The organism is Enterobacter sp. A103 (genome assembly GCF_034427535.1).
GTDB lineage: Bacteria > Pseudomonadota > Gammaproteobacteria > Enterobacterales > Enterobacteriaceae > Enterobacter > Enterobacter asburiae_B.
Genome location: NZ_JAXQPQ010000006.1, coordinates 56,891 through 113,583, shown reverse-complemented (window position 1 = coordinate 113,583; position 56,693 = coordinate 56,891). Strand labels below are relative to the sequence as shown.

At 58.3% G+C, this 56,693-nt stretch carries 53 protein-coding genes (1 of these 53 cut by a window edge); 23 read left to right on the top strand and 30 right to left on the bottom strand.

The features are described from left to right. The first annotated feature begins 43 nt into the window (after nt 1-43). The 8 genes from SPH27_RS17020 to arnF all read left to right on the top strand — a co-directional run bounded on the left by SPH27_RS17020 (nt 44) and on the right by arnF (nt 8,249). Nucleotides 44-547 (top strand): phenolic acid decarboxylase, encoded by a 504-nt coding sequence (locus SPH27_RS17020; RefSeq protein WP_008503103.1) that lies wholly within the window; start codon nt 44-46, stop codon nt 545-547. Between the two features lie 326 nt (nt 548-873). Continuing rightward, entirely contained in the window at nt 874-2,013 is a 1,140-nt protein-coding gene (gene arnB, locus SPH27_RS17015; RefSeq protein ID WP_023309541.1) for a UDP-4-amino-4-deoxy-L-arabinose aminotransferase, read from the top strand. A 1-nt stretch (nt 2,014) separates the two neighbouring features. Beyond that, nucleotides 2,015-2,998, top strand: coding sequence for an undecaprenyl-phosphate 4-deoxy-4-formamido-L-arabinose transferase (gene arnC / locus SPH27_RS17010; RefSeq protein ID WP_182071619.1), 984 nt, complete (start codon nt 2,015-2,017; stop codon nt 2,996-2,998). After that, nucleotides 2,995-4,977, top strand: a complete 1,983-nt coding sequence (arnA, locus tag SPH27_RS17005) for a bifunctional UDP-4-amino-4-deoxy-L-arabinose formyltransferase/UDP-glucuronic acid oxidase ArnA (protein WP_182071613.1) — start codon at nt 2,995-2,997, stop codon at nt 4,975-4,977. The genes arnC and arnA overlap by 4 nt, the downstream gene beginning before the upstream one ends. Beyond that, a complete protein-coding gene (gene arnD / locus SPH27_RS17000) occupies nt 4,974-5,876 on the top strand; it encodes a 4-deoxy-4-formamido-L-arabinose-phosphoundecaprenol deformylase (RefSeq protein WP_058842007.1) in 903 nt (300 codons plus the stop codon). Before arnA ends, arnD begins: the two co-directional genes overlap by 4 nt. Next, nucleotides 5,873-7,528 carry a lipid IV(A) 4-amino-4-deoxy-L-arabinosyltransferase gene (gene arnT / locus SPH27_RS16995; RefSeq protein WP_182071612.1) on the top strand — a complete coding sequence of 552 codons (1,656 nt, stop codon included), beginning with the start codon at nt 5,873-5,875 and terminating at the stop codon, nt 7,526-7,528. Before arnD ends, arnT begins: the two co-directional genes overlap by 4 nt. Further along, complete coding sequence (gene arnE / locus SPH27_RS16990) at nt 7,528-7,863, top strand: 4-amino-4-deoxy-L-arabinose-phosphoundecaprenol flippase subunit ArnE (protein ID WP_029740670.1); 336 nt, start codon at nt 7,528-7,530, stop codon at nt 7,861-7,863. Before arnT ends, arnE begins: the two co-directional genes overlap by 1 nt. Next, a complete protein-coding gene (gene arnF / locus SPH27_RS16985; protein WP_047646803.1) occupies nt 7,860-8,249 on the top strand; it encodes a 4-amino-4-deoxy-L-arabinose-phosphoundecaprenol flippase subunit ArnF in 390 nt (129 codons plus the stop codon). The genes arnE and arnF overlap by 4 nt, the downstream gene beginning before the upstream one ends. Here arnF and acpT read toward each other — a convergent pair. From acpT to SPH27_RS16885, 20 genes are all read right to left on the bottom strand, one after another. Then, nucleotides 8,197-8,814, bottom strand: coding sequence for a 4'-phosphopantetheinyl transferase AcpT (gene acpT / locus SPH27_RS16980; protein ID WP_047059880.1), 618 nt, complete (start codon nt 8,812-8,814; stop codon nt 8,197-8,199). The genes arnF and acpT overlap by 53 nt on opposite strands. Nucleotides 8,815-8,816: 2 nt before the next feature. Then, nucleotides 8,817-10,046, bottom strand: coding sequence for a beta-ketoacyl-ACP synthase (locus SPH27_RS16975; protein WP_182071610.1), 1,230 nt, complete (start codon nt 10,044-10,046; stop codon nt 8,817-8,819). Further along, complete coding sequence (locus tag SPH27_RS16970) at nt 10,043-10,774, bottom strand: 3-ketoacyl-ACP reductase FabG2 (RefSeq protein WP_032662188.1); 732 nt, start codon at nt 10,772-10,774, stop codon at nt 10,043-10,045. Before SPH27_RS16970 ends, SPH27_RS16975 begins: the two co-directional genes overlap by 4 nt. Further along, nucleotides 10,771-11,244: a 3-hydroxy-fatty acyl-ACP dehydratase gene (locus SPH27_RS16965; protein WP_182071609.1), complete on the bottom strand. Its 474-nt coding sequence runs from the start codon at nt 11,242-11,244 to the stop codon at nt 10,771-10,773. Before SPH27_RS16965 ends, SPH27_RS16970 begins: the two co-directional genes overlap by 4 nt. Next, nucleotides 11,241-12,410, bottom strand: coding sequence for a beta-ketoacyl-[acyl-carrier-protein] synthase family protein (locus SPH27_RS16960; protein ID WP_182071608.1), 1,170 nt, complete (start codon nt 12,408-12,410; stop codon nt 11,241-11,243). Before SPH27_RS16960 ends, SPH27_RS16965 begins: the two co-directional genes overlap by 4 nt. A 1-nt stretch (nt 12,411) precedes the next feature. Beyond that, the gene (locus SPH27_RS16955; protein WP_182071607.1) at nt 12,412-12,990 is read right to left on the bottom strand and encodes a DUF3261 domain-containing protein; all 579 of its coding nucleotides are present in this window, start codon (nt 12,988-12,990) and stop codon (nt 12,412-12,414) included. Further along, complete coding sequence (locus tag SPH27_RS16950; protein ID WP_182071606.1) at nt 12,987-15,311, bottom strand: MMPL family transporter; 2,325 nt, start codon at nt 15,309-15,311, stop codon at nt 12,987-12,989. Before SPH27_RS16950 ends, SPH27_RS16955 begins: the two co-directional genes overlap by 4 nt. Next, nucleotides 15,280-15,885, bottom strand: a complete 606-nt coding sequence (locus SPH27_RS16945) for an outer membrane lipoprotein carrier protein LolA (RefSeq protein WP_033146843.1) — start codon at nt 15,883-15,885, stop codon at nt 15,280-15,282. The genes SPH27_RS16950 and SPH27_RS16945 overlap by 32 nt, the downstream gene beginning before the upstream one ends. After that, nucleotides 15,882-16,304, bottom strand: a complete 423-nt coding sequence (locus SPH27_RS16940) for an acyl-CoA thioesterase (RefSeq protein ID WP_023309526.1) — start codon at nt 16,302-16,304, stop codon at nt 15,882-15,884. The genes SPH27_RS16945 and SPH27_RS16940 overlap by 4 nt, the downstream gene beginning before the upstream one ends. A gap of 3 nt (nt 16,305-16,307) precedes the next feature. Further along, on the bottom strand, nt 16,308-17,999 hold the full coding sequence (locus SPH27_RS16935; protein WP_182071605.1) for a glycosyltransferase family 2 protein: 1,692 nt from the start codon (nt 17,997-17,999) through the stop codon (nt 16,308-16,310). Then, complete coding sequence (locus SPH27_RS16930) at nt 17,990-18,343, bottom strand: hydroxymyristoyl-ACP dehydratase (RefSeq protein WP_039263058.1); 354 nt, start codon at nt 18,341-18,343, stop codon at nt 17,990-17,992. Before SPH27_RS16930 ends, SPH27_RS16935 begins: the two co-directional genes overlap by 10 nt. Beyond that, complete coding sequence (locus tag SPH27_RS16925) at nt 18,330-19,691, bottom strand: acyl-CoA synthetase (protein WP_096150758.1); 1,362 nt, start codon at nt 19,689-19,691, stop codon at nt 18,330-18,332. Before SPH27_RS16925 ends, SPH27_RS16930 begins: the two co-directional genes overlap by 14 nt. Beyond that, nucleotides 19,684-20,271 carry a hypothetical protein gene (locus tag SPH27_RS16920; RefSeq protein ID WP_029740658.1) on the bottom strand — a complete coding sequence of 196 codons (588 nt, stop codon included), beginning with the start codon at nt 20,269-20,271 and terminating at the stop codon, nt 19,684-19,686. The genes SPH27_RS16925 and SPH27_RS16920 overlap by 8 nt, the downstream gene beginning before the upstream one ends. A 6-nt stretch (nt 20,272-20,277) precedes the next feature. Next, a complete protein-coding gene (locus SPH27_RS16915; protein ID WP_024908875.1) occupies nt 20,278-20,529 on the bottom strand; it encodes an acyl carrier protein in 252 nt (83 codons plus the stop codon). Nucleotides 20,530-20,539: 10 nt separating this feature from the next. After that, nucleotides 20,540-20,797 carry a phosphopantetheine-binding protein gene (locus SPH27_RS16910; RefSeq protein ID WP_008503081.1) on the bottom strand — a complete coding sequence of 86 codons (258 nt, stop codon included), beginning with the start codon at nt 20,795-20,797 and terminating at the stop codon, nt 20,540-20,542. After that, a complete protein-coding gene (locus SPH27_RS16905; protein WP_182071604.1) occupies nt 20,778-21,593 on the bottom strand; it encodes a lysophospholipid acyltransferase family protein in 816 nt (271 codons plus the stop codon). Before SPH27_RS16905 ends, SPH27_RS16910 begins: the two co-directional genes overlap by 20 nt. Continuing rightward, on the bottom strand, nt 21,590-22,312 hold the full coding sequence (locus SPH27_RS16900; protein WP_039263062.1) for a beta-ketoacyl synthase chain length factor: 723 nt from the start codon (nt 22,310-22,312) through the stop codon (nt 21,590-21,592). Before SPH27_RS16900 ends, SPH27_RS16905 begins: the two co-directional genes overlap by 4 nt. Before the next feature lie 66 nt (nt 22,313-22,378). Further along, the gene (locus SPH27_RS16895; RefSeq protein ID WP_143347659.1) at nt 22,379-23,443 is read right to left on the bottom strand and encodes a methyltransferase; all 1,065 of its coding nucleotides are present in this window, start codon (nt 23,441-23,443) and stop codon (nt 22,379-22,381) included. 69 nt (nt 23,444-23,512) lie between these two features. Then, nucleotides 23,513-23,902 (bottom strand): hypothetical protein, encoded by a 390-nt coding sequence (locus SPH27_RS16890; RefSeq protein WP_023309518.1) that lies wholly within the window; start codon nt 23,900-23,902, stop codon nt 23,513-23,515. Between the two features lie 337 nt (nt 23,903-24,239). Then, entirely contained in the window at nt 24,240-25,289 is a 1,050-nt protein-coding gene (locus SPH27_RS16885) for an AI-2E family transporter (protein WP_032662225.1), read from the bottom strand. 145 nt (nt 25,290-25,434) lie between these two features. Between SPH27_RS16885 and SPH27_RS16880 the strand changes: the two genes are divergently transcribed. Further along, on the top strand, nt 25,435-26,652 hold the full coding sequence (locus SPH27_RS16880; protein ID WP_182071603.1) for an MFS transporter: 1,218 nt from the start codon (nt 25,435-25,437) through the stop codon (nt 26,650-26,652). Between the two features lie 4 nt (nt 26,653-26,656). Here SPH27_RS16880 and SPH27_RS16875 read toward each other — a convergent pair whose 3' ends face one another. Beyond that, the gene (locus SPH27_RS16875) at nt 26,657-27,214 is read right to left on the bottom strand and encodes a DcrB family lipoprotein (protein ID WP_023309515.1); all 558 of its coding nucleotides are present in this window, start codon (nt 27,212-27,214) and stop codon (nt 26,657-26,659) included. A 72-nt stretch (nt 27,215-27,286) separates the two neighbouring features. Continuing rightward, nucleotides 27,287-27,952 carry a 7-cyano-7-deazaguanine/7-aminomethyl-7-deazaguanine transporter gene (locus SPH27_RS16870; protein WP_023309514.1) on the bottom strand — a complete coding sequence of 222 codons (666 nt, stop codon included), beginning with the start codon at nt 27,950-27,952 and terminating at the stop codon, nt 27,287-27,289. A gap of 167 nt (nt 27,953-28,119) precedes the next feature. Here SPH27_RS16870 and tusA point away from each other — a divergent pair, with 167 nt between their 5' ends. Then, nucleotides 28,120-28,362, top strand: coding sequence for a sulfurtransferase TusA (gene tusA / locus SPH27_RS16865; RefSeq protein ID WP_008503071.1), 243 nt, complete (start codon nt 28,120-28,122; stop codon nt 28,360-28,362). Between the two features lie 64 nt (nt 28,363-28,426). Here tusA and yhgN read toward each other — a convergent pair whose 3' ends face one another. Then, entirely contained in the window at nt 28,427-29,020 is a 594-nt protein-coding gene (gene yhgN / locus SPH27_RS16860) for an NAAT family transporter YhgN (protein ID WP_003861574.1), read from the bottom strand. 179 nt (nt 29,021-29,199) lie between these two features. Here yhgN and asd point away from each other — a divergent pair, with 179 nt between their 5' ends. From asd to glgP, 6 genes are all read left to right on the top strand, one after another. Continuing rightward, entirely contained in the window at nt 29,200-30,303 is a 1,104-nt protein-coding gene (gene asd, locus SPH27_RS16855) for an aspartate-semialdehyde dehydrogenase (protein ID WP_033146834.1), read from the top strand. Between the two features lie 249 nt (nt 30,304-30,552). Next, nucleotides 30,553-32,739: a 1,4-alpha-glucan branching enzyme gene (gene glgB / locus SPH27_RS16850; protein WP_045403403.1), complete on the top strand. Its 2,187-nt coding sequence runs from the start codon at nt 30,553-30,555 to the stop codon at nt 32,737-32,739. Then, a complete protein-coding gene (gene glgX, locus SPH27_RS16845; RefSeq protein WP_322435725.1) occupies nt 32,736-34,709 on the top strand; it encodes a glycogen debranching protein GlgX in 1,974 nt (657 codons plus the stop codon). Before glgB ends, glgX begins: the two co-directional genes overlap by 4 nt. Before the next feature lie 17 nt (nt 34,710-34,726). Then, complete coding sequence (gene glgC / locus SPH27_RS16840; RefSeq protein ID WP_023333724.1) at nt 34,727-36,022, top strand: glucose-1-phosphate adenylyltransferase; 1,296 nt, start codon at nt 34,727-34,729, stop codon at nt 36,020-36,022. Beyond that, nucleotides 36,022-37,455 (top strand): glycogen synthase GlgA, encoded by a 1,434-nt coding sequence (glgA, locus tag SPH27_RS16835; protein ID WP_023309509.1) that lies wholly within the window; start codon nt 36,022-36,024, stop codon nt 37,453-37,455. Before glgC ends, glgA begins: the two co-directional genes overlap by 1 nt. 18 nt (nt 37,456-37,473) lie before the next feature. Further along, a complete protein-coding gene (gene glgP, locus SPH27_RS16830; protein ID WP_182071601.1) occupies nt 37,474-39,921 on the top strand; it encodes a glycogen phosphorylase in 2,448 nt (815 codons plus the stop codon). Between the two features lie 95 nt (nt 39,922-40,016). Here glgP and glpD read toward each other — a convergent pair whose 3' ends face one another. Further along, nucleotides 40,017-41,525 carry a glycerol-3-phosphate dehydrogenase gene (glpD, locus tag SPH27_RS16825; protein ID WP_182071600.1) on the bottom strand — a complete coding sequence of 503 codons (1,509 nt, stop codon included), beginning with the start codon at nt 41,523-41,525 and terminating at the stop codon, nt 40,017-40,019. A gap of 250 nt (nt 41,526-41,775) precedes the next feature. Here glpD and glpE point away from each other — a divergent pair, with 250 nt between their 5' ends. Genes glpE through SPH27_RS16810 form a run of 3 tightly spaced genes read left to right on the top strand, consistent with a single transcriptional unit; the run spans nt 41,776 to nt 43,761 of the window. Next, entirely contained in the window at nt 41,776-42,108 is a 333-nt protein-coding gene (gene glpE, locus SPH27_RS16820) for a thiosulfate sulfurtransferase GlpE (protein ID WP_006177908.1), read from the top strand. Nucleotides 42,109-42,155: 47 nt separating this feature from the next. After that, nucleotides 42,156-42,986, top strand: coding sequence for a rhomboid family intramembrane serine protease GlpG (gene glpG / locus SPH27_RS16815; protein ID WP_045888427.1), 831 nt, complete (start codon nt 42,156-42,158; stop codon nt 42,984-42,986). A 16-nt stretch (nt 42,987-43,002) separates the two neighbouring features. Then, entirely contained in the window at nt 43,003-43,761 is a 759-nt protein-coding gene (locus tag SPH27_RS16810) for a DeoR/GlpR family transcriptional regulator (RefSeq protein WP_008503060.1), read from the top strand. 62 nt (nt 43,762-43,823) lie between these two features. Here the strand turns inward: SPH27_RS16810 and malT are convergent, their stop codons facing one another. After that, on the bottom strand, nt 43,824-46,529 hold the full coding sequence (malT, locus tag SPH27_RS16805; RefSeq protein WP_029742188.1) for an HTH-type transcriptional regulator MalT: 2,706 nt from the start codon (nt 46,527-46,529) through the stop codon (nt 43,824-43,826). A 586-nt stretch (nt 46,530-47,115) separates the two neighbouring features. Between malT and malP the strand changes: the two genes are divergently transcribed. Then, the gene (malP, locus tag SPH27_RS16800; protein ID WP_033146829.1) at nt 47,116-49,509 is read left to right on the top strand and encodes a maltodextrin phosphorylase; all 2,394 of its coding nucleotides are present in this window, start codon (nt 47,116-47,118) and stop codon (nt 49,507-49,509) included. A gap of 9 nt (nt 49,510-49,518) precedes the next feature. Continuing rightward, complete coding sequence (gene malQ, locus SPH27_RS16795; RefSeq protein ID WP_182071599.1) at nt 49,519-51,600, top strand: 4-alpha-glucanotransferase; 2,082 nt, start codon at nt 49,519-49,521, stop codon at nt 51,598-51,600. A gap of 80 nt (nt 51,601-51,680) precedes the next feature. Here the strand turns inward: malQ and gntT are convergent, their stop codons facing one another. The 3 genes from gntT to gntX form a co-directional block, all read right to left on the bottom strand. Further along, nucleotides 51,681-52,997: a gluconate transporter gene (gene gntT, locus SPH27_RS16790; RefSeq protein ID WP_039263070.1), complete on the bottom strand. Its 1,317-nt coding sequence runs from the start codon at nt 52,995-52,997 to the stop codon at nt 51,681-51,683. A 389-nt stretch (nt 52,998-53,386) separates the two neighbouring features. Then, nucleotides 53,387-53,962, bottom strand: a complete 576-nt coding sequence (nfuA, locus tag SPH27_RS16785; protein WP_008503055.1) for a Fe-S biogenesis protein NfuA — start codon at nt 53,960-53,962, stop codon at nt 53,387-53,389. Between the two features lie 61 nt (nt 53,963-54,023). Next, the gene (gntX, locus tag SPH27_RS16780) at nt 54,024-54,707 is read right to left on the bottom strand and encodes a DNA utilization protein GntX (protein WP_182071598.1); all 684 of its coding nucleotides are present in this window, start codon (nt 54,705-54,707) and stop codon (nt 54,024-54,026) included. Between the two features lie 36 nt (nt 54,708-54,743). On the opposite strand from gntX, the gene bioH reads away from it, so the two are divergent. After that, complete coding sequence (gene bioH, locus SPH27_RS16775; protein WP_045888430.1) at nt 54,744-55,517, top strand: pimeloyl-ACP methyl ester esterase BioH; 774 nt, start codon at nt 54,744-54,746, stop codon at nt 55,515-55,517. Between the two features lie 111 nt (nt 55,518-55,628). Then, on the top strand, nt 55,629-55,898 hold the full coding sequence (locus SPH27_RS16770; RefSeq protein WP_048976276.1) for a YdgH/BhsA/McbA-like domain containing protein: 270 nt from the start codon (nt 55,629-55,631) through the stop codon (nt 55,896-55,898). 33 nt (nt 55,899-55,931) lie between these two features. On the opposite strand, the gene feoC is transcribed toward SPH27_RS16770, so the two are convergent. Further along, complete coding sequence (gene feoC, locus SPH27_RS16765) at nt 55,932-56,168, bottom strand: [Fe-S]-dependent transcriptional repressor FeoC (RefSeq protein ID WP_048976275.1); 237 nt, start codon at nt 56,166-56,168, stop codon at nt 55,932-55,934. Nucleotides 56,169-56,178: 10 nt separating this feature from the next. Continuing rightward, nucleotides 56,179-56,693 carry the 3' end of a Fe(2+) transporter permease subunit FeoB gene (feoB, locus tag SPH27_RS16760; RefSeq protein ID WP_182071596.1) on the bottom strand. Its footprint extends 1,804 nt past the window's final position, so only the last 515 of its 2,319 coding nucleotides appear in the window; its start codon lies beyond the right edge, outside the window — the gene reads right to left on this strand; the stop codon is at nt 56,179-56,181.

Genomic DNA, 56,693 nt, shown 5'->3' with positions numbered 1-56,693 from the left:
TTGAAGGGGTACGATCGTCTCATCAAAACAAAGGAGACATCTTATGAACACCTTCGACAAACACGACTTAAGCGGCTTTGTTGGTAAACATCTTGTATATACCTACGATAACGGCTGGAACTACGAGATTTACGTAAAAAATGAGACCACGCTTGATTACCGTATTCACAGCGGTCTTGTGGCCAACCGTTGGGTGAAAGATCAGCAGGCTTATATCGTGCGGGTAGGCGAGAGCATCTATAAAATTTCCTGGACCGAACCAACCGGTACCGACGTCAGCCTGATCGTGAACCTGGGCGACAAGCTGTTCCACGGCACCATCTTCTTCCCACGCTGGGTCATGAACAACCCGGAAAAAACCGTCTGCTTCCAGAACGACCATATTCCGCTGATGAACAGCTATCGCGATGCGGGTCCGGCGTATCCAACGGAAGTGATTGATGAATTCGCTACGATCACCTTTGTGCGCGACTGCGGTGCCAATAATGAAAGCGTTATTGCCTGTGCGGCCAGTGAATTACCGAAAAACTTTCCAGATAATCTCTAATAAGCGCGACAATTAACTAAAAAGAAAAGTTCCCGGCTATTTCATATTATTTTGAAATGGCCGGGATTTTTTTTGTTTGTTGATGATTGGTTTAAATGAATCCATTTCAAAATGTTGCGAAAGATCACATTAAAAATATTTAATATTAATTTAACTTGTTGTTTTTCAACCAGCTGCTAGTTGTCTTATAACGTTGCAAACGTTGTCTTAATTTTTCCCTAAGGAAAGAGAGCTACTTTGATATAAGTTTATGGTTCGTTGAAATAAACGGGCTGGCATTTGGTTAATATCAAAAACATGCCATTTTTATTGCAAGGAAATTAATAATGAGTGATTTTCTGCCTTTTTCGCGGCCGTCGATGGGCGCTGAGGAAATTGCGGCGCTTCAGGACGTTTTGATGTCGGGCTGGATCACCACTGGGCCTAAGAATCAGGAACTTGAAGAGGCATTCTGTCAGCTTACCGGGAATCAGCATGCGATTGCCGTCTGTTCAGCCACCGCGGGTATGCACGTCACGCTGATGGCGCTGGATATTGGCCCGGGCGATGAAGTCATTACCCCTTCCCAGACCTGGGTATCCACGCTGAATATGATCGTGTTGCTGGGTGCCACACCGGTCATGATTGATGTGGACAAAGATACGTTAATGGTGACGCCAGAAGCCGTTGAAGCCGCCATTACCCCGCGTACCAAAGCCATTATTCCCGTTCATTATGCTGGCGCGCCGTGTGAAATCGACGCCATTCATGCCATCGGTGAACGTCACGGTATTCCGGTTATTGAAGATGCGGCCCATGCCGCCGGAACCTACTACAAGAACCGTCATGTGGGATGGAAAGGGACCGCGATTTTTTCCTTCCACGCCATTAAAAATATGACCTGCGCGGAAGGCGGCTTAGTCGTCACGGATAATGCCCAGCTGGCGCAGCGGATCCGCAGCCTGAAATTCCATGGCCTGGGCGTAGATGCCTATGACCGCCAGACGCACGGCCGCGCGCCGCAGGCGGAAGTGATCGCGCCGGGCTATAAATACAACCTGGCGGATATCAACGCCGCGCTGGCGCTGGTGCAGTTAGGCAAGCTGAAAGAGGCCAACAGACGCCGCCAGGAAATTGCTGAACGCTACCTGCGTGAGCTTGCCGATACGCCGTTCCAGCCGCTCACCATTCCGTCATGGCCGCACGTGCACGCCTGGCACCTGTTTATTATTCGCGTTGACGAAGCGCGCTGCGGAATTTCCCGCGACAACCTGATGGCGGCGCTGAAAGAGAAAGGCATCGGTACCGGCCTCCACTTCCGCGCGGCGCACACCCAAAAATACTACCGCGAGCGTTTTCCTGATGTATCGCTCCCGAATTCTGAATGGAATAGCGCGCGTATTTGTTCTCTCCCTCTTTTCCCGGACATGACTCATGACGACACAACCCGCGTCATTACCGCACTCCATCAGCTTGCAGGACATTGATATGTTCAGTGCACCGCCTGTACAAAAAGTTTCCGTGGTAATCCCGGTTTATAACGAGCAGGAGAGCCTGCCCGAACTGATCCGCCGTACAACCGCCGCCTGCGACACGATGGGCAAGGCTTATGAAATTCTGCTGGTAGATGATGGCAGTAGCGATAATTCCGCGCTGATGCTGACCGAGGCCGCGCAGGCCGAAGGCAGCCATATTGTTGCCGTGCTGCTCAACCGCAACTACGGCCAGCACTCGGCGATTATGGCGGGGTTTAGCCACGTCACGGGCGATCTGGTCATCACCCTGGACGCTGACCTGCAAAACCCGCCGGAAGAGATCCCGCGCCTGGTCGCCAAAGCCGATGAAGGCTATGACGTGGTCGGCACGGTACGTCAGAACCGTCAGGACAGTCTGTTCCGCAAGCTGGCCTCACGCACCATCAACCGCCTTATCCAGCGCACGACCGGTAAAGCGATGGGCGATTACGGCTGCATGCTGCGCGCCTACCGCCACCATATTGTCGACGCCATGCTGCACTGCCATGAGCGCAGCACCTTTATTCCTATCCTCGCCAACACCTTTGCCCGCAAGGCAACGGAGATTCCGGTTCTGCACGCCGAGCGCGAGCACGGGGAATCGAAGTACAGCTTTATGCGTCTCATCAACCTGATGTATGACCTCATCACCTGCCTGACCACCACGCCGCTGCGTCTGCTGAGCGTGTTCGGCAGCATCATCGCCGTGGCCGGGTTTGCGTTGTCCGTTCTGCTGGTGGTACTGCGCCTGGTCTTTGGCCCGCAGTGGGCGGCGGAAGGGGTCTTCATGCTCTTTGCCGTGCTGTTTATGTTCATCGGCGCCCAGTTTGTCGGGATGGGCCTTCTCGGTGAATACATTGGCCGTATCTATAACGATGTTCGCGCGCGTCCGCGCTACTTTATTCAACGTGTTGTCCGTCAGGAACACAAAGCATCTCAAGAGGAAATTCACCCATGAAAGCTGTTGTATTTGCCTATCACGATATGGGGTGCACGGGCACGCTGGCCCTGCTGGAAGCGGGCTATGACATTGCGGCAATCTTTACCCATCCGGACACGACCGGAGAGAATAACTTTTTTGGCTCCGTGGCGCGTATCGCCGCCGAGCGTGGGATCCCGGTTTATGCACCGGACGACGTCAACCACCCGCTGTGGGTGGATCGCATCCGCGCGCTCGCGCCTGACGTAATCTTCTCGTTCTACTATCGCAACCTGCTCTCTGACGAGATCTTAGGTCTGGCCGCAAAAGGCGCCTTTAATCTTCACGGTTCTCTGCTGCCCGCCTACCGCGGCCGCGCTCCGCTAAACTGGGTGCTGGTGAACGGTGAAACGGAAACGGGCGTGACGCTGCACCGCATGGTGCGCCGTGCGGATGCGGGCGCTATCGTGGCACAGCAGAAGGTCGCTATTGATGCGGACGAAACGGCGCTGCTGCTGCATCAAAAGCTGAATGCAACGGCACAGACGCTGCTGCGTGATGCCCTTCCAGGCATCCTCAACGGCACCTTCAGCGAGACCGCGCAGGATGAGAGCAAGGCAAGCATCTTTGGCCGCCGCGCGCCGGAAGATGGTCGTCTGGACTGGAACAAGCCTGCCCGCCAGCTGCATAACCTGGTGCGCGCCGTAACCGACCCGTGGCCGGGCGCGTACAGCTTTGCGGGCGTAAGCAAATTTATCGTCTGGAAATCCCGCGTGCGTGACGACATCCCTGCTGCCAAACCGGGCACCGTCGTCTCCGTCTCCCCGCTGATTGTAAGCTGCGGTGAACAGGCGCTGGAGATCGTCACCGGACAAACCGACAACGGCCTGTACGTTCAGGGCACGCAGCTGGCGCAGTCTCTGGGTCTGGTGGCCGGGGCGCTGATCACCAGCGCGCCGGTGGTTGCCATCAAGCGCCGTACCCGCGTGCTGATCCTCGGCGTGAACGGCTTTATCGGTAACCACCTGACGGAACGTCTGCTCAAGGACGATAACTACGAGATTTACGGTCTGGATATCGGCTCTGACGCCATCAGCCGTTTCCTCGATAATCCGCGTTTCCACTTCGTGGAAGGGGACATCAGCATCCATTCCGAGTGGATTGAATACCACATTAAAAAATGCGACGTGGTGCTGCCGCTGGTCGCCATTGCCACGCCAATCGAGTACACCCGTAACCCGCTGCGCGTGTTCGAGCTGGACTTTGAAGAGAACCTGAAGATCATCCGCGACTGCGTGAAATACGACAAGCGCATCATCTTCCCGTCCACGTCTGAAGTGTACGGCATGTGTACCGATAAGAACTTCGATGAAGACACCTCCAACCTGGTGGTTGGGCCGATCAACAAACAGCGCTGGATTTACTCCGTCTCCAAACAGCTGCTGGACCGCGTGATTTGGGCCTACGGTGAGAAAGAGGGCCTGCGCTTTACCCTGTTCCGTCCGTTCAACTGGATGGGCCCGCGTCTGGATAACCTCAACGCGGCGCGTATCGGCAGCTCCCGTGCGATCACCCAGCTGATCCTGAACCTGGTGGAAGGCTCGCCAATTAAGCTTATCGAAGGCGGGAAACAGAAACGCTGCTTTACGGACATCAGCGACGGTATCGAAGCGCTGTTCCGCATCATCGAAAACAAAGATAACCGCTGCAACGGTGAAATCATCAACATCGGTAACCCGGACAACGAAGCGAGCATTCGCGAGCTGGCAGAGATGCTGCTGGCCAGCTTTGAGCGCCATCCGCTGCGCGACAAGTTCCCGCCGTTTGCCGGTTTCCGCGAAGTGGAAAGCAGCAGCTACTATGGTAAGGGCTACCAGGACGTTGAGCACCGTAAGCCAAGCATTCGCAACGCGAAGCGCTGCCTGAACTGGACGCCGACGGTGAAGATGGAGCAGACCATTGACGAAACGCTCGATTTCTTCCTGCGCACCGTGGAGCTGTCGGAACAGGCCTCATGAAAAAAGTCGGTTTACGCATTGATGTCGACACCTTCAGGGGAACGCGTGACGGCGTACCCAAACTGCTGGAACTGCTGAGCAAGCACGGTGTGCGTTCCAGCATTTTCTTCAGCGTGGGGCCTGACAACATGGGACGCCATTTATGGCGTCTGATTAAACCGGCATTTCTGTTCAAAATGCTGCGCTCGCGCGCAGCATCCCTCTACGGCTGGGATATTTTGCTGGCCGGCACCGCCTGGCCCGGCAGACGTATCGGCGCGGGTAATGAAGCCGTTATCCGTGAGGCGGCGCAGCATCATGAGGTGGGTCTGCACGCCTGGGACCACCATGCCTGGCAAGCCTGGGCGGGCGTCTGGGATATCCCGCGCCTGTCCCGTGAGGTCGAGCGTGGGATGCTGGAGCTGGAGGCCATTACCGGTCAGCCCGTGCGTTGCTCCGCCGTGGCGGGATGGCGTGCGGATCAGCGCGTCGTGAAGGCCAAAGAAGCCTTTGCGTTTCGCTACAACAGCGACTGTCGCGGAACCGGGCCCTTTTTGCCGCTGTTAGGCGAAAATCGCTACGGAACGGTGCAAATTCCGGTTACGCTTCCCACCTGGGATGAAGTGGTCGGGCGCGAGGTGAAGGCTGATGAGTTCAATCGCTACATTCTGGACCGCATCCATCGTGACGCCGGCACGCCGGTGTATACCATCCATGCCGAAGTGGAAGGGATTGCGTATCAGCATGATTTCGACGAACTGCTGACGATGGCCGCTCAGGAGGGCATTGAATTTTGCCCGCTGAGCGAGCTGCTGCCGGACGATCTCAGCACCCTGCCCGTGGGCAAAGTCGTACGTAATGAAATGGCTGGCCGGGAAGGCTGGCTTGGCTATCAACAAACCGTGAGTCCGGTCCCATGAAAACAGCCCGTTATGGCTTAGCGCTTCTCGCACTGTTTATCGTTTACTACCTCATTCCGGTCGATATTCGTCTGCTCTGGCAGCCTGATGAAACGCGCTATGCGGAAATCAGCCGCGAAATGCTGGCATCCGGAGACTGGGTAGTCCCGCATTTTCTGGGGCTGCGTTACTTTGAAAAACCGATTGCTGGCTACTGGATCAACAGCATCGGGCAGTTGCTGTTCGGGCACACCAACCTCGCCGTGCGCGCCGGATCTATATTCTCAACCGGGTTAGCGGCGCTGCTGGTCATCTGGATGGCATGGCGTCTCTGGCGAGATAAGCGGACCGCCATTTTCTCCGGTCTTATCTTCATGACCCTGTTCCTGGTGTATGGCATCGGCACGTATGCGGTGCTGGATCCTATCATCACCCTGTGGCTGGTGGCGGCGATGTGCAGCTTCTGGCTGGCCTCACAGGCTCAAACCGTTGCAGGAAAAGCGGGTGGCTATGTGCTGCTTGGGCTGGCCTGCGGGATGGGGGTGATGACCAAAGGCTTCCTGGCGCTGGCGGTACCGGTGATTGGCGTGCTGCCGTGGGTAATCGCCCATAAGCGCTGGAAAGAGGTGCTGATTTTTGGCTGGCTCGCGATCCTGAGCTGTGTGCTGATTGTTCTGCCGTGGGCGCTGGCCATTGCGCAGCGTGAGCCTGACTTCTGGCGTTATTTCTTCTGGGTTGAGCATATTCAGCGTTTTGCCCAGAGCGACGCGCAGCACAAAGCCCCGTTCTGGTACTACATACCGTTCCTGATCGCGGGCAGCCTGCCGTGGCTTGCGCTTTTGCCCGGTGCGATTCGTCTCGGCTGGAATGACCGACAAAACGCGGGTGGCGGGTTCTATCTGCTGGGTTGGGTGGTGATGCCGCTGCTGTTCTTCAGCATCGCCAAAGGCAAGCTGCCGACCTATATCCTGCCGTGCTTTGCCCCGCTGGCGATCCTGATGGCGCGCTATGCCTGCCTCGCGGCGGAAAAAGGTGCCAGAGCGTTACGCATTAACGGCGGGATTAACCTGGCGTTTGGCGTTATCGGCGTGGCGGCGGCGCTGGTGGTCTCGCCGTGGGGACTGTCTAAGCATCCGGTCTGGACGTCGGTCGAACTGTATAAAGTCTTCTGTGCGGTGGTGGCGTTCCTCATCTGGGCCGCGGTAGGCTGGTTTACCTTCAGACAGAGCCAGCAGCGCTGGTGGCTGGCGGCACTGTGCCCCGCAGGGCTGGCGCTGCTGATTGGTTTTGCCATTCCTAACCTGGTGGTGGATTCCAAACAGCCGCAGTCGCTGGTCGATACCGTGCGCGAGCCGCTTCAGGAAAGCCGATTCGTGCTGGCCAATAACGTGGGCGTGGCCGCGGGCCTGGCGTGGGAGCTGAAGCGTAATGACATCACGCTGTTTGGTCAGAGCGGCGAACTGCGCTACGGGCTGGATTATCCCGATGTGAAAGATCGTTTTGTCAGTGAGGACGACTTCGCGCAGTGGCTGGCGGAGCACCGTCAGCAGGGGCGCGTATCGCTGGTCATGCTGCTGTCAAAACGCGACGATATTTCACAGGCGAATTTACCGCAGCCGGACAATCTCTATATTCAGGGGCGTCTGGCCCTGCTGGAGTACCTGCCGAAGTGATGACCTGGATTTGGCTGATACTGGCAAGCCTGCTCAGCTGCGCGGGGCAGCTGTGCCAGAAACAGGCTACCCGTCCGGCGAAAGCCGGGCGGCGTGGGGCGCATATCGCGCTGTGGCTTGGCCTGGCACTGCTGGCGCTGGGCAGCGGGATGCTGGTCTGGCTGGTGGTGCTGCAACGCCTGCCTGTCGGCATTGCGTATCCTATGCTGAGCCTCAATTTTGTCTGGGTGACGCTGGCGGCGAAGGCGTTCTGGCGTGAGCACGTTGCTGCGCATCACTGGCTGGGGGTAGGGTTCATCATCATTGGGATTATTGTGCTGGGAGGGAGCCTGTGAAAGGAGCGTTCTGGGCCTTATGCAGCGTGCTGTTAGTCAGCGCGGCGCAGCTGCTGCTGCGCAATGCCATGCAGGCATTGCCACCGGTCAGTGAGATCCTGGTGTTTGTTTCCGCGCTGTGGCACTTCTCGTCCGGCACGGGCGCGCTGCTGCTGGGGTTGACGGGGTACGTGGCCTCCATGGGCTGCTGGTATCTGGCGCTGCACCGTATGGCGCTCAGCAAAGCCTATGCCTTGCTGAGTCTTAGCTACATCCTGGTGTGGGCCGCCGCGATCCTGCTGCCCGGCTGGGGAGAACGCTTCTCCTGGCACGGGCTGGTGGGCGTCGGGTTTATTATTCTGGGTGTGTTAGTGATTTTTCTGCCCCGAACGTCCCAACGTGAATAATCGACTCGTGGGTCAGGGTATAAGGGGTCGATGTGCAGACGGCAAGGCTCAGCGAGCCGACCTGTAGCTGGCTGACCGCGTGCGTCTGCGCCGTGCTGTCGATGCTGACAATCTGCCAGGCGCTGCCGCCACGCTGTTTCACAATCGCTTCTTTCCGCGTCCAGATACGCCAGAAGGCGGAAAGCCGTTCCTCGGGCGCTTCACGCTCCAGCTCGTCATGCTCGGTCATGCTGAATACCGCATTAGCCAGCGCCTGCCAGTTCTTCCTCGGGCGAATCACTTCGATATCGCAGCCGACTTCACCTTCATCGCTCATCAGCAGGGCGATATCGTCACCGCTGTGGCTCAGGTTGAACCACAGCGGATTTCCCTTCGCAAAGGCCGGTTTCCCCTGCTCACCGTAAATGATGTCGGGGAGCGGGTGAGGGGATAACGTTCTGGCGAGCAGCGTTCTCCCGGCCAGCCAGGAGGCCTGTCGGGCACCCTGAGGCGCCCTGTCTGCGAGCGCTGACGCCAGCGGGTCCGCGCAAAGGGTGGAGATTTTTCCCAGTACAAACTGGTACATAGTTACGCCCAGCGTTTAATGATGATCGAGGTGTTGATGCCGCCAAACGCGAAGTTATTGCTCTGCAGATACTCGCAGTCAATCTGACGGGCTTCCCCCATAATATAATCTAAAGCACCGCATTGCTCATCCGGCTGCGTTAAATTGAGCGTCGGGGCAAACCAGCCTTCACGCATCATCTGCAGGCTCATCCACGCTTCCAGCGCGCCGCAGGCACCCAGCGTGTGGCCAAAATAGCTCTTCAGCGAGGACACCGGCACGCTGTCACCGTAGATGGCGGCAGTGGCCTGACTTTCGGCGATATCGCCGCGATCGGTGGCGGTACCGTGCGCGGAGATATACCCCATATCCCGGGCGCTTAATCCCGCCATGGCCAGCGACTGCTCCATGCAAATCTGCATGGTGTCACGCTGAGGCTGGGTGATATGGGCCGCGTCACAGTTGGTGGCAAAGCCCACGATCTCACCGTAGATTGTCGCCCCGCGCGCTCTGGCGTGCTCCAGCTCTTCCAGAATCAGGGTGCCTGCGCCTTCCCCAATGACCAGACCATCGCGCTGCGTATCGAACGGAGAAGGGGTGGTTTTGGGTTCGTCGTTACGCTGGCTGGTGGCAAACAGCGTGTCAAACACCGCCGCTTCAGACGGACACAATTCTTCCGCGCCCCCCGCGACCATCACGGTCTGATACCCGTGGCGAATCGCCTCCCAGGCGTAGCCAATCGCCTGGCTGCCGGAGGTACAGGCGCTCGACGTCGGGATCACACGGCCGCGCAACCCAAAGAACAGCCCGGTATTCACCGCCGTGGTGTGCGGCATCATCTGGACGTAGGTTGTCCCGGTGATGTTATTGGTGTGCTTTTCGGTGAGCATGGTCGCGAATTCGCTGACCGGACCGGTGCTGCCAGTCGAAGAACCGTAGGCGATACCGGTTTGACCGTTGGTGAGCACCGCTTCGCCAATCAGTCCCGCCTGCTCCAGCGCCAGCTCGGTGGCGCGGGTCGACATCAACGACACGCGGCCCATGGCGCGAATACGCTTGCGGGTATAGTGTTCCGGCAGCGTGAAATCGTCGATCGGCGCGCCCAGGAGGGTATGCAGGCCATCGTACACCTGCCATTCCGGCATTTTACGCACCGCGTTTTCATACGCCAGCAGCCTGCTGGAAATGGAATGCCAGCTTTCGCCAAAGGCGGTCACGCCGCCCATGCCCGTAATCACCACGCGACGCGTCATAGCATGCCTCCGTTAATGGAAATGACCTGGCGGGTAACGTAGCCCGCGATATCCGACATCAGATAGCTTGCCAGCCCGGCGACCTCTTCAGCCTGGCCCATCCGTTTCATTGGGATGATGGACATGGCTTCCTTCAGCGCGGCCTCTTCCATCTCAATCATGCCGGTATCAATCAGGCCCGGGGCAATGCAGTTGACGGTGATTTTGCGTTTTGCCAGCTCAATCGCCAGCGCTTTGGTGGCGCCGATAATGCCCGCTTTGGCCGCGCTGTAGTTCACCTGTCCGCGGTTGCCCATCACGCCGGACACGGACGATAAGGTGATAATGCGCCCCCCTTTACGGGTGCCAATCATCGGCATAATGCAGGGGTGAATGACGTTATAAAAACTGTCGAGATTGGTGTGGATCACGCTGTCCCAGTCGTCTTCGCTCAGCGCCGGAAAGGCGCCGTCGCGCGTAATTCCGGCGTTGCTGACCACGCCATACCATGCGCCATGGGCTTCAATCTCCTGCTCCAGCACCTCGCGGCACTGTTCGCGGTTGCCCACATCAAAGGCGAGTAAACGACCGTTGCCACCCGCCTGCGTGATGGCGTCCAGCGTCTCCTGCGCGCCTGCGGCATCACGATGGTAATGCACGCCTACGGTAAAACCGTCGGCGGCAAGCTGACGAGCGATGGCGCGCCCTATGCCTTTGCTGGCCCCGGTGACCAGTACGGAACGACTCATGCGTTAGATCCCTGATTAAAAAGCGATGTTAATTCTTCTGCGCTCGGCTGGAAGGTGTTGACCCGGCCCGTGGCCAGCGTCTCTTCATTCGCGGAAATCGCGCATTCAAAACTGCCGAAGCGTTCGTCCTGCATCAGCAGCTTAACGGTGATGTCCAGCGTCAGACCCTGCGTAAAACAGCCGCTGGCGCAGACCAGCTCGCGCGCGCCGAGCACCATGCCCAGCGCGATATGATCCTGCCCCTGCTGCTGGCGATGCCAGCCTGACCAGACGCCGACGGTCTGCGCCATCAGCTCGAGCGCGTACCAGCCCGGCAGGTCGCCATCGGCGTTGAGAAACGGCGCCAGCACGCTTTGCCCGTTGACCGCCACGCGGCAGACCGCCGTGTCGTCCGAAACGTTCTCAACGGACCCCAGCAGCATCATCGGCGCCTCGTGCGGCAGATAGGCTTCGGGTGATAAGTAGCTCATGAGGCTCTCCCCAGCAGGATGCTGGCGTTATTGCCGCCAAACGCGAACGAGTTAGACAAAATGACCGGTTTTTTCAGAGCGGCTCGCTGGTGCAGCAGGCCGCACGGTGCCAGCGTGTCGTCCGGCGCGTAGCGGGCGAAGTCCTGCGGAGGCAACGGCAGATCGCGCGTCAGAATCAGCCAGCTCAGGGCCGCTTCGGTAATACCGGCGGCGCCCAGCGTATGGCCGGTAAGGTGTTTGGTTGAGCTGCACGGCACGCTTTCCCCGAAGAGATCGTGAACCACCTGCGATTCAATCTGATCGTTGAGCGGCGTGGCCGTGCCGTGCAGGTTGATGTAGCCGATATCCTGCGGCTGCATATCCGCTTCGTTAAGCGCCTGCGCGATAGCCCTTATCGCCCCTTCACCCTGCGGATGCGGGGCGGAAATATGGTACGCATCGCTGGATTCGCCCGTTCCGAGCAGCGCCACGTCCGCGGGCTCCCGGCTCAATACCATCAGCGCGGCGGCTTCACCAATGGTGATCCCCCGGCGGTCGCGACCAAACGGCTCGCAGAGCGTAGGGGAGAAGGATTCAAGGCTGTTAAAGCCGTTGACGGGCATCCGGCTCAGGGTATCGGCCCCGCCGACAATGGCGATGTCCACCAGCCCGGCTTCAATCAGACGTTTGCCGCCGATCATCGCCCGCGCGCTGGAAGAGCAGGCCGTGGAGATCGTATAGGCCGGGCCTTCGAGCTGAAGCCAGTTGGCGAGGAAGCGGGACGGATCGCCAAGCTCCTGCTGCGGATACTGCCAGCGCGTGCTCGCTTCGCCATGGGCCATGTGGCGCACGTGCTCATCGCCTTCGTCCAGCCCGGAGGTGCTGGTCCCCAGCACCACGGCCACGCGGTCGCGACCGACGCGGGCGATGGCCTCGTCAACGGCGGGCTGAATCTGCGCCAGCGCGGCCAGCAGCAGCTGGTTATTGCGGGTGCGGTGTGCGGCGAAGGCGTCCGGGATGGGCGGAAGCTCGCCTTCCACGCCGCCCAGTACGGCTTCGGGTAAACCCTGCAACCAGCCGGTCCGGGCGTGCATTCCCGGCGCCACGCCTGCCGCCAGGTTCGCGGCAATCTCGTCAGGCGAGTTGCCCAGCGCGTTGACCATGCCAACAGCGGATATATAAATCATCTCAGTCACCCAGATATTGAATGGTGATGTGGTATTTAAAGACGTGCTGCTCGATGCTGATCGGCTCGCGCTTGCCTTTGCGCTGCAGGTAGACAATCTCCGTCACCAGCTTGCCGCTGGCGTTACGCAGCTCGCGCCGATCGCCATTGTCCGTTAACGTCCAGCCCTTCGGCAACTGCGGCTGCCAGGCGCTAATCGGCCAGTGGCTGAGCATCACGTCGGCCAGCACCTGGCTGGCGGGCGGCAGCTGCGGCACGACGATCGACTGCTCGGTATGAATACCGGTCTCATCGTACGTCGCCAGGAACAGGCGAATGCCTACGGAAGAGAGCCCGGCCAGCGTGACCTTATGCGCATCCGCGTTGAGCATCACCAGCAGGGACTGCGTTTGTCCGTTAAAGCTGCCGGTCAGCAGCTGCTGGGAGCTTACCGCCGGGCTGATGCCGGGCGGGGGCAGCGTCACTCTGGTGCCCGGCTGGAGCCAGGCCTGAGGCCGCGTCTCTTTGGTATCGGTCGAATGGCTGCAGCCCGCCAGCAGCAGCGCCGCGGCCAGCGCGACGGTGCGATAAAAAGCGTTCATTTACGTTTTCTCTCTTTCTTATCCGGCATCGCCAGCGGAGCCAGCAGGAAGGCGGTAAAAATACCGCTCACCAGCACGATGCCAAAGCTGCTGATGGCCTGGGTGGCGCTGAAGACGAGCATGCCCAGCGTCAGCAGCGTGGTCATCATGGCCAGCGTAATCGCCAGCATCGAGGTCAGCGGCGTACCGCGCGGGTTGCTGAAAAACAGCGTGTAGTTAATGCCAATGCCGAGCACCAGTACCAGCGCCAGCAGTGAGAACAGATTCACCGGGTGGCCCGTTGCGGCCAGCACCGCCAGGCCGCAGCTCAGCGACAGCACGGACGGCACCAGGCTTATCAGCCCTTTACGCCAGCCGAGGCGCAGCATCGCCCCGCAGGCAATCACCGCCAGCGCGGCAAACAGTAGCCCCGTCAGCAGCGTGCGGTAGAGGGCAAACAGGCTATCAAAGCTGGCTTTGCGATCGACCCAGACGACGCCGTCATGGCGCGCGGCCAGTTCACCGAGGTAAGCGCTGTTTTTCGCGCCGTCCACCGGCACCAGCACGCCGCTTTCCCCGTTGGGCAGGGTCAGCCAGAGCAGACGCCAGCCTTCGCTGGCCGGGCTTTTAAGCCACGCGTCCACGCTGACCGGCATGGCGTCGAGATTTGGAGATACGGCGTTGAGCCCGGCGCTTTTCAGCACGTTAGTTACCGCAGGGGCAGCCTCGCGCAGCAGCTTCAGATCGCTTTTCTGGCGGGCCAGCGAGTTCAGCGGCAGCGTACGCCAGCGGGCGATCTCTCCGGCTTTTTGCGCCTGTGCCAGCGCCGGGGTAAAGGCTTCCAGCCGCTCCAGCGTTTGCTGAGGCGAGGCGCCATGAACCACAAACCATTTCTGATCGACGCTCTGTCCGGTCAGGGCGGTAATGGCCTTCTCCTGCGCCAGAATATCTTTCGGCAGGGCCTGCAGCTGGGCGATGTCGTCGTCCACCCTCAGGGTGCTCATCCCCACGGCGGAGAGCAGCGCCAGCGCGACGGGCAAACCCACGGACAGTTTTTTATTGCGTCGCCACGCGGCCAGCCAGCGCAGCATGATAACCATCAGCGGAACCGGGCGCACCGGTAATCCCCGGCACAGCCACGGATGCCAGAAAATCACCGTCAGGCAGGAGGCGCTCAGCCCCACGGCGGCGAACACCGCCATCTGGCGGATCCCGGGGAAGGGGGCCAGCATCATAATCAGGTAGGCGGCGACGGTCGTCAGCAGCGCCAGCAGCAGCGCATTGCGTACTTTCGCCAGGCTTTGCCAGGGGGAATGCTCCGCGCCGTGCACCATCCGTTCGGTCAGGTAGTAGAGCGTGTAGTCGGCTGAAATACCGATGATGCTCATGCTCATCACCAGCGTCATCAGGTGCAGTTCGCCAAAGAGCAGCAGCGTCACCACCGTGCCCGCCAGCGCGCCGATGGCAATGGAGAGCACGCTCAGCAGCAGCGGGCGCAGAGAGCGGAACACCGCGACGATGAGCAGGAACACGCCAAGCAGGGTGGCGATGCCCAGCGTCGAGACGTCGCGTTTGGCCTGCTGGCTGGCGTAATCGCTGTAGAACACGGTCCCGCGCGAAAGCAGCTGCGCCTGCGGGAAACGGGCTTTTAGCGTCTCCTGCAGCGCGTTAAGCGTCGTCACCAGCCGGTGGGTCTGCTGCATATCAAATGACGAGCCCGCCAACTCGCCGTGCAGCAGATACCAGTAGTTTCCCGCCTCATCCTGTGTGACCAGCCAGCCGTCCATCAGCCGCAGCTTCTGGCCGTTTTGCGCCAGAGCGAGCTGCGAGCCGCGCATCAGCATCAGGGGATCGTTTTGCAGCTCTTTGCCGCTGACGCCGGAAAAGGCCGAATAGAGCTGAGATAAAATCCACTGCGCCTGCGCTTCTCCGCCGTTTTGCAGGCGGGTGCGGGTGGCGGGATCGATCAGGCCATTTCGGTGCTGCCAGAAGAACTCTCCCCAGGCCTTTTGCCCGGCGGCGTCCATCGGGCCTTTGACCTCGCTGAGCGAATCGCTGCTTTGCAGCAACGCCAGCCACTGCTGCGCCACGCGCGGATCGGGCTCTTTCCCGGGGCTGACCAGCCAGACCAGCTGGCGGTCGAGACGCTGCATAAACCCGTCGTTGAGCGTCGGCGGGATCGCCCCCAGCGTCTGCTTCGGCAGCATGGCCAGCACGCTGCTGTTCAGACGCGCGCCGGGCAGAAGCGACAGCAGCACGCCCAGCAGAATCAGGCATAGTGTGGCCCACAGCAGCGCCGGGCGCAGGGATTTACGGTGCGGCAAAGCGTTGGCGTTCGTCATCGGTCAGGCTGGCGGGCGTCAGTTGGTGGCGTGAAAGGGCGATATCGGTACGGTCGCCCTGTTTGTCGTTGAGACGAATCGTCTCCAGATAGGTCGCGCCGCCCAGATCGAGGGTGGCGAAAATCTTGTCCAGCGGCGTCGTTTTTGGCGTAAGCACCAGCGACCAGCGGCCGGCGCCCAGGTCTTTAAAATCGATGCGGAAGTTCTCTTCAAGCACCCTGCGGTCGGCCTGGAACAGGGCCCGCAGAAGATGGTTGAACTGGAACATCTGCGGATTATTGTCGGCGGTGACGGTCTGCGGCGGCTGGCCGTTAATGGCCTGAACCATCCGCTTGTCGTCCAGCAGGAGCGTCATCGGAAACGGCGCTTTTTGATCCCACAGCAGGCCGCTGTCGCGGGCGATCAGCATCTCGCCCTGCGAGCGCAGCGGCTGCGGCATATCTTTTATGGTGCGAACCTGCTCGAAGTGCGCGCGCACGACAGGCTGCCCGGTGAAGCGCTGCTGCAGTTCATCCAGCGTCACGGCGCTGACCAGCGGGCTGACGATCAGCGCCAGCAAAGGCCACCATTTCATGGCGTCACTCCCATTCGTTCAAACAGTATTGCCGGGCTCACAAAGCACATTTCGCGGGTGGCTTCTTCCACCGCTACCTGGATGGTGTAGCCGGTGGTGGTGCGTTTGCCGGTCTGCGCATCGAAAATTTGATAGGCAATGCGCAGGCGGTTTTCATACTCTTCAACGTGCGCGCGGACGCGAATACGCTGCTCAAAGGTCACCGCATCGCGGTATTTCACCCGGGTATCGACGACGGGCCAGACGTAGCCGGAGGCCTTCATCTGGCGATAGCCATAGTCAAACTGATTGAGCAGCGCCTCGCGGGCGATCTCAAAGTAGCGGAAATAGTTGCCGTGCCAGACCACGCCCATCATATCGACGTCGTGGAACGGAACGGTGATCTCGACTTCAGTCGTAAAGCGGGGATCGGTCAGCACCCTTTACTCCTTCTCTCTGGACTCTGGCAGATGCCAGAAATCGAAAAAATTAAACCAGTCGAGCGGCGACAGTAGGGCGTAATGCTCCAGCCGCTGCGCGTAGCGATCGACGGTCTCCTGCAGCGCCTGCTGGCGTTCGCCGCGCGGCAGGCGCAGCGGGTCGGCAAACGGTTCGCTGTGCAGGACGAGCTTACCCTGCTGGCGCAGGGCAAAAATCAGCACCACCGGGCAGCGCAGGATGGAGGCCAGGATAAACGGCCCCTGTGGGAATGGCGCTGGCTGGCCCATGAACGGACTCCAGATCACGCGCCACTCGCCGCCACGCTGCGGATTCACCGCGATGCGGTCGCCCACAATGGCGACCCATTCTCCCCGCTCAAGCTTCTCTTTGATGGCAATCGCGGTGTCCGGGCCGATGTCGGTAACCGACATCAAATTCATGCCCGCCTGGGGCGCCATTTCGCTCATGATTTGCTTAAAGCGCCGGGCGTTTTCGCTGAAGACCAGGGCGGTGATAGTTTTGCTGCCGTCCAGCTGGGCCAGCGCCCGGCAGGCCTCAACGTCGCCAAGATGCGAGGCCAGCAGCAGCTTGCCCTGCGGCGCCGCGACGTTAAGCGTTTCGCTCGCGCCGGGGGCAAAGACCACGTCGCGATCAAACTTCAGCTCACCGCGCCAGCTGGCGACTTTATCCAGCATCGCGTTGCCGAAGCGCATGAAATGGAAAAAGCTGTTGAGCCGCGGGGGAACGGGCATGTTCCGCTGACGCAGCTCGTGCTTCACTCTCTCAATCCACTGCCGCGAGGCCTGGCGCGCCGGACGCGCGATAAGCCAGTACACGCCGATCGTTGGCCAGAGCAGCACCGTAAAGGCCCGTCGCCCCATCAGCTTCCAGACGCGTAGCATCAGGCGCATGCCCCACAGGCCCTTGACCTCGTCCTGCTGCGCCCAGTGCTGGCGGCGTCGACGGAAAAGCAGGCCGGGCATGCGGGGCAGCATGCCGAAGAACAGCCGGGTATGCATCAGGGAGATCCGCACGTTATCTTTTAACGCGTCGAAGTGGGACAACCCGTCCTGCGGGTAGGTGACGCGGGTCGGCAGAAAGACGCTGGCGTTGCCCTGCCAGTAGAGACGGACCATCACTTCGGTGTCAAAGTCCATCCGTTTGCCGAGCGTTTCACGCGCTGCCAGGCGCAGCGTGGGCGAGACCGGGTAGACCCGAAAGCCGCACATGCTGTCTTTAAGCTGAAGGGATAAGGTCTCAATCCACACCCAGACGTGGGTTACCCAGCGCCCGTAGAGCCGCGAGCGCGGAATGGAATCATCGTAAATGGGCTGGCCGGAGATCAGCGCGTCCGGGTGGCACTCCGCCAGCGCCAGCAGTTTGGGAATATCTTCGATGGCGTGCTGACCGTCCGCGTCCACCTGCACGGCGTGGGTATAGCCCGCGCGCGCGCACTCCTCCAGCCCCCTGATGACCGCGGCACCTTTTCCGGCGTTTTGCGCCAGGCGGACCAGCGTTACCTGCGGCTGCTCCGCCGCCAGGCGCTCGAGCTCCTGACGGGTGCTCGCTTCGCTGCCGTCATCCACCACCAGGCACGGCAGGCCGAACGGTGCGAGACGCGACAGCACGCGGGCGATCATGGCGCCGTGGTTGTAGCACGGGATCAGCACGCAGGGGCGGAAGGTTACTGACATAGCCGAATTTTCCCGCTGCTGGCGGTATGGCGCTCCGCCCCGGCGTGACGCTGGTAGCTGAAGGTCAGCATCTGACGTTCGGCATGCCACTCAAGCACCAGCGTCACCGTGGTTTCCGGCAGCAGAGGCGCCTGGAACTTCACGTTTTGAATGCTGTGAAAGCGGTAGCCCGGCGCCAGTAACGTCGTGGCGTAGTGCATCACCCAGTCAAGCTGCGCAACGCCGGGCAGCAGCGGCTGTACGGCAAAATGGCCCTGAAACCAGAACAGCGCCGCGTCGAGATGCAAAATGATTTCCAGCTTCTCCGGCTGTGTCTGGTGGCGCTCAAGTTCATGAATTTTCATGAAATAACTCCTCTAGCTGCGCATAGACACGCTTGTTCATACTGTTTACCGGCATTTCATCGACAATGCGCCAGTAGCGCGGAACGGCGACCGGCTCAAGCCACGGCAGCAGGGCGCGACGCCAGGCGAACTCCTGCGCTTTTTTATCCTGCATATAGCCGCGCTGGCGAACCGCTTCGTCCAGGACCAGCAGTGCGCCAATCCCCTGACGGCCTCCGCGCGTGACCGGCAGCGCAGCCGCTTCGCAAATGCCGTCGAGCTCCAGCAGGCGACGTTCGATCTCGTTAAGCGAGATGCGCTTTTCTTCAATTTTGACCACCCGCCCGCGACGACCGGCGATGCTGAACAGCCCCTCGCTGTCGAAGTGCAGGATATCGTCCAGCTGGAGTCCTTCAGCCTCGTGGATCAGTGGCGACGTGACGCGACAGGCTTCATCTTCCTGATGGAAGATAACGCCGGGGAACGCCAGCCACGGGACGTTATCCTGCTGGCGATGGCGCCAGGCGAGGATCCCGGTTTCGGTGCTGCCATAAATTTCATCCGGGCAGATGTTAAGCCAGCCAGCGGTGGTGGCGACGTCACACCAGGGCAGCATTCCGCCTGCTGAAATCAGCATTCTGACGGGCGGCGCGGGCAGCTCCGTATCCAGGCGCTTCAGGAACGCCGGGCTGCTGATGAACAGGTAATGCCGGTCATGAGGAAGGGCGGCCAGCTGCTCGGCGTAGTAGAGCATCGCGGCATGCAGCGGCAGGCCCAGCGCCATCGGCAAGACGATGCGGAAGGTCAGGCCGTACAGATGTTGCGGTACGACCGAGGCGACAACGCTACAGCCGGTCAGCCGCTCGCCGAAGCGGTCAGCCAGCAGACGGGCTTCGCGATCCAGGCTGACGATATGCTTCATCACCCGGCGCGGGGTACCCGTGGAGCCGGAGGTGAACAGTTCAACGAAGCGGCTTTCGTCAATGGCCGGCAGGGGCGCCCAGCGGCTAGCCGTCTGATGGCTGGAGGCCACCACAATCAGCTTGCCATGGAAACCGAGAGTCCGATCGCTCAGAACGCCGCTAAACAACGCCTGCTGTTCTTCAAGCTGCGAGACGCGGCTATGGCCGGGGATGACCGGCGTTTTACCAGCGTGCAGCGAGGCCAGCAGCGCAACGATAAACAGGTAGCTGTTTTCAAAGCACAGCGCCCACCGCTCGCCTTCCTGCTGACGCAGGGTGTCGACCAGCAGGGTCACGTCGTGGCGCAGCTGGCCAAGCGTCCAGGTACGATCGTCAAGCCAGGCAACGGGCATGTCGTCAGGGCGGGGCGCGTTTAGCCACTGGCCCAGCGGAAGGGGGTTAGTCATTGTGCATCTCTTTTTTAATCACCCGCTGGCGCACCAGCCACTCGGTCGCCATCAGCGTTCCCATCAGGATATAAGCCACCATACCGTTCCACAGCGTCCACAGATGCATGTCGCCGTGGAGCACGGTGAACAGCGCCATCGCGCCGTTTCCGATGAAAAAGCCGCACCAGACGAGGGTCACCTTGCGGGTATAGCGCACGCCCTCCGGGGGCAGGTTTGGCTCGCGCAAGCGCGCCAGCCGTTCGACCAGCGGCATCGCGGTCCACAGCGAACCGCCGAACACGGCCAGCATCACAAGGTTGACGACCACCGGGTAGAACAGCAGCCACTGGTGGGTTTTCAGCAGGTAGCTGGCAGCGCAGAGCGCGATGCCCGCGAGCGCCACGCACTGCACCACATACCGCATCGGGCCAGCGTTCCGTCGCGCCTGGCGCAGCCGCAGCAGCAATACCAGCGCCATCACCGGCAACAGCCACTGCAGGCTGTTGTGCGTCAGCCCAAATCCAATCAGGAAGGGCCACGCCAGCAGCATCAGCCCCGTCAGCAGTGGGATGACCGGGAACGTCCGTCCACCACGCACGACGTCTTACTCTTCGCGCAGAAGCTGTTCGACGGCGTCTACCACATCCTGAACGGTACGAACCGACTTGAAGGTTTCCGGCTTGATTTTCTTGCCCGTTTTCTTCTGCAGATGAACAATCATGTCCACCGCATCAATGCTGTCCAGCTCCAGGTCTTCGTAAAGACGGGCTTCGGGCGTAATGTCCTGCGGGTCGATTTCAAAGAGCTTGGTCAGAAGGCCGCAGACTTCCTGATAAATGGTTTCTTGTTCAGTCATCGTTCACATCTCAGGCGCGTTGAGCGTTGATAAAGGACGCCAGCGTGGCGACGGAAAAGAAGTGCTGGCGCATCTCTTCGCTTTCGGCAGAAAGCACCACGCCATACTGGTTTTTTACCGCCAGACCCAGTTCCAGCGCGTCAATGGAGTCCAGACCCAGCCCATCGCCAAACAGCGCGGCATCGGTATCAATATCCTCTGCGGTAAGCTCGTCCAGATTCAGCGTGGTGATAATGAGATTCTTAATTTCAAGATAAAGCGCTTGCATCATTAATTCCTGACAAAGATTGAAGGCCTGATGTTAATCGATGCTGCAGATGCCGGTTTAACTGCCTTGCCGCCAGCGCCGGTTCTTGTTCATTTGCATCGTAAAATTCGTCGATGTTCACGCGGTCGCGGACATCCACGGTGAAAACAGGTTTTTCTGGCGGTACATCATACCAGTGGCTTTTTTTATCCAGCAGGTGTTCGCTACAGTGGATCAGCACCACCCGCAGATCGCTGTTACAGCGCACGGCGATATTTGCCGCGCCGCGCTGGAGGGAGATAGCCTCGCCAAACCGGGTACGCGTGCCTTCCGGGAAGATTAACAGCGTGTCGCCCTGAGCCAGACGCTGCTGGCTGGCCGCGAGCAGGGGCTCGGCTTCGCTGTTAATCAGATAATCCGCCGCGCGGATAACGCCGCTGACAAAGGGATTGCGCAGCAGCGCGCTTTTCACCAGACAGTCGGTTTCGGGCATCACCGACGCCAGAATCACGTAGTCAATTAACGTGGGGTGGTTAGCCACCACCAGACAACCCCGATCGCTGCGCAGCGCGTCAAGATTGTGAATGCGATAGTCCAGTACGCCGAGGCCGCGCGCAACGGTCAGGAAGAAGCGGAAGCTGGCCGCAATGCTGCGACGCGCCAGGTGGCGACGGCTGGCGCGGTCGCGCTGGACGATCAGCAGCAGGTTGAACCAGACCAGCGACAGCATCAGCCCGCCCACGCCAAACAGCGCGAAGCAGAAGCCGGTCATCACCAGACGCCATAACCAGTTGATACGGGCAGCCAGGCGGTTCATGCGCGCGTCCATTGCCACAGCAAACGTTCGCCGGGCACCGCAAACTGACGTTCCTCGCTGAGATAGCGCTGCAGGAACATCAGGCTTTGCGGCAGGGCGGGTTCTTCACCCGTGCTGCCGCTGCGGGTTTCACACTGCAATCCGTTGCCGGATTCAATCACCAGCGCCAGCGCGTATGGCCAGGTGGGCATGTGCGGCGGTAGCGCCGGATGGTAAAATTCCGGCAGCGCGCCGTCAAAGTCGACCAGCAGGACGCGGGAATAGCCCGCATGCAGCAGGCTCAGCACTTCGCATAAGGCCTGCTGGAAGGTGTCCAGCCCGGCAGAAATGGATGACGAGACGATGGCCTGGCGTGCGGTGATCGTGAGATTGCCCACCGCGGAATTGTGCACGGACATCGCGAAGTCGGTGGGTGAAACGGACTGCCCGGTCGCCAGAGCATGCAGAATACGGTAGTTGCGCTCCAGCTCGCCGTGGCGGCTGGAATAGACGACGGCATCAATGGCGTGGTTTTGCAGCATGGCCAGACCAATATCCACCGCCAGCTTACTGCCTGAATTGAGGCGGCGCGCGGTCATCATGGGTAAAGCGGTCAGGCGGGGAAGCGGGGCCGCTGGGTCAACGGCCAGCTGCAGGCGCGACCATGCCTGCCACTCTGTGGCATCGCTGAGTCCTGGCGCTCTCGCCTGCCAGTCGATAATGTTCAGTGAAAATTTCATCTACGCGCGTCCGCGAAAAAAACCGTATTCAAAGGGCAGACTGGGCCACCCGGCAGCTAAGCTGCTCTATTGTTCACGTTTGGTGCATATCAGCAGGGTATGACCGACCCCAAGGTTGTCCAGCCGCTGTTCAACGCTGAAACCTGCGCTCTCCAGGTAGCGATAGAACTTCTCTACGCTGTAAAACCGGCTATTGCCATTCGCCATACAGGTGAAATAGAGCGAGGTGGCATTCAGGCTGAAAGAGGCTGCTTCAAATTTCTGAGCATCCCAGAAAAGCTCCATGATGCACAAACGTGCGCCTGGCTTCATGGCCTGCGCGACGCGCGTCAGCATGGCGACAATCTGATCCGGAGAGAAACAATCCAGGAACTGGCTCATCCACCAGACGTCGGCGTCACCCGGCAATGTTGCTGGGCTAAGCATATCGACAGCATGGAATGCAATACGATGAGAAAAACCTGCTTTTGCGATGTTTTCCTGCGCCAGCGCTATCTGCTGCGGCAGATCGAGGATCGTCACGGCAACATTTTTGTCATAGCGGCAGCAGCGTAACGACCATTTACCCGTATTTCCGCCCACATCGTACAATTTTGTCGGCGAGCTTGCGAATATATATGGCAACGCGGCGTCAAAAGCGGCATCAGAATAGTAATGATCGAAGGCGAACCAGCTCTCTTTCGCCGGAGCTGGTAATTGGGATAACGCCGGGTAGATGGTTGGCCAGTTGCCAAACACGGCTAATCCGGCAGGTTTTTCCTCCTGCAGGGCGTCCGCCAGGTGAAATAGCCCCTGATAACAAACGTCCTGGGTGAAATCCATATTTACGCGGGTCATTTCGTCGTGCAGTAAAAAATGGCCCACTTTCGCCAGGAAATAACGTCCATTCTGTTGGGTAACGATTCGACCGCTTAATCCCATATCCAGCAGTACGCTGACGCCATAGCTGCCGAGCGTGCTGTGTTCGGTTATTTCGTCGAGGCTTGCCCCCGCTTTACCTTGTTTATCGAGCCAGGCGAGAACGCCTGAGTTACGCAGACAAAGCGCAGTCTGGAATAACATCGGGGCAAAGGCGATGCGTTGCGCTTCGGTAATGGCATCCAGTGCGCTGAGTGTGTCCTTTTCGTACATTCCTGCGTAACCTTTGAAGCTAATAAAGAGAGGTTATCGGGCCATACGCGGCCCGACTTTAGAAAAATATTACAGCGCGGCGCCAGCGGAGAGGTTCAGCTGAATATCGTGGTCGAGGTTATTTACCCAACGGTTATAATTTTTGTGAATTTTACCGTCTGCCGCTTTCAGGTTAAGGCTGTTTTCATAGTTGATTGAATAGCTTGTGGCCGTGTACGGAATACTTACCTGGACGGAGTGATCGCGTGACTGCAGACGCCCCTTAATCATTCCCGGGCCGGTTTCCGTCATGATCCAGTCGCGTTTTTGGCCTGCTTTCAAAATTGCCGTTTTTACCTGATCGGCAGTATGGCCCGCGCTTACAATAGAGTGAACCTGAGCAATTGGGGCGGTGCGCGCACAGCCTGCCAGTGCGCCAACGAATACGGCAGCAGCACACCATTTAACGATCTTTTTCATCAACAACTCCATATCAATAATAACAATTAAAGGTAGTGTTTTTTACAAATAATATTCATCCGGCTTTTTGTTATCGCTGGGTGTATTTTTTAATCAATATTAATGTTTACATTACGTTGACGCGAAGACGGGCATAATAACATGGAAAATAAATAAGAATTTCATTTTTTATAATTTGCGTTAAATCATGAGTTGCGTTTCAACGTAATGCGCGCGGCGTAATTAAAAACAGAATGAGTATCGCCTTAACGCAAATAAAAATACCGCGACGGATTAGGGACGCGGTAATTTACGGTGTATTACTGACGGTTTAAACCTACCTGTACAGGTAGGTCGGTTAGCCGGGTAACCGGCTTTTCGGCCTCCCCGGCCCGAGCAGGATCGCCAGCTTGCTGCCGCCTTTGGTGGTTTCCATCCAAATTTTACATACGCTGGTCAGAGGAACCGACAGCAGCATACCGACCGGGCCCAGCAGCCATCCCCAAACCAGTAAGGATAAAAAGACCACCAGCGTCGACATGCCCAGCCGGTGTCCCATCATGCGCGGCTCAAGAATATTGCCCAGAACCATATGCACGACGAGGAACAGCGCACCGACCAGCATGCATTCGTAGAAACCGTTAAACAGAAACGCCTGAATCATCGGCGGCACGGCGGAAAGCACCGCGCCAATATTGGGCACGTAGTTCAGCAGAAAGGCCAGCACGCCCCACATCAGCGCGAACTGCACGTCCATCAGCATCAGCCCCAGCCAGACAATCACCCCGGTCCAGACGCTCAGGAGCGTTTTCAGCGCCAGATATTTGGAGACGCCCTTCAGGGCCCGATGTAACCCGGCAATGTGAATTTGCGGATTGTTCAGCGCAAAGCGCAGCTTATAGGGGACGTGGCGGACTTCGAACAGCATAAACACAACGGTCATGACCAGCAGCAGAATGCTGGCCATCGCGCCGGAAAGCCCCGTCATCAAGGTGGTGGCGTAGGTCATGACCTTCTCGGAGTCCATCCTGCGCAGCATCCGTTCGGGTGAGATATGCAGATTGAGGAAGGGCACCATCTCCTGCAGCGCGACAATTTTACGCGTCAGCTCTTTGTTGTACTGCGGCAGCATGGTGGAGAATTCGCTCAGCGATGCCGCCAGCACGCCGAAGAGCGCCGTCAGGCCAATCAGCATGACAATAACCACGATGGTGATGGCTACCGGACGGCTGACGCCCCGGCGTAAAAACCAGGTGACCAGAGGATTAAGCACGATGGCAAAAAAGAGCGCCAGCAGGAGCTGAACAATAATGTCAGCGGCAGCATGGATACCCGCAAGGATAACCACCAGACAGGCGAGTTTTAATAAGATGTGGAGTCCTGCTTTGTCGGACGGGTTAGCGATCATGCGTGTTCCTTAATATGATGACCCGATAAGTGTAGTGCCCGGGCTTCGCTTCGTCTGGCACCGTTAATCTGAAAGTCGGGGCTGATTTTCTTATTGCGCCGTGGTAATAGTGAAACACTGTTGTAAAAAATCCAGGTAGAACCCCATGCCCGAACCTGCCGCTGAACCGGCACTGAGCGGACTGCGCCTCAATCTGCGCATCGTTTCCGTTGTGATTTTCAACTTTGCCAGCTATTTGACCATTGGCCTGCCGCTGGCGGTCCTGCCGGGCTATGTCCATGACGTGATGGGCTTCAGCGCCTTCTGGGCGGGGCTGGTGATTAGCCTGCAATATTTCGCCACGCTCCTCAGCCGCCCGCATGCCGGGCGCTACGCGGACGCGTTCGGTCCAAAAAGCATCGTGGTGGTGGGACTGTGCGGCTGTTTTCTCAGTGGCCTGAGCTACCTGCTGGCTGCCGCAACCGGCCACTGGCCGCTGGTCAGCCTGGCGCTGCTCTGCCTGGGCCGCGTTATTCTTGGCATCGGGCAAAGTCTGGCGGGAACCGGCTCGACGCTGTGGGGCGTGGGGGTGGTAGGCGCGCCGCACATTGGCCGGGTGATCTCCTGGAACGGGATTGTCACCTACGGTGCGATGGCGCTCGGGGCGCCGCTCGGCGTGGCCTGCTATGCGCTGGGCGGGCTATATGGGCTTTCCATCACCATTATGGCGGTCGCGCTGCTGGCAATCCTCTTTGCGCTGCCGCGTCCGAAAGTGAAGGCCAGCAAGGGCAAGCCGCTGCCGTTTCGGGCGGTGCTGGGGCGCGTCTGGCCGTACGGCATGGCGCTGGCGCTGGCGACTACCGGCTTCGGCGTGATTGCGACCTTTATTACCCTGTTCTACGACGCCAAAGGCTGGGACGGCGCAGCCTTTGCGTTAACCCTGTTCAGCAGTGCGTTTGTTGGCGCCCGCCTGCTTTTCCCTAACGGCATCAACCGCCTTGGCGGGCTGAATGTGGCGATGATCTGCTTTGCGATAGAGATAGTCGGGCTGCTACTGACCGGAATTGCGATGGTGCCCTGGGTCGCGAAAGTGGGCGTGTTCCTCGCGGGGGCTGGCTTTTCCCTGGTCTTCCCGGCGCTGGGCGTGGTGGCGGTAAAAGCCGTGCCGCAGCAGAATCAGGGGGCGGCGCTGGCGACCTATACGGTATTTATGGATATGTCTTTAGGCATTACCGGCCCGCTGGCGGGGCTGGTGATGGCCTGGGCAGGAGTTCCGGTGATCTATCTTGCCGCGGCGGGTCTGGTGGTGATTGCGCTGCTGCTGACGTGGCGGCTAAAAAAATGGCCCCCGGTGCAGGCACCGGAGGCCACGTCATCGTCGTGAAGCGTTACTGGATCACGATGGTGTTAATGATGTTTTCAGCAGCCGTCTGCGCTTTCTGCTGATCTTCGGCTGGCAGGGTGATCTGCAGGGTCAGCAGTTTGTTATCAACCTTGCCCAGCACCACAGAAGAGTAGGCGGTCTGGCCTTTTGCAGAGATGATGCTGTCGAGCTGTTGCAGCGTGTGGCCTTTCAGCTCGATGGATTTATTGGTCACGACCTGCAGCTGCGGATCGCGGCCGCGCTGCTGATCTTCCAGACGTTTGGACAGGACGGCCAGGTCTTCGCTGGTGTCGTCGCCCACAATCACAATGACCGCTTTTTGCCCGGTTGCGTCGGAGTAAACGTGCATGTTGTTCGCCTGGGTGCCCAGCTTGCCGCTCTGATCGGTCATATCGGCTGGCAGAGAGAAGCTGAGTTTGCCATCCATCAGATTTACCGGCTGGCCGGTCGCGTTGCTCTCTGCGGATGCGCCCTGAGCAGGCGTTTTCGTGTCGCTGTTATCACAGGCTGCAAGACCCACAACCAGCAGGCCAATCCCGACATATTTAACCAGATTGCGCATTGACTTCTTCCTTTCGATAAACGGCCATAACGGCTCATTCGCTCATCTTATCACACCTGATAAAGCGAACCCTTAACCAGCCTGCAATGCCGTGATTTCAGATTTATCTGCCAGTCTTTTCAGCAGCATATTGAGCAGCACGCCGTACATCGGCAGGAAGAACACAATGCTGATAAGGACCTTGAAGCAGTAGTCCACCAGCGCGATTTCCATCCAGTGTTCGGCCATGAACGCATCCGGGCTGCGCCAGAAGGCGATGAAGAAGAAGGCCAGCGTATCGCTCACGTTACCAAACAGCGTGGAGGCGGTTGGCGCCATCCACCAGCGATGATTCTGACGCAGGCGGTTAAATACATGCACGTCGAGGATCTGCCCCAGCGCGTAGGCCATAAAGCTTGCCGCGGCGATACGGGCAACAAACAGGTTGAAGTGGGTTAATGCTTCAAAGCCCTGCCAGCTTCCCATATAAAACAGTGACGAAACCACGTACGAGATGAACAGCGCCGGGAGCATGACCGAAAAAATAATACGGCGAGCCAGCGGTGCGCCAAAGATACGCACGGTCAAATCCGTCGCGAGGAAAATAAACGGGAAGCTGAATGCGCCCCAGGTGGTATGAAAACCAAAGATGGAGATCGGGAGCTGCACCAGATAGTTGCTGGAGGTGATCACCAGCAAATGGAAAAGCGAAAGCCAGAACAACGCTTTTACGCGCTGTGATTCAGAAAACGACGTCATATTGTGACCTTTTTATACGTTGGGGTGAGGGAACCCAATAAAAACCGCAGCATGATACTGCTTTGGCAGGACATTGCAATGGTTAGTTTTTACGCAATCGTTAACCTGGTTTGCATTGATCGCAACCGGGCGTAAACTACAGCCGTTTTTACCAGACCGAGAAGACCATGACAGACCTGTTTTCCAGCCCAGACCACACTCTTGATGCCCAGGGCCTTCGCTGCCCGGAACCGGTAATGATGGTACGCAAAACCGTGCGCAACATGCAGACCGGTGAAACGCTGCTGATTATTGCCGACGACCCGGCCACGACCCGCGATATTCCCGGCTTTTGTACCTTTATGGAGCATGAGCTGGTGGCACAGCAGACCGAAGCGCTGCCGTACCGGTATTTGATTCGTAAGGGTTAGATGGGCTGTCCTCTGCGGCCTGATGCCCTCACCCCGGCCCTCTCCCACGGGGAGAGGGAGAACGTCATCCTTTCATCCACGCGCGGATCCCGTCCAGGAACATCTGCGTTGCCATCATCACCAGAATCAGCCCCATCAGGCGTTCCAGCGCGTTCACCCCTTTCTCACCCAGCAGGCGCAGGAACAGCGACGACTGCAGCAGGATAATAAACGTCCCGCCCCAGGCGATCAGCAGGGCAATCACCAGATGGCTCATCTGGTTCGGATACTGATGCGACAGCAGCATGAGCGTGGCCAGAATGGTCGGCCCGGCGACGAGTGGAATCGCCAGCGGCACGATAAACGGCTCTTCACCCGCAGGCAGGCCGCTGCTGCTGCCTTCCGCGCTCGGGAAAATCATCTTAATGGCAATCAGGAACAGAATAATCCCGCCGGAAATCGACACGGTTTCGGCGCGCAGGTTCAGGAACGCGAGAATTTTTTCACCCGCAAACAGGAAGATAAACATCACCAGCAGGGCGATGAGCAGCTCGCGGATCATGATCGCCCGGCGGCGCTTCGGCTCGGTGTGCTTTAGCACCGACATGAAGATAGGCAGGTTTCCCAGTGGATCCATAATCAGGATCAATAAAACCGCCGCGGAAATGATTTCACTCATCTTTAAATTATCCCTGATACTTAGTAGTGTTATTCCGATGATTAGCGCTTTTTCTGATTGCCGGGCAATCATCGATTAATTTCGCTTGCGACTTTGGCAGCATTTTGTAATGTGAAGCATATCCCAGTTCAATACTGGCTTGCACAATCAGCACACACCCTCAGCAGGAAAAAAATGCTATGAAAAACGTTGGTTTTATCGGCTGGCGCGGTATGGTCGGCTCTGTACTCATGCAACGCATGGTTGAAGAGCGCGATTTCGACGCTATCCGCCCGGTCTTCTTCTCCACTTCCCAGCTCGGCCAGGCTGCTCCGTCCTTTGGTGGTACCACAGGCACGTTGCAGGATGCTTACGATCTGGAAGCGCTGAAGGCACTCGACATTATTGTGACGTGCCAGGGCGGCGATTATACCAACGAAATCTATCCAAAGCTGCGTGAAAGCGGCTGGCAGGGCTACTGGATTGACGCGGCCTCTTCGCTGCGTATGAAAGACGATGCCATCATCATTCTCGACCCGGTGAACCAGGGCGTCATCACCGACGGCCTGAACAACGGCGTGAAAACCTTTGTCGGCGGTAACTGCACCGTCAGCCTGATGCTGATGTCCCTCGGCGGCCTGTTCGCGCAGGATCTGGTGGAGTGGGTCTCCGTGGCGACCTACCAGGCCGCGTCCGGCGGCGGCGCGCGTCATATGCGCGAGCTGCTGACCCAGATGGGCCAGCTGCACCAAAGCGTCGCGACCGAGCTGGCAAACCCGGCGTCCGCGATCCTTGATATCGAACGTAAGGTCACTCAGCTGACCCGCAGCGGCGAGCTGCCGGTGGACAACTTCGGCGTACCGCTGGCCGGTGGTCTGATCCCATGGATCGACAAACAGCTGGATAACGGCCAGACCCGCGAAGAGTGGAAGGGCCAGGCTGAGACCAACAAAATCCTCGCGACCGCGAACACCATTCCGGTTGACGGCCTGTGCGTGCGTATCGGCGCGCTGCGCTGCCACAGCCAGGCCTTCACCATTAAACTGAAAAAAGATGTGTCTATTCCGACCGTGGAAGAGCTGCTGGCCGCGCACAACCCGTGGGCGAAAGTGGTGCCAAACGATCGCGATATCACCATGCGCGAGCTGACCCCGGCTGCCGTGACCGGCACGCTGACCACGCCGGTTGGCCGTCTGCGCAAGCTGAACATGGGGCCGGAGTACCTCTCCGCGTTCACCGTCGGCGACCAGCTCCTGTGGGGCGCCGCCGAGCCGCTGCGCCGCATGCTGCGCCAGCTGGCGTAATAATTTGTTAACTACCGGGGGTGATTTTCACCCCTTTTTTTTGCGTACTACATGGAGTAACACGCGTATGTCTTATTTTTTATCAGGAGTCATCTAGAGCGTTGGCTATGCTTTAAGGAAGAGTCATTTCTTACCTGAGGTTCGAACGGAGCAGAATGGATGCACATTTTTGTGCTGTCCCGTTCAGGTCACATTAAAAGTCGTCCCGGAGCGCTTAAAAAGGACGACATAAAAAACAGGATGAATACCATGTCCGATCGTGTGGATAGAGACGTGATTAATGCGCTTATTGCGGGTCATTTTGCTGACCCCTTTTCTGTGCTTGGGATGCATCAAACTGAGGATGGCCTTGAAGTTCGGGCACTGTTACCGGATGCCACAGAAGTCTGGGTGATTGAACCCAAAACCGGCCGCAAGGTCGGTAATCTTGAATGCCTCGATTCCCGTGGCTTTTTCTCGGGCGTGATGCCCCGCCGTAAAAACCCTTTTCGCTATCAGCTCGCCGTTCTCTGGCACGGTCAGCAAAACCTGATTGACGATCCTTACAGCTTTGGCCCTCTGCTTAAAGAGATGGACGCCTGGCTGCTCTCCGAAGGAACGCATCTTCGCCCTTATGAAACGCTGGGTGCCCATGCCGATACCATGGACGGCATTACCGGCACGCGGTTCTCCGTGTGGGCACCTAACGCCCAGCGCGTCTCCGTTGTCGGCCAGTTCAACTATTGGGACGGCCGCCGCCACCCGATGCGCCTGCGCCGGGAAAGCGGCATCTGGGAGCTGTTTATCCCGGGGGCGCACCCCGGGCAGCTTTATAAATTCGAGATGATCGACGCCAACGGCAAGCTGCGCATTAAAGCCGACCCGTATGCCTTCGAAGCGCAGATGCGCCCGGATACCGCGTCGCTGATTTGCGGCCTGCCGGAGAAGGTCGTCCAGACGGAGGAGCGCAAACAGGCCAACCGCTTTGATGCGCCGATCTCCGTCTATGAGGTACACCTTGGCTCCTGGCGTCGCCATACCGATAACAACTTCTGGCTCAGCTACCGGGAGCTTGCCGACCAGCTGGTGCCCTACGCCAAATGGATGGGCTTTACCCACCTTGAGCTGTTGCCGGTCAACGAGCATCCGTTCGACGGCAGCTGGGGCTATCAGCCCACCGGGCTGTATGCGCCAACGCGCCGCTTCGGCACGCGCGATGACTTCCGCTATTTCATTGATGCCGCGCACGCCGCCGGGCTGAACGTCATTCTCGACTGGGTGCCGGGCCATTTCCCGTCTGATGACTTTGCGCTGGCAGAGTTTGACGGCACGAAGCTGTACGAGCACAGCGACCCGCGCGAAGGCTATCACCAGGACTGGAACACGCTGATCTATAACTACGGTCGCCGTGAGGTCGCAAACTACCTGGTCGGGAATGCCCTGTACTGGATCGAGCGGTTTGGCATTGATGCCCTGCGCGTCGATGCGGTGGCGTCGATGATCTACCGCGACTACAGCCGCAAAGAGGGCGAGTGGATCCCGAACGAGTTTGGCGGCCGTGAAAATCTGGAAGCGATTGAATTCCTGCGCAATACCAACCGCATTATCGGCGAACAGGTGGACGGTGCCGTGACCATGGCGGAAGAGTCGACCGACTTTGCGGGCGTCTCCCGTCCGCCGTCATCAGGCGGCCTGGGGTTCTGGTATAAGTGGAACCTGGGCTGGATGCACGACACGCTCGACTACATGAAGCTGGATCCGGTTCACCGTAAGTATCATCACGATAAGCTGACGTTCGGGATGCTCTACAACTACACCGAAAACTTCATGCTGCCGCTGTCGCACGATGAAGTGGTGCACGGCAAAAAATCCATTCTCGACCGCATGCCGGGCGACGCGTGGCAGAAGTTTGCCAACCTGCGCGCCTACTACGGCTGGATGTTTGCCTTCCCGGGCAAGAAACTGCTGTTTATGGGCAATGAGTTCGCCCAGGGACGCGAGTGGAACCACGACGCCAGCCTCGACTGGCACCTGCTTGAAGGAGGCGACAACTGGCACCACGGGGTGCAGCGTCTGGTGCGCGACCTGAACCTGACCTATCGCCACCACAAAGCGCTGCACGAGCTCGACTTCGATCCGTACGGCTTTGAGTGGCTGGTGGTGGACGACCACGAGCGCTCGGTGTTTGTCTTTGTGCGTCGTGACAAAGCGGGTAACGAAATCATCGTCGCCAGCAACTTCACGCCGGTGCCGCGCGAACACTACCGCTTCGGCATTAACCAGCCGGGCAAATGGCGCGAGATCCTGAATACCGACTCCATGCACTATCACGGCAGCAACGCCGGTAACGGCGGGCTGGTCCAGAGCGATGCCATCGAAAGCCACGGGCGACCCAACTCCCTGAGCCTGACGCTGCCGCCGCTTGGCACCATCTGGCTGATGCGGGAGGGCGAATGACGCAGCTTACGGCAGGTAAACCCGAACCGCTCGGCGCGCGTTTTGACGGAAAGGGTGTCAATTTCACCCTCTTTTCCGCTCACGCTGAGCGGGTAGAACTGTGCGTGTTTGATGGGGAAGGTAACGAGCACCGTTACGATTTACCCGCGCGCACGGGGGATACCTGGCACGGCTACCTGGCCGGAGGACGGCCAGGCATGCACTATGGCTTTCGCGTACACGGTCCGTGGGATCCGGCGCAGGGCCACTGGTTTAACCCGGCGAAGCTGTTGATTGACCCGTGCGCGCACCGCGTGGACGGCGAATTTAAAGACGACCCTCTCTTCCACGTGGACTACGGCGAGCCCGACCACCGCGACAGCGCGCCCGTCGCGCCAAAAAGCGTGGTGGTAAACGATCTTTATGACTGGGAAGACGATGCCCCGCCGCAGACGCCGTGGGGCAATACCGTTATTTATGAAGCCCACGTCAAAGGGCTGACGTACCTGCACCCGTCGATCCCCAAAGAGATGCGCGGCACCTATAAGGCGCTCGGGCATCCCACCATGATTGCCTACCTGAAACACCTCGGCATCACCGCGCTGGAACTGTTGCCCGTCGCCCACTTTGCCAGCGAGCCGCGCCTGCAGCGGCTGGGGCTAAGCAACTACTGGGGCTACAACCCGCTGGCGATGTTCGCGCTTGAGCCACGCTATGCCGCCCATCCGGAAAAGGCGCGGGACGAGTTTCGCGATGCGGTGAGGGCGCTCCATACGGCGGGCATTGAGGTCATTCTGGACGTCGTGCTGAACCACAGTGCTGAAAGCGATCTCGACGGTCCGACGCTCTCCATGCGCGGAATTGATAACCGTAGCTATTATTGGATCAGGCAGGATGGCGATTATGAGAACTGGACCGGCTGCGGTAACACGCTCAACCTCAGCCATCCGGCGGTCACGCATTTTGCTTATGAATGTCTGAAATACTGGGTGGAGACGTTCCACGTCGACGGTTTTCGTTTCGACCTGGCGCCCGTGATGGGGCGCACGCCGGCGTTCAGCCAGCAGGCGCCGCTGTTTGAGGCGATAAAAAACTGTCCGGTGCTCTCGCAGGTGAAGCTCATTGCCGAGCCGTGGGACATCGGTGAAGGCGGTTATCAGGTCGGGAATTTCCCGCCGCTGTTTGCCGAGTGGAACGATCACTACCGCGATGCCGCGCGCCGCTTCTGGCTGGAACGGAATCTGTCGCTGGGGGAGTTCGCCGGACGCTTTGCCGCTTCAAGCGATCTCTTTAAGCGCGACGGCAAACGCCCGTCGGCCACCGTCAATCTGTTGACGGCACACGACGGTTTTACGCTCCGGGACTGCGTTTGTTTCAATCAGAAACACAATGAGGCAAACGGCGAAGAGAATCGCGATGGCACTAACAATAACCATAGCTTTAATCATGGTATAGAAGGGTTAGGCGGAAGCCTGGACGTCATCGAGCGGCGACGCGCCAGCGTTCACGCTTTGCTGACAACGCTTTTATTGTCGCAGGGCACGCCGATGCTGCTGGCAGGCGATGAACACGGCCATAGCCAGCACGGTAACAACAATGCGTATTGCCAGGACAACACGTTAACCTGGCTCGACTGGGGTGAAGCCAACAGCGGGCTGATTCATTTTACCGCTGCGCTGATCCATCTTCGCCAGCAGATCCCCGCGCTGACCGCCGACCGCTGGTGGGAAGAGGGTGACGGCAACGTTCGCTGGTTGAATCAAGACGCGCAACCCTTAAGCGCGCAAGAGTGGCAACACGGCGTACCACGCCTGCAAATCCTGCTGTCGGATAAATGGCTGGTCACGCTGAACGCGACGGATGACGTCGCAGAGATTGTTTTACCTGAAGGGGAATGGCGAGCTGTTCCCCCCTTTGCCGGAGCGGATAATCCGGTAGTAATGGCTGTCTGGCACGGGCCTGCGCACGGAGTGTGCGTATTCCAAAGATGATAAAAAAGGAGTTAGTCATGGTTAGATTAGAGAAGAACGATCCCTTAATGTTGGCGCGCCAGCTACCATTAAAAACGGTTGCCCTGATACTTGCGGGTGGACGTGGTACCCGTCTGAAAGATTTGACCATCAAGCGCGCGAAACCGGCCGTTCACTTTGGTGGTAAGTTCCGTATCATCGACTTTGCGCTCTCCAACTGCCTTAACTCGGGCATTCGCCGTATTGGCGTCATTACGCAGTATCAGTCGCACACGCTGGTTCAGCATATCCAGCGCGGCTGGTCATTCTTCAGCGAAGAGATGAACGAGTTTGTCGATCTCCTTCCCGCTCAGCAACGCGTCCACGGTGAGAACTGGTACCGCGGAACGGCGGATGCGGTGACGCAGAACCTCGACATCATTCGCCGCTACAGCGCGGAATACATCGTGATCCTCGCCGGGGACCATATCTACAAGCAAGATTACTCCCACATGCTCATCGACCACGTCGAAAAAGGGGCGCGCTGCACCGTAGCGTGTCTGCCGGTGCCCGTTGCTGAAGCGACGGCGTTTGGCGTGATGCACGTGGATGCCGACGACAAAATTATCGACTTTGTTGAAAAGCCGGCGAACCCGCCAACCATGCCCGGCGATGACACCAAATCGCTCGCCAGCATGGGGATTTATGTCTTTGATGCAGATTATCTTTATGAGCTGCTGGAAGAGGACGACAAAGACGAAAACTCCAGCCACGACTTCGGTAAAGACATCATTCCGAAAATTACTAAAGCTGGCATGGCGTATGCACATCCTTTCCCGCTGTCCTGCGTGCAGTCCGACCCAAATGCGGAACCCTACTGGCGCGATGTGGGAACCCTGGAAGCGTACTGGAAAGCGAACCTCGACCTGGCGTCAGTCACGCCTGAGCTGGATATGTACGACCAGAACTGGCCGATTCGTACCCATATGGAATCGCTGCCGCCGGCCAAATTCGTGCAGGACCGCTCCGGCAGCCACGGTATGACGCTCAACTCGCTGGTGTCCGGCGGGTGCATTATTTCAGGCTCGGTGGTGGTGCAGTCGGTGCTGTTCCCCCGCGTGCGAATAAATTCATTCTGTAATATCGATTCGGCAGTCTTGCTGCCTGATGTCTGGGTAGGGCGCTCGTGCCGTCTGCGTCGCTGCGTTATCGATCGTGCCTGCGTCATTCCAGAAGGGATGGTGATTGGTGAGAACGCGGAAGAAGACGCGCGTCGTTTCTATCGTTCGGAAGAGGGGATCGTGTTAGTCACACGGGAAATGTTGCGGAAGCTGCAGATCAAACAGGAGCGATGATGCAGGTTTTACATGTATGTTCTGAGATGTTCCCGTTGTTAAAAACGGGCGGTCTGGCAGATGTTCTGGGTGCATTACCGGCAGCGCAAATCGCCGGAGGCGTGGATACCCGAGTCCTGCTGCCCGCCTTTCCGGATATCCGGCGCGGTATTCCCGATGCAAAAGTGGTGACCCGCCGTGAGACCTTCGCCGGACGCATCACCCTGCTGTTTGGACATTACAATGGCGTAGGGATTTACCTGATCGACGCGCCGCACTTATACGATCGACCGGGCAGCCCGTATCACGATACGAACCTGTTCGCCTACACCGATAACGTGCTGCGCTTTGCGCTGCTCGGCTGGGTCGGGGCAGAAATGGCGACGGGGCTGGATCCGTTCTGGCGCCCGGATGTGGTGCACGCGCACGACTGGCACGCCGGGCTTGCCCCGGCGTATCTCGCGGCGCGCGGCCACCCGGCGAAATCGGTCTTTACCGTGCATAACCTGGCGTATCAGGGGATGTACTATGCCCATCACATGAGTGAAATCGATCTGCCATTATCGTTCTATAACATGCACGGGCTGGAATTTAACGGGCAGATCTCGTTCCTGAAAGCCGGGCTGTATTACGCCGATCATATTACCGCCGTGAGCCCAACCTACGCGCGTGAGATCACCCAGCCGGAGTTTGGCTACGGCATGGAAGGGTTGCTGCAACAGCGCCACCGCGAAGGCCGCCTGTCGGGCATTCTGAACGGCGTGGATGAACAGATCTGGAGCCCGGAAACCGATCTCCTGCTGGCGGCGCGCTATGGCCGTGATTCCGTGGAAGACAAAGCGGAAAACAAACGCCAGCTGCAGATTGCGATGGGCCTGAAGGTTAACGATAAAGTGCCGCTGTTCGCGGTGGTCAGCCGCCTGACCAGCCAGAAAGGGCTGGATCTGGTGCTGGAGGCGCTGCCCGGTTTACTGGAGCAGGGCGGACAGCTGGCGCTGCTCGGCGCGGGCGACCCGGTGCTGCAGGAAGGCTTCCTTGCCGCCGCGGCGGAACATCCGGGGCAGGTGGGCGTGCAGATTGGCTATCACGAAGCGTTCTCGCACCGCATCATGGGCGGCGCGGACGTCATCCTGGTGCCGAGCCGTTTCGAACCCTGCGGCCTGACGCAGCTTTACGGCCTGAAATACGGCACGCTGCCGCTGGTACGCCGCACGGGCGGACTGGCGGATACCGTATCCGATAGCTCTCTGGAAAACCTGGCGGACGGTATCGCCAGCGGGTTTGTCTTTGAGGACAGTAATGCCTGGTCGCTGCTTCGGGCGATTCGGCGTGCTTTCGTCTTGTGGTCCCGTCCATCGCTCTGGCGTTACGTTCAGCGTCAGGCGATGTCCATGGACTTTAGCTGGCATGTCGCGGCGCAGTCATACCGCGATCTCTATCAACGCTTGATGTAACGAGGCGAAGTTACTGATATGAACGCTCCATTTAGCTACTCTTCACCCACGCTCAGCGTTGAGGCGTTAAAGCACTCCATCGCCTACAAGCTGATGTTCACCATCGGGAAAGATCCGGTTATCGCCAACAAGCACGAGTGGCTGAACGCCACCCTGTTTGCGGTGCGTGACCGTTTAGTGGAACGCTGGCTGCGCTCAAACCGCGCCCAGCTCTCGCAGGAAACGCGTCAGGTTTACTACCTGTCGATGGAATTTTTGATTGGCCGCACGCTGTCCAACGCGCTGTTGTCGCTCGGTATTTATGACGACGTCAAAACCGCCCTGGAAGAGATGGGGTTAGATTTAGAAGAGCTGATCGACGAAGAGAACGACCCGGGGCTCGGCAACGGCGGTCTGGGGCGTCTCGCTGCCTGCTTCCTCGACTCGCTGGCAACGCTGGCGCTGCCGGGCCGCGGCTACGGTATTCGCTACGACTACGGTATGTTCAAACAGAACATCGTCGACGGGCGCCAGAAAGAGTCGCCGGACTACTGGCTGGAGTACGGCAACCCGTGGGAGTTTAAGCGCCACAATACGCGCTACAAGGTGCGCTTTGGCGGGCGTATCCAGCAGGAAGGCAAAAAATCCCGCTGGGTAGAAACGGAAGAGATCCTGGCCGTGGCCTACGACCAGATTATCCCCGGCTATGACACCGATGCCACCAACACGCTGCGCCTGTGGAGCGCCCAGGCCAGTAGCGAAATTAACCTCGGTAAATTCAACCAGGGGGACTACTTTGCGGCGGTGGAAGACAAAAACCACTCCGAGAACGTGTCCCGCGTGCTGTACCCGGATGACTCGACCTACTCCGGCCGCGAGCTGCGCCTGCGTCAGGAGTATTTCCTCGTCTCCTCGACGATTCAGGACATCCTCAGCCGCCACCATCAGCTGCACAAAACCTACGCCAACCTGGCGGAGAAAACCGCGATCCACCTTAACGACACCCACCCGGTGCTCTCCATTCCGGAGCTGATGCGTCTGCTGATCGACGAGCATAAGTTCAGCTGGGATGACGCGTTTGAAGTGACCTGTCAGGTATTCTCCTACACCAACCACACGCTGATGAGCGAAGCGCTGGAAACGTGGCCGGTAGACATGCTCGGTAAAATCCTGCCGCGCCATCTGCAGATTATCTTTGAGATTAACGACTACTTCCTCAAGACGCTGCAGGAGCAATATCCGAACGATACCGGGCTGCTGAGCCGCGCATCCATCATTGATGAATCGAACGGGCGCCGCGTGCGCATGGCCTGGCTGGCGGTCGTCATCAGCCACAAGGTCAACGGCGTGTCCGAGCTCCACTCGAACCTGATGGTGCAGTCGCTTTTTGCGGACTTCGCGAAAATCTTCCCGACGCGGTTCTGCAACGTGACCAACGGCGTCACGCCGCGCCGCTGGCTGGCGCTGGCCAACCAGCCGCTCTCTGAGGTGCTGGACGAGAATATCGGCCGTACCTGGCGTACCGATTTGAGCCAGCTGAGCGAGCTGGAACAGCATATTGATTTCCCGACGGTGAACAAAGCCGTGCGCGAAGCCAAGCTGCTAAATAAAAAGCGTCTGGCGGTCTGGCTGGCGATGCACCTCAACGTGGTGGCAAACCCGAAAGCGCTGTTTGACGTTCAGATCAAACGCATCCACGAATACAAGCGTCAGCTGATGAACGTGCTGCACGTGATCACCCATTACAACCGCATTAAGTCCGATCCAACGGCCGAATGGGTGCCGCGCGTGAAGATCTTCGCCGGTAAGGCGGCCTCCGCCTACTACATGGCGAAGCACATCATTCATCTCATCAACGACGTGGCGAAGGTGGTCAACCAGGATCCGGACATTGGCGACAAGCTGAAAGTGGTGTTCATTCCGAACTACAGCGTGAGCCTGGCGCAGATGATCATCCCGGCGGCGGATCTCTCTGAGCAGATTTCCACGGCGGGTACGGAAGCATCCGGCACCAGTAACATGAAGTTTGCCCTCAACGGCGCGCTGACCATTGGTACGCTTGACGGGGCGAACGTCGAGATGCTGGAGCACGTGGGCGAAGAAAATATCTTTATCTTCGGTAATACGACGGAAGAGGTGGAGGCGCTGCGCAGGAAAGGCTACTCGCCGCGTCAATATTACGAAGAGGATGAAGAGTTACGTCAGGTGCTGACGCAGATCGCCACCGGCGTGTTTAGCCCGGATGAACCGAGCCGCTATCGCGATCTGGTCGATTCGCTGATTAACTTTGGCGATCACTACCAGGTGCTGGCGGACTATCGCAGCTACGTGGACTGTCAGGATAAGGTTGACGAACTGTACCGTCAGCAGGAGAAGTGGACCAGCGCCGCGATGTATAACATCGCCAATATGGGCTATTTCTCGTCCGACAGGACCATCAAGGAGTATGCCGAGACGATCTGGCATATTGATCCGGTGAGGTTGTAAAAGCAAAACGGCAACCTCGGTTGCCGTTTTTAGTGTTTGTTCCCTCTCCCTGTGGGAGAGGGTCAGGGTGAGGGCATCAGCCCGCACCGATCGCATCAAGACGCCAGCGACAGCTCACGCTTCCCCGCATTCTGCTGTAACCACTGCGCCACGCGAGACTGCTGCTCGGCGTTGAGCCACATCCCTTCTTTGGTACGACGCCAGATAGCATCATCCAGACGACGAACCCACTCGTGCTCAACCAGGTAGCGCAGCTCGGCTTCGTACAGCTCGTGGCCGAAATGTTCGCCCAGATCCGCAATGTCCTTCGCGTCGGCCAGGAACAGCTCGGTATTGCTGCCGTAGGTGCGGGCATAGTGGCGCGCCATCCCTTCGGTGATGAACGGGAAGCGACGGCGCAGCTTCGCGGCGTAATCATCGCGATTGTCGCCGATATCACCGCCGGGCAGTACCGCGCCTTTGGTCCACGCCGGGCCAATGCCTTTATAGTACGGTGCCAGTTTTTCCAGCGCGTGCTCGGCCAGCTTGCGGTAGGTGGTCAGCTTGCCGCCAAACACGGAAAGCAGCGGCGCCTGACCGTCAACGTCGTGAATATCGAGCGTGTAGTCGCGAGTAATCGCCTGCGGTGAGTCAGACTCGTCATCGCACAGCGGACGCACGCCGGAGTAGGTCCAGACCACGTCGTCGCGTGACAGCTGCTTCCTGAAGTGCGCGTTATACACTTTGAGCAGGTAGTTCACTTCGCTCTCGTCGATCTCGACGTTCTTCGGATCGCCTTTGTACTCCACGTCGGTGGTACCGATGATCGAGAACTCGTCCATCCACGGGATCACAAACACGATGCGCTTGTCCTCGTTCTGCAGAATGTAGGCTTGCTTCTGCGTATGCACGCGCGGTACCACAATGTGGCTGCCCTTGATCAGGCGAATGCCGTACGGCGAAGGCAGATGCATGCCGTCGTCGAAGAACTGCTTCACCCACGGGCCGGTGGCGTTCACCAGACCGCGCGCTTTCCAGCTGAATTTCTCGCCGGTATCGATGTCTTCCGCTTCTACAATCCACAGGCCGTTTTCACGACGGGCAGAGGTCGCACGGGTACGGGTTTTCACCTCGCCACCTTTCTTCTCGACCATCTGGGCATTCGCCAGCACCAGACGCGCATCGTCCACCCAGCAGTCGGAATATTCGAAACCGCGCACGATTTCAGGTTTAAGGACAGATTCTGAGCCAAAACGCAAACCTGTCGAACCCGGGAGGCTGGTGCGTTTACCCAGATGATCGTACATAAACAGACCGATTCGAATCATCCACGCCGGACGCAGATGCGGGCGATGGGGCAGGCGGAAGCGCATCGGAATCGCCAGATGCGGGGCCATTTTCAACAGCACTTCACGTTCGGCCAGTGCTTCACTGACCAGGCGGAATTCGTAGTGTTCCAGGTAGCGCAGGCCACCGTGAATCAGTTTGGAGCTGGCGGACGACGTCGCGCAGGCGAGGTCGTTAGCTTCCAGCATCAGTACGGATAAACCGCGTCCTGCGGCATCGACCGCAATACCGGCACCGTTGATGCCACCGCCTATCACAATCAGATCTTTGGTTTCCATAACACCCTCATGCACTTTCGTTAAAGCTCAGAAATGTTCGATATCGCTCATAATAGCAAAGGAACGCGCTTTTGGTAACATCAAAAAAACAATTTAGAGTGATATGGATAACATAATGGCGTTTACCCGCCGCCAGGACGTACACTACGGGGTAAAATAGTGCGACTAACTTTTCTCCCTCTCCCCGTGGGAGAGGGCTGGGGTGAGGGCATCAGCGCGCACCCAACCTGAACAACAGAAAGAGAACACCATGGATCAGTTTGAATGTATTAACGTAGAAGAAGCCCACCAGAAGATGCACCAGGGAAAAGCGGTGCTGGTGGACATCCGCGATCCGCAGAGTTTTGCGATGGGCCACACGCCGGGCGCGTTTCATCTCACTAACGACACGCTGGGCGCGTTTATGCGCGATAACGACTTCGAGACGCCGGTCATGGTCATGTGCTACCACGGCAACAGCAGCAAAGGCGCGGCGCAGTATCTGCTTCAGCAGGGCTACGACGCGGTATACAGCGTCGACGGCGGTTTCGATGCCTGGCATCGTCATTTCCCGGCAGAAGTGGAATACGCTTTTGAGCGCTGATCCCGCTATACTGTCCCCTTTTGTGTGGAAATAAGCGACCGCTGCCCATGTTGATGATCACCTCTTTTACCAACCCGCGCGTCGCCCAGGCGTTTGTCGACTATATGGCGACGCAGGGCGTTATTCTGACCATTCAGCAACATACGCAGACCGACGTCTGGCTGGCCGACGAGAGCCAGGCCGCGCGCGTAAACGAAGAGCTGGCGCGTTTTCTTGAGAACCCCGGCGACCCGCGCTATCTGGCGGCCAGCTGGCAGTCCGGGCAGACCGACAGCGGACTGCACTACAGCCGTTTTCCCTTCCTCGCCACCATCCGCGAGCGCGCCGGCCCGTTTACGCTGCTGCTGATGGCGGCCTGCATTATCGTTTTCATCATTATGAACGTGGTGGGCGACCAGAGCGTGATGATTGCCCTGGCCTGGCCCTATGACCCGTCTCTTGAGTTTGACGTCTGGCGCTACTTTAGCCACGCGCTGATGCACTTCTCGGTGATGCATATTCTCTTTAACCTGCTCTGGTGGTGGTATCTCGGCGGCGCTGTTGAAAAGCGTCTGGGCAGCGGCAAGCTGATCGTTATCACCCTTATCAGCGCCCTGCTGAGCGGCTATGTGCAGCACAAGTTCAGCGGGCCGTGGTTCGGCGGGCTGTCGGGCGTCGTGTATGCCCTGATGGGCTATGTCTGGCTTCGCGGGGAGCGCGATCCGGAAAGCGGCATCTATCTGCAGCGCGGATTAATAACCTTTGCGTTAATATGGCTTATTGCCGGATGGTTTGATCTGTTTGGTATGTCTATCGCCAACGGTGCACACGTCGCCGGGCTGGCCGTGGGGTTAGCGATGGCCTTTGCCGACACGCTCCATGCGCGAAAACGAACATAATTCTCAGGGATAATTGATGAAACAAACACAACGTCATGACGCTATTATCGAACTGGTAAAAAAACAGGGATACGTCAGCACCGAAGAGCTGGTGGAGCAGTTTGCCGTCAGCCCGCAAACAATCCGTCGTGACCTGAACGACCTGGCCGATCAGAACCGCATTCTTCGCCACCACGGCGGGGCGGCGCTGCCGTCCAGTTCGGTCAATACCTCCTGGCATGACCGTAAAGCCACGCAGACGGCAGAGAAAGAGCGCATTGCCCGCAAGGTCGCCAGCCAGATCCCGAACGGGGCGACGCTGTTTATTGATATCGGCACCACGCCGGAAGCGGTCGCCCATGCGCTGCTGGATCACGAGAACCTGCGCGTGGTCACGAACAACCTGAACGTGGCCAATACCCTGATGCAGAAAGATGACTTCCGCATCATCCTCGCGGGCGGCGAACTGCGCAGCCGCGACGGCGGGATTATCGGCGAAGCGACCCTCGATTTTATCTCTCAGTTCCGCCTCGACTTCGGCATTCTCGGGATCAGCGGCATCGACAGCGACGGCTCGCTGCTGGAGTTTGATTATCACGAGGTGCGCACCAAGCGCGCGATTATTGAGAACTCACGTCACGTGATGCTGGTGGTAGACCATTCGAAGTTTGGCCGAAATGCGATGGTAAACATGGGCAGCATCAGCATGGTGGATGCTGTTTATACCGACGTGATGCCGCCGGCGGGCGTGATGCAGGTGATTAAAGATAATAATTTGCAGTTAGAGTTGTGTTGAAAAGCCGTTCTCCCTCTCCCTGTGGGAGAGGGCCGGGGTGAGGGCATCAGACCGCAGAGGTCCTACACGCCATACCCCATCATCTTCAACAGCTGCTGCGCATGCTGCACCGCATCCTGACGATGCGCCACGCCCAACTTCTGATACAGATTGCGGATATGCGTTTTGATGGTGGTCGCCGCCACCGCAAGCTCGCCGGCAATCTGCTCGTTGCTGTAGCCTGAATAGATCAGCCCCAGAACCTGCCATTCGCGCTGGGTGAGCGGACTGGTACGGATAAGCTCCGGCACTTCCGGGTGGTTCAGCAGACGTTCAACGAAGTTCTCATCAAAATGCGCGAACTTGTGTCGATGATGCTGGTTAATCTCGCGCAGAATGCGCTGGGCGCGATGCTGGTCCAGCTCCGGCAGCGTGTTGAGCTGAATAAGCTGACGCAGCTGCTGCGCCATCACTTCACCTTCAATCACAAAGTGGCTGATAAAGCCGGTGCGGTTAGCCAGCTGCAGCGCTTCCAGCAGCACGCGCTGGGCATCGTTTTTACGACCCGCCTGCCAGTAAAGCTGGTTCAGCAGCAGCAGGTTGCGGTTCAGGTCGCTCATCAGACGCAGGCTGCGCGCGTTCTCGTTCAGCTCTTCCAGCACAATCTCTGCGGGCTCTAATTCACCGAGCAGGATTTGCGCGCGGGCAATGTTCCGCCACTGGCTCTGCAGGAAGTGGTTGTTCGCAAATTCGGGTTTTGGCGTCTGACGCAGCCAGTTGGCGGCGGATTTTTTATCGCCGGTCATCTGCCAGTAAATCACCCGGACCTTATCGGCGTTTGAGACCCAGTCGCTGTGATACTGACCGTTGCCGAGCAGGTTCTCCAGGCGGTTCAGATGGTTGCGGGCGTTATCGAGATCGCCGCGCGCCAGCGAGCACTGCACCAGCAGCGCCAGACACTGCAGCTGCTGCTGAGGCTGGAAGCTGGAAAGGACATCCACACCCTGGCGGGCGCAGCTTTCTGCTTCATCCAGACGCGACCATGCCCACAGCAGCTGAGCGCGAATACGCAACAGGAACTCGTGCATCGGCAGCTGTTCCAGATGCTGTTCACGAATCAGCTGGAACGCTTTTTCCTGGTTTTCCCAGGCGGCCTGCAGGAACCCCTGCGCGAATAAAATCTCGCTCTGTTGGATCAGGCTCCACAGCGCGTAATGCCAGACATCATGACGACGCGCCATCTGTTCGGTTTGCTGCATCAGTGAAAGCGAACGCGTGAGGTCGCCTTTGCAGTGCAGCACTTCACCGTGCACCGAGGTCGCAACGATGCGGCTGTAGAAGTTAGCCAGCGGCAGTTCATCCAGCGCGACCATCGCCAGCCGTTCAGCTTCGTCCGGGTCGCCGTCGTTAATGGCCACCTGAGCGCGCAGCGCGTTAAATTCGCCGTGCAGGGTGGTATCCATTTCGCTTTCCATCTCCTGCTCGGCGCGCGCCAGCAGGGTGTTCACTTCGCTGTAGCGGTGCTGGCTCTGCATCAGCCAGGCCTGCAGCAGCACCAGACGCGGGTTCTCCAGCAGGCTTTCCCACGGCAGGGCTTTGAGAGACTCTTCCAGCAGCGTCAGCTCGCTGTGGTTAAACAGGCCCCACGCATGATTGAGGAGGATATCGCGCAGCATGCTGGCATCACCGGCGGCCAGCGCGTGGTGGATGGCCTCGCTCGGGAAGCCTTGCGCCATCCAGCTTTCGGCAGCGGCGCGGTGGATCTCCGGCAGTTCAACCGCCAGTTCCCACTGACAGCGCTGGCGCAGGAAACTGCCAAACAGCGGGTGATAGCTAAACCACTCGCCGGGATCGTCCATGCGCGTCAGGAAAAGGCCCTGACGTTCAATCTCTTCGAGCTGCAGCTGGCCGTTTTCACACCCCGTCACGCGCACGATGAGCGCATCGTTCATGGAGCGCAGCAACGAGCTTTTCAGCAGGAAATTACGCGTCGAGGGATCGACGCTGTCCAGCACCTCATCCACCAGATAGTCGGAAAGGTGACTGGCGTTGATGCCCGCCAGACGCCGGGCAGACTGATGCGCCGGACTGTTGTTTTGTCGGGCAGAGAGCGCGATAAGCTGCAGCGCCGTGGCCCAGCCGGCAACGTCATCACACAGACGGCTGCTTTCGGCGGCCTCAATCGGTGATGTCAGGCGGCAGTCAAAGAACTGTTTCGCTTCCTGGTGGGTAAAGGCCAGCTGCTGGCTGCCCACTTCCAGAAGCTGATCGCGCACGCGCAGGTTGGCAATACCCAGCTGCGGCAGGTTGCGTGACAGCACCACTAAAGTCAGGTTTTCCGGCTGATGGCGCAGGAAGAAACGCATCGATTCATGAATCACCGGATTCGTGATGAGATGGTAATCGTCGATCACCACGTAGAGCGGGCGATGCCATTCGGCCAGTTCGATAAACAGCTGTGAGAAAAGGGAGGACAGGCTGGCGTACTGGCGCTTTTGCACCATCACCTCACTGGCGACGCAGTGTCCATGGGTGGCTTGCTGTATGGCGGCAATCAGATAGCTGGCAAAACGCTCCTGCTGGTTATCGCCCTCGTCGAGGGAGTACCAGCCAAGATCGCTTTTACCCGCGGCCCATTGCGAAATGAGCGTTGTTTTTCCATAGCCTGCAGGGCTCGTAACCAGCGCCAGTCGGAAATTATGCGCGCCGGAAAGTTTAGCCAACAGACGCTCGCGGACCACTGTATGGTCAAGACGAACCGGGCGACTTAATTTAGACGGAATCAACATAGGTTTCACTTCACTGTGGGGAACGAGAGATTCTATTTTTTTTGCGCTTCGTAATTAATACGATATAAGGTCGAACAGAAAGAGAACTATTGCAAGTTATGTCTGGGTTTTGTGGTTCTGAATTTGCACTCTGTCACAAAACATTCAGGCAAATGTTGGAACTTTCTCGAAAGGGCCGTAACGCCGCGTCACTGCTGGATTGTCTGTATACATTGCCGCTGCGCTGAAACTGGTTTCAGAAAGGTATAGTGACGTCGAATTTAATAAAGTGCGGGTAAAGTTGAGGGAGAGAAATAGTCTCCGGAGATGTAACCCGATGACTAAATTATTATTCTACGTAAGTAATCATTTCAGAACGGATTAATTTCACCCGAAACTGCATTTCATTTCTTTGACATTCTCTCCGGTTACTTTTTTATCTTCCGGGCACACTCGAACTATGCTCTGAGAGTGGCCTCGATCACACTTTTATGCTCATCCCCGCTACTCCTCCCTGTCTAATCCCCCACAGGAGGAGGAAGAGGGGAAATGAGCCAGGCACACTAGCGCCAACTTGTGTTTTCTTTCTAAAGGATGCCGATCCCCTATGTCACAGCCTACCTTCAACAAAGCTCAATTCCAGGCTGCCCTGACGCGTCAGTGGCAGCGTTTTGGCCTTCATGCTGCAAACGAGATGACGCCTCACCAGTGGTGGCAGGCAGTGAGCGGTGCGCTCGCAGAACAGCTGGATGCTCAGCCTTTGGCAAAGCCGGTGAAGAACCAGCGCCATGTAAACTACATTTCAATGGAATTCCTGATTGGCCGCCTGACGGGCAACAACCTGTTGAACCTCGGCTGGTATCAGGACGTTGGTGACGTCCTTAAAGAACACGACATTAACCTGACTGACCTGCTGGAAGAAGAGATTGACCCGGCGCTGGGCAACGGCGGTCTGGGACGTCTGGCGGCCTGTTTCCTCGACTCCATGGCGACCGTCGGCCAGTCGGCGATTGGCTATGGCCTGAACTATCAGTATGGCTTGTTCCGTCAGTCGTTTGCCGATGGCCATCAGATGGAAGCGCCGGACGACTGGCATCGCAATACCTATCCGTGGTTCCGCCACAACGCGCAGCTGGATGTGCAGGTCGGCATTGGCGGGAAAGTGACAAAGCAGGGGCTCTGGGAACCGGCGTTCACCATTACCGGTGAAGCCTGGGATCTGCCGGTGCTTGGCTACCGTAACGGCGTGGCGCAGCCGCTGCGTCTGTGGCAGGCGAAGCACGCGCATCCGTTTAACCTGACCAAATTCAACGACGGCGATTTCCTTCGCGCCGAGCAGCAGGGCATCGACGCCGAGAAGCTGACCAAAGTCCTCTACCCGAACGACAACCACCTGGCCGGTAAAAAGCTGCGCCTGATGCAGCAGTACTTCCAGTGCGCCTGCTCCGTGGCGGACATTCTGCGTCGCCATCATCTGGCGGGCCGCAAGCTGGCGCAGCTGCCGGACTTCGAAGTGATTCAGCTCAACGACACGCACCCGACGATTGCGATCCCGGAACTGCTGCGCGTGCTGATCGACGAGCACCAGCTGAGCTGGGATGACGCCTGGGCCATCACCAGCCGTACCTTTGCCTACACCAACCACACCCTGATGCCAGAAGCGCTCGAGTGCTGGGATGAGAAGCTGGTGAAAACGCTGCTGCCGCGCCACATGCAGATCATCAACAAGATTAACGACCAGTTTAAAACCCTGGTGGATAAAACCTGGCCAGGCAACAAAGCGGTCTGGGCGAAGCTGGCAGTTGTGCATGACAAGCAGGTGCGCATGGCGAACATGTGCGTGGTCAGCGGCTTTGCGGTGAACGGCGTGGCGGCGCTGCACTCGGATCTGGTGGTCAAAGATCTCTTCCCGGAATATCACCAGCTGTGGCCGACCAAATTCCACAACGTGACCAACGGCATCACGCCGCGTCGCTGGATCAAGCAGTGCAACCCGCTGCTGGCCGGTCTGCTGGACAAGACCCTGAAGAAAGAGTGGGCCAACGATCTGGACCAGCTCATCAACCTGGAAAAACAGGCTGACGACGCGAAGTTCCGCGAGCAGTACCGCGCGATCAAGCTGGAGAACAAGGTTCGCCTGGCGGAGTTTGTGAAAGTGCGTACCGGGATTGAGATCAACCCGAATGCCATTTTCGATATCCAGATCAAACGTCTGCACGAGTACAAACGCCAGCACCTGAACCTGCTGCATATTCTGGCGCTGTACAAAGAGATCCGCGAGAACCCGCAGGCCGACCGTGTGCCGCGCGTGTTCCTGTTCGGTGCGAAAGCGGCGCCGGGCTATTACCTGGCGAAAAACATTATCCTCGCCATCAATAAAGTGGCGGCGGCGATCAACAGCGATCCGAAAGTGGGCGACAAGCTGAAGGTGGTGTTCCTGCCGGACTACTGCGTCTCGGCGGCTGAAATGCTGATCCCGGCGGCGGATATCTCCGAGCAGATCTCGACGGCAGGTAAAGAAGCGTCCGGTACCGGCAACATGAAGCTGGCGCTGAACGGCGCGCTGACCGTCGGTACGCTCGACGGGGCAAACGTCGAAATCGCCGAGAAGGTCGGGGAAGAGAATATCTTTATCTTCGGCCATACCGTGGAAGAGGTGAAGGCCATCAAAGCCAAAGGCTATGACCCGGTGAAATGGCGTAAGAAAGACAAAGTGCTCGACGCGGTGCTGAAGGAGCTGGAAAGCGGTAAATACAGCGACGGCGACAAGCACGCGTTTGACCAGATGCTGCACAGCATGGACAAACACGGCGGTGACCCGTATCTGGTGATGGCGGACTTCACGGCCTATGTAGAAGCGCAAAAGCAGGTCGACGTGCTGTATCGCGACCAGGAGGCGTGGACCCGCGCGTGCATTCTGAACACCGCGCGCTGCGGTATGTTCAGCTCTGACCGTTCAATCCGTGATTATCAGGCCCGTATCTGGCAGGCAAAACGCTAAGGAAGCGCGATGGAGAGTAAACGTCTGGACAGCGCCGCGCAGGCGGCGGGGATCAGCCTCAGTTACATTAATGCGCACGGCAAACCGCAGTCTATTGGCGCCGACACCAAAAGACGTTTGCTGGATGCCATGCACAAAGCCGACGCGAAAGCGTCGGTTGCACCGGTGCCCAACGTGAAGGTATTCACCGCAGGCAAAAAGATGCCGCTGGCGGTGGAGGGGCGCGGCGAGTTTAGCTGGCTGCTTACCACCGAAGAGGGGCATCAGCACAAAGGCCACGCCACCGGCGGCAAAACGTTAAACCTTCCGGCGAAGCTGCCGGAGGGGTATCACACCTTAACGCTCACCCAGGACGATCGTCGTTTCCACTGCCGGGTGATCGTCGCGCCAAAACGCTGCTACGAGCCGCAGGCGCTGCTCGAAGGTAAAAAGCTGTGGGGCGCCTGCGTGCAGCTCTATACGCTGCGCTCCGACAGCAACTGGGGCATCGGTGATTTTGGCGATCTGAAAAAGATGCTGGTGGATGTGGGCGAGCGCGGCGGTGCGTTTATCGGGCTCAACCCGATCCACGCGCTCTATCCGGCCAATCCGGAGAGCGCCAGCCCGTACAGCCCGTCGTCCCGTCGCTGGCTGAACGTGATTTATATCGACGTTAACGCGTTAGATGATTTCAAAAACAGCAAAGAGGCGCAGGCGTGGTGGAAACTCAGCACCACGCAGCAGGCCCTGAAGCAGGCGCGCGACGCGGACTGGGTGGACTATTCCACCGTCACGGCGCTGAAAATGGCCGCGCTGCGTCTGGCGTGGAAAGGCTTTTCGCAGCGCGATGACGAGCAGATGGCCGCGTTCCGCCAGTTTGTAACGCAGGAGGGCGAGAGCCTGTACTGGCAGGCGGCGTTTGATGCGCTGCACGCGTATCAGGTGAAGGAGGACGAAATGCGCTGGGGCTGGCCGGTCTGGCCGGAAGCGTATCAGTCCGTCGACACGCCTGAAGTAAAAGCGTTCTGTAAAAAATATGCCGATGAAGTGGACTTCTACCTGTGGCTGCAGTGGCTGGCGTACAGCCAGTTTGCCGCCTGCTGGCAGGTGAGCCAGGGCTATAAGATGCCGATCGGCCTGTATCGCGATCTGGCCGTCGGCGTGGCAGAGGGCGGCGCGGAAACCTGGTGCGACCGTGAGCTTTACTGTCTGAAAGCTTCCGTCGGCGCGCCGCCGGATATTCTTGGTCCGCTCGGTCAGAACTGGGGATTACCGCCGATGGATCCGCACGTCATGGCGTCGCGCGCCTACGAGCCGTTCATCGACCTGCTGCGCGCGAACATGCAGAACTGCGGCGCGCTGCGTATCGACCACGTGATGTCCGTGCTGCGTCTGTGGTGGATCCCGTACGGTGAAACGGCCGATCACGGGGCGTACGTGCAGTATCCGGTTGACGATCTGCTGTCGATCCTGGCCCTGGAAAGTAAACGCCACCAGTGCATGGTGATCGGTGAAGATCTCGGTACCGTGCCGGTGGAAATTGTCAGCAAGCTCCGCGACAGCGGCGTCTACTCCTATAAAGTGCTCTATTTTGAAAACGACCATGAGAAAACCTTCCGCGCGCCGAAAGCGTACCCTGAACAGTCAATGGCAGTCGCGACGACGCATGACCTTCCTACGCTTCGTGGCTATTGGGAAAGCGGCGATCTGACGCTCGGCAAAACGCTGGGACTGTATCCAGATGAAGAGGTTTTGCGCGGCCTGTATCAGGATCGCGAGCTCTCCAAACAGGGGCTGCTGGATGCGCTGCACAAGCAGGGCTGTCTGCCGAAACATGCCGGACATAAGGCGTCATTGATGTCGATGACCGCTACCCTCAATCGCGGCTTGCAGCGCTATATTGCCGACAGCAACAGCGCCCTGCTGGGTCTGCAGCCGGAAGACTGGATTGATATGGCGGAGCCGGTGAACATTCCGGGGACCAGCTATCAGTACAAGAACTGGCGTCGCAAGCTGTCCACAACGCTTGAGAAGATGTTTGCCGATGACGGGGTGAACAAGCTGATTAAGGATTTGGACAAGCGCAGAAGAGCGGTGGGCAAGAAGCGGTAGTTTCACCCTAACCCTCTCCCAGAGGGAGAGGAAATAGAATGTAGGCCGGGTAAGCGTCAGCGCTACCCGGCTTTTTTACATCAAACCACCATATTCAACAGCAGTACCCCGACCAGACCGCACACCGAAATAATGGTTTCCAGCGCGGACCAGGACTTGATGGTTTCACCGATCGTCAGGTTGAAGTACTCCTTGAACAGCCAGAAGCCAGGGTCGTTAACGTGAGAGAAAATCACGCTACCGGAACCGACGGCGATAACCATCAGCTCAGGGCTAACACCCGTGGTCGCAATCAGCGGGGCAACGATACCGCCCGCGGTGATCGCTGCAACGGTCGCAGAACCCAGCGCAATACGCAGAACCGCGGCAATAGACCAGGCCATCAGGAGCGGCGATACGTTGGTTTCATGCATCATGGCAGCGATGTATTTATCCACGCCGCTGTCGACCAGAACCTGCTTGAATGCACCGCCACCGCCGATGATCAGAAGCATCATGGCAATGATTTTGATGGAAGAGGTCAGCGTGTCGTTGATCTGATCCATAGAACGGCCGCGGTTCAGGCCGAAGGTGAACATCGCGATCAGCACCGCAATCAGCGTTGCCATGACCGGGTCACCGAGGAATTCCGCAACGGACAGGAACGGATGACCTTTCGGCAGAATCATCTCCGCCACGGCACGCATCGCCATCAGGATCACCGGTACCAGAGAGGTCCAGACGCTGACGCCAAAGCCCGGCATCTCTTCTTCGGTGAAGGTTTTGGCGCTGTACAAACCTTCCGGAATCGGCTTATCAATGCCTTTCAGGAAGCGGGCATAAACCGGGCCCGCCAGAATCACGGTTGGGATCGCCAGAATCGTACCGAACAGCAGGGTTTTACCCATATCCGCGTGGAAAATGGTTGCAATAGCGGTTGGACCCGGGTGCGGCGGCAGGAAGCCGTGAGTCACGGACAGCGCGGCAGCCATTGGCACACCGACATACAGCAGCGGGATGTTTGCCGCAGCCGCGATGGTGAACACCAGCGGCAGCATCAGCACGAAGCCCACTTCATAGAACAGCGCGAAGCCGACGGTAAAACCGGTTAATACCACCGCCCACTGGATGTTCTTCTTGCCAAATTTGGCAATCAGCGTGGTGGCGATACGCTGGGCGCCCCCGCAGTCTGCCAGCATTTTGCCGAGCATGGCGCCGAAGCCCATGATCAACGCCAGGCTGCCGAGCGTGCCGCCGACGCCGGCTTTGATGGAACTGATAACTTTAACCAGCGGCATACCCTGCATCAGACCGACTGCAAGTGCCACCAGAACCAGAGCGATAAATCCGTTCATTTTGAAACGGATCATCAAGAGCAGTAATAACACAACACCGATAGCAACGATGACTAATGGCATGATTTACCTGGCCTTTGAATTGTTATGGGTAACGTCATTGTTTCAACGACAAATTCCGATTGTCCCAACTGGGAACAGAGTGTTAACGGCACTCATACTGATGCCTTCGAAACCATTAAGTTTAGTCGGCTGTTATAAGGATGCTGAGTGCCCACGAGAATGATACGGGTAACATGGCTCGATTGAGAATCACCCTGGGAGGCTAAATTTGAATTATGAGACGCAGGTCAACATATGGGAGGTAAACGCAAAACGGTAACCATGAGGTTACCGTTTTTAATGTTTTCACCCTCTCCCGTGGGAGAGGGCCGGGGTGAGGGCATCAGACCTCACTATTTCTGTAGGCCCGGTAAGCGCAGCGCCACCGGGCGATACAGACGGATACGGAATTAGTAGTAAGAGTGCTCGCCGCGCTGGTGCTCGGTCAGGTCACGCACGCCTTTCAGTTCCGGGAACTCGTTCAGCAGCTGCTTCTCGATCCCTTCCTTCAGCGTCACATCGACCATTGAACAGCCGTTACAGCCGCCGCCAAACTGCAGAATGGCAAAACCTTCGTCGGTGATTTCCATCAGGGAAACACGACCGCCGTGGCCCGCCAGCTGTGGGTTGATCTGGGATTGCAGCAGATACTCAACGCGCTCCATCAGCGGGGCATCGTCAGACACTTTACGCATTTTCGCGTTCGGCGCTTTCAGGGTCAGCTGAGAACCCAGCTGATCGGTGACGAAGTCGATCTCCGCATCTTCAAGATACGGTGCGCTCAGCTCATCAACGTAGGCTGTGAGCTGTTCAAATTTAAGGGCAGTGTCAGTCGCTTCCACAGCGTCCGGAGGACAATAAGAAACACCACATTCTGCATTCGGAGTGCCTGGATTAATCACAAACACGCGGATCTGCGTCCCTTCTTCCTGATTTGCCAGCAGTTTGGCAAAGTGCGCTTGTGCAGAATCGGAAATACGGATCATAGCTTTGGCCTAATAGTTGACTAAATTACCTGGGTATAATCATACGCCCATTGAAGAAGGGCTACAAGGTACGGCACAGACACCATACCTGAACCGACGCGGCGCCGCTTCGCAAAAGCAGTCGGGAAAGTTCAGCAACGGTACTGCCCGTGGTGACGACATCATCCACAATCGCGATATGGAGACCGTCGACCGGCAATTCAAGGCGAAAGGCATTTTTGAGGTTTCTTTTGCGAAGCCGTGCGCTGAGCTGATGCTGGATGGCGGTGGCATGAACGCGTGTCAGCGCGCGGGCCTCATACCGGCAGCCGAGCCACCGTGCGAGGGGACGGCAGAGCAGGTCACTCTGGTTATAGCCGCGCCGCCAGTGCCGACGTCGGTATAAAGGGACATTCACCACCATGTCAATTTTCGGCAGTGCCCGGTGACGTCTCGCCTGCAAAGCCGCCAGCAACAGCAGGCGGGCAAGGGGCTGTGCCAGCGAGCTCTGCCCGGAAAACTTCAGCGCGTGGATCAGCCTGTTCAGCGGCGGAACATAATCATCCACGGCCACCAGCGCGCTCCACGGCGGGGATTTTTTCAGGCAGCGGCCACAGGGCAACGAGGGGTTCGTGGCCGGTAAACCACATTGTGGACAGATCCCGATACGCCATTGCAGCGATCGCGTGCAGACGGAGCAGACGCCCCACCCGCTGAGCGCCAGCGGCATTTGGCATAGCCAGCACAAGCCGGGTACTGTTAGCATGTGCAACCTCCATGTGAAAAAAGAGAACAGTAACTGATGAAGACGCTGTGGTGGCAGACCGTAGGGACAGGAAATTGCCATCTTGTGCTGCTGCACGGATGGGGCCTGAATGCGGAGATATGGCATTGCATACGTGAGGAACTTGCCTCGCATTTCACGCTGCATCTGGTGGATTTACCCGGCTTTGGCCGCAGCCGCGGGTATGGCGCGTTGTCGCTTGATGAAATGGCGCAGCAGGTTCTGGACGCTGCGCCGCAAAACGCGGTCTGGCTGGGCTGGAGCTTGGGCGGGCTGGTGGCGAGCCAGATTGCGCTGTCGCGGCCTGAACGCGTAAAAGCGCTGGTGACGGTGGCGTCGTCGCCCTGTTTTAGCGCGCAGGAAGAGTGGCCGGGGATCAAGCCTGACGTGCTGGCGGGCTTCCAGCAGCAGCTGAGCGAAGATTTCCAGCGGACCGTAGAGCGGTTCCTGGCATTGCAGACAATGGGCACAGACACCGCGCGTAAGGATGCCCGAACGCTGAAGCAGACCGTGCTTTCGCTGCCGATGCCGGAGGTTGAGGTGCTAAACGGCGGACTTGAGCTCCTGAAAACGGTTGACCTGCGCGAGCCGCTGGCCGCGCTGACGGTGCCGCACCTGCGTATCTACGGTTATCTCGACGGGATTGTGCCGCGCAAAGTGGTTCCGCTGCTGGATTCGCTCTGGCCGGAGAGTGAATCGCAGATTATTGCCAAAGCCGCACATGCCCCGTTTATCTCTCATCCGACGGAATTTTGTTCAGCGCTGATTGCGTTAAGTCAACGTTTCGACTGATTATTTTCTATCCTGCCTGGAAAAAGTAACACACCGCAACCATACTCCAGATGTCGTTGCGGTTGTTCTGCCTACGATAATCAAAACAACAATCCTATGGAGAGTCAGGCTATGAAACTTGTTACAGGTATTGTCACTTCTCTGGTTATTGGGTCACTGTCATTTGGCGTCTTTGCGGCAAAAGAGCTGGAAAAAGATAAAGTTGCCAGCATGAATCTGACGAAAATTGGTGAGATTTCTACGTCTGACACCACCGCGCCGATGGATGCTCGCAGAGAGCTGTCGAAGAAAGCGGATGAGCTGGGCGGAACGTACTACGTCGTCACCAGTGCAGAAAAACAGACCAAAAACGTACGCGCAACGGCGGACGTCTACAAGTAATACTATAAAGCCGGGCATCGCTGCCCGGCTTTGTTAACGCAGCGTCCACCACTCCCTGAGGCAGGCCTTTCCTTCCGGACAGCTTTTACAACTGCCGGAGAGACAACCGTCCGCTTCTTCCTGAATCCGCACGGCTTTCCCCATGGCTTCCAGTCTTTCCAGCATGGCATCGATCATCGGCTGCGGCGTATGCAGGCTGAGGCTCAGCTGTTTCGCCTCCATTCGCCCTTGCAGTGCCAGCAGGTCACGAACCTGAATCAACGATGCCATGGTTTACTCCTTAGTGACAGTCGCCCGCCGGGCTGCTGCAGCAGGTCGCGGCGGTTTTACGGTTTGCCAGCAGGTCGATGTCGACGCGGCTGCGCGCACGCCGCAGTAAACCGAGCACTATCACGTTAAACAGCACAACCGCGAGAATGCAGACCAGGCTGTAGCGCGGATGCTGGCTGAAATTAACGGTTTGATAAAAGAGCGTCGACAGCGAGTACGCAATGTTTAACCCCCACAGGATGGAGAAGCCCATCCAGCCGCGGCTGGACTCGCGGGCAATCGCCCCCATCACGGAGATGCACGGAATGTAGAGCAGAACAAAGATGAGGTAGCTGTAGGCCGCGGACGCGCTGCCAAATTTCTCGCCCATCACGCCCATGGCACCCGTCGCCATTTCGCCGTCGCCCTTGCTTGCCTCAATGGGGTTCGCCAGCACGCTCAGGCTGAAGGTATCTTTCAGGCTCTGCCAGGTTTCCTCTACGGCACCCAGCAGTTCATGACCGAGATGAAACTCTGCCGGATTAA

Bases quoted from the DNA above. Each gene is read 5' to 3' on its own strand.
- SPH27_RS17020 (WP_008503103.1), top strand. From the start codon at position 44: ATGAACACCTTCGACAAACACGACTTAAGCGGCTTTGTTGGTAAACAT.
- arnB (WP_023309541.1), top strand. From the start codon at position 874: ATGAGTGATTTTCTGCCTTTTTCGCGGCCGTCGATGGGCGCTGAGGAA.
- arnC (WP_182071619.1), top strand. From the start codon at position 2,015: ATGTTCAGTGCACCGCCTGTACAAAAAGTTTCCGTGGTAATCCCGGTT.
- arnA (WP_182071613.1), top strand. From the start codon at position 2,995: ATGAAAGCTGTTGTATTTGCCTATCACGATATGGGGTGCACGGGCACG.
- arnD (WP_058842007.1), top strand. From the start codon at position 4,974: ATGAAAAAAGTCGGTTTACGCATTGATGTCGACACCTTCAGGGGAACG.
- arnT (WP_182071612.1), top strand. From the start codon at position 5,873: ATGAAAACAGCCCGTTATGGCTTAGCGCTTCTCGCACTGTTTATCGTT.
- arnE (WP_029740670.1), top strand. From the start codon at position 7,528: ATGACCTGGATTTGGCTGATACTGGCAAGCCTGCTCAGCTGCGCGGGG.
- acpT (WP_047059880.1), bottom strand. From the start codon at position 8,814: ATGTACCAGTTTGTACTGGGAAAAATCTCCACCCTTTGCGCGGACCCG.
- SPH27_RS16975 (WP_182071610.1), bottom strand. From the start codon at position 10,046: ATGACGCGTCGCGTGGTGATTACGGGCATGGGCGGCGTGACCGCCTTT.
- SPH27_RS16970 (WP_032662188.1), bottom strand. From the start codon at position 10,774: ATGAGTCGTTCCGTACTGGTCACCGGGGCCAGCAAAGGCATAGGGCGC.
- SPH27_RS16965 (WP_182071609.1), bottom strand. From the start codon at position 11,244: ATGAGCTACTTATCACCCGAAGCCTATCTGCCGCACGAGGCGCCGATG.
- SPH27_RS16960 (WP_182071608.1), bottom strand. From the start codon at position 12,410: ATGATTTATATATCCGCTGTTGGCATGGTCAACGCGCTGGGCAACTCG.
- SPH27_RS16955 (WP_182071607.1), bottom strand. From the start codon at position 12,990: ATGAACGCTTTTTATCGCACCGTCGCGCTGGCCGCGGCGCTGCTGCTG.
- SPH27_RS16950 (WP_182071606.1), bottom strand. From the start codon at position 15,311: ATGACGAACGCCAACGCTTTGCCGCACCGTAAATCCCTGCGCCCGGCG.
- SPH27_RS16945 (WP_033146843.1), bottom strand. From the start codon at position 15,885: ATGAAATGGTGGCCTTTGCTGGCGCTGATCGTCAGCCCGCTGGTCAGC.
- SPH27_RS16935 (WP_182071605.1), bottom strand. From the start codon at position 17,999: ATGTCAGTAACCTTCCGCCCCTGCGTGCTGATCCCGTGCTACAACCAC.
- SPH27_RS16930 (WP_039263058.1), bottom strand. From the start codon at position 18,343: ATGAAAATTCATGAACTTGAGCGCCACCAGACACAGCCGGAGAAGCTG.
- SPH27_RS16925 (WP_096150758.1), bottom strand. From the start codon at position 19,691: ATGACTAACCCCCTTCCGCTGGGCCAGTGGCTAAACGCGCCCCGCCCT.
- SPH27_RS16915 (WP_024908875.1), bottom strand. From the start codon at position 20,529: ATGACTGAACAAGAAACCATTTATCAGGAAGTCTGCGGCCTTCTGACC.
- SPH27_RS16910 (WP_008503081.1), bottom strand. From the start codon at position 20,797: ATGCAAGCGCTTTATCTTGAAATTAAGAATCTCATTATCACCACGCTG.
- SPH27_RS16905 (WP_182071604.1), bottom strand. From the start codon at position 21,593: ATGAACCGCCTGGCTGCCCGTATCAACTGGTTATGGCGTCTGGTGATG.
- SPH27_RS16900 (WP_039263062.1), bottom strand. From the start codon at position 22,312: ATGAAATTTTCACTGAACATTATCGACTGGCAGGCGAGAGCGCCAGGA.
- SPH27_RS16895 (WP_143347659.1), bottom strand. From the start codon at position 23,443: ATGTACGAAAAGGACACACTCAGCGCACTGGATGCCATTACCGAAGCG.
- SPH27_RS16890 (WP_023309518.1), bottom strand. From the start codon at position 23,902: ATGAAAAAGATCGTTAAATGGTGTGCTGCTGCCGTATTCGTTGGCGCA.
- SPH27_RS16885 (WP_032662225.1), bottom strand. From the start codon at position 25,289: ATGATCGCTAACCCGTCCGACAAAGCAGGACTCCACATCTTATTAAAA.
- SPH27_RS16880 (WP_182071603.1), top strand. From the start codon at position 25,435: ATGCCCGAACCTGCCGCTGAACCGGCACTGAGCGGACTGCGCCTCAAT.
- SPH27_RS16875 (WP_023309515.1), bottom strand. From the start codon at position 27,214: ATGCGCAATCTGGTTAAATATGTCGGGATTGGCCTGCTGGTTGTGGGT.
- SPH27_RS16870 (WP_023309514.1), bottom strand. From the start codon at position 27,952: ATGACGTCGTTTTCTGAATCACAGCGCGTAAAAGCGTTGTTCTGGCTT.
- tusA (WP_008503071.1), top strand. From the start codon at position 28,120: ATGACAGACCTGTTTTCCAGCCCAGACCACACTCTTGATGCCCAGGGC.
- yhgN (WP_003861574.1), bottom strand. From the start codon at position 29,020: ATGAGTGAAATCATTTCCGCGGCGGTTTTATTGATCCTGATTATGGAT.
- asd (WP_033146834.1), top strand. From the start codon at position 29,200: ATGAAAAACGTTGGTTTTATCGGCTGGCGCGGTATGGTCGGCTCTGTA.
- glgB (WP_045403403.1), top strand. From the start codon at position 30,553: ATGTCCGATCGTGTGGATAGAGACGTGATTAATGCGCTTATTGCGGGT.
- glgX (WP_322435725.1), top strand. From the start codon at position 32,736: ATGACGCAGCTTACGGCAGGTAAACCCGAACCGCTCGGCGCGCGTTTT.
- glgC (WP_023333724.1), top strand. From the start codon at position 34,727: ATGGTTAGATTAGAGAAGAACGATCCCTTAATGTTGGCGCGCCAGCTA.
- glgA (WP_023309509.1), top strand. From the start codon at position 36,022: ATGCAGGTTTTACATGTATGTTCTGAGATGTTCCCGTTGTTAAAAACG.
- glgP (WP_182071601.1), top strand. From the start codon at position 37,474: ATGAACGCTCCATTTAGCTACTCTTCACCCACGCTCAGCGTTGAGGCG.
- glpD (WP_182071600.1), bottom strand. From the start codon at position 41,525: ATGGAAACCAAAGATCTGATTGTGATAGGCGGTGGCATCAACGGTGCC.
- glpE (WP_006177908.1), top strand. From the start codon at position 41,776: ATGGATCAGTTTGAATGTATTAACGTAGAAGAAGCCCACCAGAAGATG.
- glpG (WP_045888427.1), top strand. From the start codon at position 42,156: ATGTTGATGATCACCTCTTTTACCAACCCGCGCGTCGCCCAGGCGTTT.
- SPH27_RS16810 (WP_008503060.1), top strand. From the start codon at position 43,003: ATGAAACAAACACAACGTCATGACGCTATTATCGAACTGGTAAAAAAA.
- malT (WP_029742188.1), bottom strand. From the start codon at position 46,529: ATGTTGATTCCGTCTAAATTAAGTCGCCCGGTTCGTCTTGACCATACA.
- malP (WP_033146829.1), top strand. From the start codon at position 47,116: ATGTCACAGCCTACCTTCAACAAAGCTCAATTCCAGGCTGCCCTGACG.
- malQ (WP_182071599.1), top strand. From the start codon at position 49,519: ATGGAGAGTAAACGTCTGGACAGCGCCGCGCAGGCGGCGGGGATCAGC.
- gntT (WP_039263070.1), bottom strand. From the start codon at position 52,997: ATGCCATTAGTCATCGTTGCTATCGGTGTTGTGTTATTACTGCTCTTG.
- nfuA (WP_008503055.1), bottom strand. From the start codon at position 53,962: ATGATCCGTATTTCCGATTCTGCACAAGCGCACTTTGCCAAACTGCTG.
- gntX (WP_182071598.1), bottom strand. From the start codon at position 54,707: ATGCTAACAGTACCCGGCTTGTGCTGGCTATGCCAAATGCCGCTGGCG.
- bioH (WP_045888430.1), top strand. From the start codon at position 54,744: ATGAAGACGCTGTGGTGGCAGACCGTAGGGACAGGAAATTGCCATCTT.
- SPH27_RS16770 (WP_048976276.1), top strand. From the start codon at position 55,629: ATGAAACTTGTTACAGGTATTGTCACTTCTCTGGTTATTGGGTCACTG.
- feoC (WP_048976275.1), bottom strand. From the start codon at position 56,168: ATGGCATCGTTGATTCAGGTTCGTGACCTGCTGGCACTGCAAGGGCGA.